Source organism: Pseudoalteromonas sp. M58, assembly GCF_042604605.1.
Taxonomy (GTDB): Bacteria; Pseudomonadota; Gammaproteobacteria; order Enterobacterales; family Alteromonadaceae; genus Pseudoalteromonas; species Pseudoalteromonas tetraodonis.
Genome location: NZ_CP152391.1, coordinates 519,045 through 576,715, shown reverse-complemented (window position 1 = coordinate 576,715; position 57,671 = coordinate 519,045). Strand labels below are relative to the sequence as shown.

At 39.8% G+C, this 57,671-nt stretch carries 47 protein-coding genes (2 of these 47 cut by a window edge); 23 read left to right on the top strand and 24 right to left on the bottom strand.

Annotation, left to right across the window (positions count from 1 at the left end; genetic code table 11):
- The 5 genes from AAGD16_RS17820 to AAGD16_RS17800 all read right to left on the bottom strand — a co-directional run.
- Window positions 1–1,819 carry the 5' portion of a methyl-accepting chemotaxis protein gene (locus AAGD16_RS17820; protein WP_377115556.1) on the bottom strand. It extends 71 nt beyond the left edge of the window, so 1,819 of the gene's 1,890 nt are visible here — the first part of the coding sequence; the start codon lies at window positions 1,817–1,819; its stop codon lies beyond the left edge, outside the window.
- A gap of 237 nt (window positions 1,820–2,056) precedes the next feature.
- Window positions 2,057–3,700, bottom strand: a complete 1,644-nt coding sequence (locus AAGD16_RS17815) for a M1 family metallopeptidase (protein WP_377115553.1) — start codon at window positions 3,698–3,700, stop codon at window positions 2,057–2,059.
- Window positions 3,701–3,895: 195 nt separating this feature from the next.
- Window positions 3,896–4,411 (bottom strand): RNA methyltransferase, encoded by a 516-nt coding sequence (locus tag AAGD16_RS17810; RefSeq protein WP_013463320.1) that lies wholly within the window; start codon window positions 4,409–4,411, stop codon window positions 3,896–3,898.
- Window positions 4,411–4,923, bottom strand: a complete 513-nt coding sequence (locus tag AAGD16_RS17805) for a YcgN family cysteine cluster protein (RefSeq protein WP_013463319.1) — start codon at window positions 4,921–4,923, stop codon at window positions 4,411–4,413. Before AAGD16_RS17805 ends, AAGD16_RS17810 begins: the two co-directional genes overlap by 1 nt.
- Window positions 4,924–5,019: 96 nt before the next feature.
- A complete protein-coding gene (locus tag AAGD16_RS17800; protein WP_377115550.1) occupies window positions 5,020–6,837 on the bottom strand; it encodes a DUF885 domain-containing protein in 1,818 nt (605 codons plus the stop codon).
- A gap of 159 nt (window positions 6,838–6,996) precedes the next feature.
- Here AAGD16_RS17800 and AAGD16_RS17795 point away from each other — a divergent pair, with 159 nt between their 5' ends.
- Window positions 6,997–8,268, top strand: a complete 1,272-nt coding sequence (locus AAGD16_RS17795) for an amidohydrolase family protein (protein WP_024601324.1) — start codon at window positions 6,997–6,999, stop codon at window positions 8,266–8,268.
- A gap of 294 nt (window positions 8,269–8,562) precedes the next feature.
- Entirely contained in the window at window positions 8,563–10,983 is a 2,421-nt protein-coding gene (locus AAGD16_RS17790) for a TonB-dependent siderophore receptor (RefSeq protein WP_036954764.1), read from the top strand.
- A gap of 50 nt (window positions 10,984–11,033) precedes the next feature.
- Here AAGD16_RS17790 and adhP read toward each other — a convergent pair whose 3' ends face one another.
- Complete coding sequence (adhP, locus tag AAGD16_RS17785) at window positions 11,034–12,044, bottom strand: alcohol dehydrogenase AdhP (protein WP_013463315.1); 1,011 nt, start codon at window positions 12,042–12,044, stop codon at window positions 11,034–11,036.
- 216 nt (window positions 12,045–12,260) lie between these two features.
- Between adhP and AAGD16_RS17780 the strand changes: the two genes are divergently transcribed.
- A complete protein-coding gene (locus tag AAGD16_RS17780; RefSeq protein WP_013463314.1) occupies window positions 12,261–12,809 on the top strand; it encodes a GbsR/MarR family transcriptional regulator in 549 nt (182 codons plus the stop codon).
- A 49-nt stretch (window positions 12,810–12,858) separates the two neighbouring features.
- Here the strand turns inward: AAGD16_RS17780 and AAGD16_RS17775 are convergent, their stop codons facing one another.
- Together AAGD16_RS17775 and AAGD16_RS17770 are read right to left on the bottom strand one after the other, a co-directional pair.
- Window positions 12,859–13,875: a lytic transglycosylase domain-containing protein gene (locus AAGD16_RS17775; protein WP_377115546.1), complete on the bottom strand. Its 1,017-nt coding sequence runs from the start codon at window positions 13,873–13,875 to the stop codon at window positions 12,859–12,861.
- Window positions 13,868–14,149 carry a YcgL domain-containing protein gene (locus AAGD16_RS17770; protein WP_013463311.1) on the bottom strand — a complete coding sequence of 94 codons (282 nt, stop codon included), beginning with the start codon at window positions 14,147–14,149 and terminating at the stop codon, window positions 13,868–13,870. The genes AAGD16_RS17775 and AAGD16_RS17770 overlap by 8 nt, the downstream gene beginning before the upstream one ends.
- 155 nt (window positions 14,150–14,304) lie before the next feature.
- On the opposite strand from AAGD16_RS17770, the gene minC reads away from it, so the two are divergent.
- From minC to minE, 3 genes are read left to right on the top strand one after another with little or no spacing between them, the layout of a single operon-like run.
- Window positions 14,305–15,009 carry a septum site-determining protein MinC gene (gene minC / locus AAGD16_RS17765; protein WP_013463310.1) on the top strand — a complete coding sequence of 235 codons (705 nt, stop codon included), beginning with the start codon at window positions 14,305–14,307 and terminating at the stop codon, window positions 15,007–15,009.
- 5 nt (window positions 15,010–15,014) lie between these two features.
- The gene (gene minD / locus AAGD16_RS17760; protein ID WP_013463309.1) at window positions 15,015–15,824 is read left to right on the top strand and encodes a septum site-determining protein MinD; all 810 of its coding nucleotides are present in this window, start codon (window positions 15,015–15,017) and stop codon (window positions 15,822–15,824) included.
- Window position 15,825: 1 nt separating this feature from the next.
- On the top strand, window positions 15,826–16,089 hold the full coding sequence (gene minE / locus AAGD16_RS17755) for a cell division topological specificity factor MinE (RefSeq protein ID WP_008111532.1): 264 nt from the start codon (window positions 15,826–15,828) through the stop codon (window positions 16,087–16,089).
- 54 nt (window positions 16,090–16,143) lie between these two features.
- Here minE and rnd read toward each other — a convergent pair whose 3' ends face one another.
- From rnd to AAGD16_RS17740, 3 genes are all read right to left on the bottom strand, one after another.
- Window positions 16,144–17,274 carry a ribonuclease D gene (gene rnd, locus AAGD16_RS17750; protein WP_377115541.1) on the bottom strand — a complete coding sequence of 377 codons (1,131 nt, stop codon included), beginning with the start codon at window positions 17,272–17,274 and terminating at the stop codon, window positions 16,144–16,146.
- Between the two features lie 50 nt (window positions 17,275–17,324).
- Complete coding sequence (fadD, locus tag AAGD16_RS17745; protein WP_377115538.1) at window positions 17,325–18,977, bottom strand: long-chain-fatty-acid--CoA ligase FadD; 1,653 nt, start codon at window positions 18,975–18,977, stop codon at window positions 17,325–17,327.
- Between the two features lie 115 nt (window positions 18,978–19,092).
- Complete coding sequence (locus tag AAGD16_RS17740) at window positions 19,093–19,944, bottom strand: alpha/beta fold hydrolase (protein WP_377115535.1); 852 nt, start codon at window positions 19,942–19,944, stop codon at window positions 19,093–19,095.
- A 186-nt stretch (window positions 19,945–20,130) separates the two neighbouring features.
- Between AAGD16_RS17740 and AAGD16_RS17735 the strand changes: the two genes are divergently transcribed.
- The gene (locus tag AAGD16_RS17735) at window positions 20,131–21,417 is read left to right on the top strand and encodes an alkaline phosphatase (protein WP_013463305.1); all 1,287 of its coding nucleotides are present in this window, start codon (window positions 20,131–20,133) and stop codon (window positions 21,415–21,417) included.
- A gap of 68 nt (window positions 21,418–21,485) precedes the next feature.
- Here AAGD16_RS17735 and AAGD16_RS17730 read toward each other — a convergent pair whose 3' ends face one another.
- The 6 genes from AAGD16_RS17730 to AAGD16_RS17705 form a co-directional block, all read right to left on the bottom strand.
- Window positions 21,486–21,815 (bottom strand): hypothetical protein, encoded by a 330-nt coding sequence (locus AAGD16_RS17730; RefSeq protein ID WP_013463304.1) that lies wholly within the window; start codon window positions 21,813–21,815, stop codon window positions 21,486–21,488.
- Window positions 21,816–21,889: 74 nt separating this feature from the next.
- Window positions 21,890–22,591: a tRNA (adenosine(37)-N6)-threonylcarbamoyltransferase complex dimerization subunit type 1 TsaB gene (tsaB, locus tag AAGD16_RS17725; protein WP_377115530.1), complete on the bottom strand. Its 702-nt coding sequence runs from the start codon at window positions 22,589–22,591 to the stop codon at window positions 21,890–21,892.
- Window positions 22,592–22,599: 8 nt separating this feature from the next.
- Window positions 22,600–24,516 carry an ATP-dependent DNA helicase gene (locus AAGD16_RS17720; RefSeq protein WP_013463302.1) on the bottom strand — a complete coding sequence of 639 codons (1,917 nt, stop codon included), beginning with the start codon at window positions 24,514–24,516 and terminating at the stop codon, window positions 22,600–22,602.
- Window positions 24,517–24,616: 100 nt separating this feature from the next.
- A complete protein-coding gene (locus AAGD16_RS17715; RefSeq protein ID WP_013463301.1) occupies window positions 24,617–26,473 on the bottom strand; it encodes a M28 family metallopeptidase in 1,857 nt (618 codons plus the stop codon).
- A gap of 71 nt (window positions 26,474–26,544) precedes the next feature.
- Window positions 26,545–28,728: a M4 family metallopeptidase gene (locus tag AAGD16_RS17710; protein ID WP_036954771.1), complete on the bottom strand. Its 2,184-nt coding sequence runs from the start codon at window positions 28,726–28,728 to the stop codon at window positions 26,545–26,547.
- Window positions 28,729–29,224: 496 nt separating this feature from the next.
- Window positions 29,225–29,458 (bottom strand): hypothetical protein, encoded by a 234-nt coding sequence (locus tag AAGD16_RS17705; protein ID WP_013463298.1) that lies wholly within the window; start codon window positions 29,456–29,458, stop codon window positions 29,225–29,227.
- A gap of 396 nt (window positions 29,459–29,854) precedes the next feature.
- Between AAGD16_RS17705 and hisG the strand changes: the two genes are divergently transcribed.
- Genes hisG through AAGD16_RS17675 form a run of 6 tightly spaced genes read left to right on the top strand, consistent with a single transcriptional unit; the run spans window position 29,855 to window position 35,555 of the window.
- Window positions 29,855–30,754, top strand: coding sequence for an ATP phosphoribosyltransferase (gene hisG, locus AAGD16_RS17700; protein WP_013463297.1), 900 nt, complete (start codon window positions 29,855–29,857; stop codon window positions 30,752–30,754).
- Between the two features lie 5 nt (window positions 30,755–30,759).
- Window positions 30,760–32,061, top strand: coding sequence for a histidinol dehydrogenase (gene hisD, locus AAGD16_RS17695; RefSeq protein ID WP_377115524.1), 1,302 nt, complete (start codon window positions 30,760–30,762; stop codon window positions 32,059–32,061).
- A complete protein-coding gene (hisC, locus tag AAGD16_RS17690; RefSeq protein WP_013463295.1) occupies window positions 32,051–33,151 on the top strand; it encodes a histidinol-phosphate transaminase in 1,101 nt (366 codons plus the stop codon). Before hisD ends, hisC begins: the two co-directional genes overlap by 11 nt.
- Window positions 33,148–34,209 carry a bifunctional histidinol-phosphatase/imidazoleglycerol-phosphate dehydratase HisB gene (gene hisB, locus AAGD16_RS17685; protein WP_013463294.1) on the top strand — a complete coding sequence of 354 codons (1,062 nt, stop codon included), beginning with the start codon at window positions 33,148–33,150 and terminating at the stop codon, window positions 34,207–34,209. The genes hisC and hisB overlap by 4 nt, the downstream gene beginning before the upstream one ends.
- A complete protein-coding gene (gene hisH / locus AAGD16_RS17680; protein WP_013463293.1) occupies window positions 34,206–34,796 on the top strand; it encodes an imidazole glycerol phosphate synthase subunit HisH in 591 nt (196 codons plus the stop codon). Before hisB ends, hisH begins: the two co-directional genes overlap by 4 nt.
- 33 nt (window positions 34,797–34,829) lie before the next feature.
- Window positions 34,830–35,555, top strand: a complete 726-nt coding sequence (locus tag AAGD16_RS17675; protein WP_024601329.1) for a 1-(5-phosphoribosyl)-5-[(5-phosphoribosylamino)methylideneamino] imidazole-4-carboxamide isomerase — start codon at window positions 34,830–34,832, stop codon at window positions 35,553–35,555.
- A gap of 66 nt (window positions 35,556–35,621) precedes the next feature.
- Here the strand turns inward: AAGD16_RS17675 and AAGD16_RS17670 are convergent, their stop codons facing one another.
- Window positions 35,622–36,161, bottom strand: coding sequence for a cytochrome b (locus AAGD16_RS17670; protein ID WP_024601330.1), 540 nt, complete (start codon window positions 36,159–36,161; stop codon window positions 35,622–35,624).
- A 16-nt stretch (window positions 36,162–36,177) separates the two neighbouring features.
- The gene (locus tag AAGD16_RS17665) at window positions 36,178–37,185 is read right to left on the bottom strand and encodes a catalase family peroxidase (RefSeq protein WP_013463290.1); all 1,008 of its coding nucleotides are present in this window, start codon (window positions 37,183–37,185) and stop codon (window positions 36,178–36,180) included.
- 555 nt (window positions 37,186–37,740) lie between these two features.
- Between AAGD16_RS17665 and AAGD16_RS17660 the strand changes: the two genes are divergently transcribed.
- From AAGD16_RS17660 to AAGD16_RS17630, 7 genes are all read left to right on the top strand, one after another.
- Window positions 37,741–38,808, top strand: a complete 1,068-nt coding sequence (locus AAGD16_RS17660) for an efflux RND transporter periplasmic adaptor subunit (protein WP_377115517.1) — start codon at window positions 37,741–37,743, stop codon at window positions 38,806–38,808.
- Between the two features lie 10 nt (window positions 38,809–38,818).
- Window positions 38,819–41,878, top strand: coding sequence for an efflux RND transporter permease subunit (locus tag AAGD16_RS17655; protein ID WP_013463288.1), 3,060 nt, complete (start codon window positions 38,819–38,821; stop codon window positions 41,876–41,878).
- Between the two features lie 238 nt (window positions 41,879–42,116).
- Entirely contained in the window at window positions 42,117–44,099 is a 1,983-nt protein-coding gene (locus AAGD16_RS17650; protein WP_377115513.1) for a diguanylate cyclase domain-containing protein, read from the top strand.
- Between the two features lie 295 nt (window positions 44,100–44,394).
- Window positions 44,395–45,171 carry an imidazole glycerol phosphate synthase subunit HisF gene (gene hisF, locus AAGD16_RS17645; RefSeq protein ID WP_033103129.1) on the top strand — a complete coding sequence of 259 codons (777 nt, stop codon included), beginning with the start codon at window positions 44,395–44,397 and terminating at the stop codon, window positions 45,169–45,171.
- Window positions 45,165–45,779, top strand: a complete 615-nt coding sequence (gene hisIE / locus AAGD16_RS17640; RefSeq protein ID WP_013463284.1) for a bifunctional phosphoribosyl-AMP cyclohydrolase/phosphoribosyl-ATP diphosphatase HisIE — start codon at window positions 45,165–45,167, stop codon at window positions 45,777–45,779. Before hisF ends, hisIE begins: the two co-directional genes overlap by 7 nt.
- A 423-nt stretch (window positions 45,780–46,202) precedes the next feature.
- The gene (locus AAGD16_RS17635; RefSeq protein ID WP_028834563.1) at window positions 46,203–46,718 is read left to right on the top strand and encodes a hypothetical protein; all 516 of its coding nucleotides are present in this window, start codon (window positions 46,203–46,205) and stop codon (window positions 46,716–46,718) included.
- Window positions 46,719–46,732: 14 nt separating this feature from the next.
- Window positions 46,733–46,921, top strand: coding sequence for a DUF1289 domain-containing protein (locus tag AAGD16_RS17630; RefSeq protein WP_016900157.1), 189 nt, complete (start codon window positions 46,733–46,735; stop codon window positions 46,919–46,921).
- Between the two features lie 16 nt (window positions 46,922–46,937).
- On the opposite strand, the gene AAGD16_RS17625 is transcribed toward AAGD16_RS17630, so the two are convergent.
- Both AAGD16_RS17625 and AAGD16_RS17620 read right to left on the bottom strand, forming a co-directional pair.
- Window positions 46,938–47,597: an NADPH-dependent FMN reductase gene (locus AAGD16_RS17625; protein WP_377115507.1), complete on the bottom strand. Its 660-nt coding sequence runs from the start codon at window positions 47,595–47,597 to the stop codon at window positions 46,938–46,940.
- Between the two features lie 68 nt (window positions 47,598–47,665).
- Entirely contained in the window at window positions 47,666–48,937 is a 1,272-nt protein-coding gene (locus AAGD16_RS17620) for an O-acetylhomoserine aminocarboxypropyltransferase/cysteine synthase family protein (RefSeq protein ID WP_368485747.1), read from the bottom strand.
- 342 nt (window positions 48,938–49,279) lie between these two features.
- Here AAGD16_RS17620 and AAGD16_RS17615 point away from each other — a divergent pair, with 342 nt between their 5' ends.
- Complete coding sequence (locus AAGD16_RS17615) at window positions 49,280–50,131, top strand: hypothetical protein (protein WP_013463279.1); 852 nt, start codon at window positions 49,280–49,282, stop codon at window positions 50,129–50,131.
- A 79-nt stretch (window positions 50,132–50,210) separates the two neighbouring features.
- A complete protein-coding gene (locus AAGD16_RS17610) occupies window positions 50,211–50,459 on the top strand; it encodes a hypothetical protein (protein WP_377115502.1) in 249 nt (82 codons plus the stop codon).
- Between the two features lie 1,156 nt (window positions 50,460–51,615).
- Here the strand turns inward: AAGD16_RS17610 and AAGD16_RS17605 are convergent.
- Window positions 51,616–52,416, bottom strand: coding sequence for a hypothetical protein (locus AAGD16_RS17605; protein ID WP_013463275.1), 801 nt, complete (start codon window positions 52,414–52,416; stop codon window positions 51,616–51,618).
- Window positions 52,417–52,514: 98 nt separating this feature from the next.
- Here AAGD16_RS17605 and AAGD16_RS17600 point away from each other — a divergent pair, with 98 nt between their 5' ends.
- Window positions 52,515–53,408, top strand: coding sequence for a response regulator (locus AAGD16_RS17600; protein ID WP_350314660.1), 894 nt, complete (start codon window positions 52,515–52,517; stop codon window positions 53,406–53,408).
- Window positions 53,409–54,452: 1,044 nt separating this feature from the next.
- Here AAGD16_RS17600 and AAGD16_RS17595 read toward each other — a convergent pair.
- Together AAGD16_RS17595 and AAGD16_RS17590 are read right to left on the bottom strand one after the other, a co-directional pair.
- Entirely contained in the window at window positions 54,453–56,624 is a 2,172-nt protein-coding gene (locus AAGD16_RS17595; protein ID WP_016899731.1) for a S46 family peptidase, read from the bottom strand.
- 159 nt (window positions 56,625–56,783) lie between these two features.
- On the bottom strand, window positions 56,784–57,671 hold the final stretch of the coding sequence (locus tag AAGD16_RS17590; RefSeq protein WP_377115497.1) for a M61 family metallopeptidase. It continues 903 nt past the right edge of the window; the window shows 888 of its 1,791 coding nt (coding positions 904–1,791); its start codon lies beyond the right edge, outside the window — the gene reads right to left on this strand; its stop codon occupies window positions 56,784–56,786.

Genomic DNA, 57,671 nt, shown 5'->3' with positions numbered 1-57,671 from the left:
AAGTAAGATTTAGGTTTGATTGGCCTTGAGTCGATAAGTCGCTGATAACGTGAATATCACTATGTAATGACTTAACCACTTGGTTTTGCTCATCCGTAGCGTTAGCGACACTATGATTGGCGTCGGTTATTTGCTTTATCGCGCTGATTATTTGTTTCATTACATCGCCAACCGCATCCGCTTGCTGAACACTTTTTTCACTTTCTTCTAAACTGGTTTTCATAAGTTCAACGGCAGAGCTTGAACCTTTTTGTAATTCAATGACGGTGTTTTCTATTTCTTGAGTTGATTGCTGAGTACGCTGTGCTAGTTGCCTTACTTCATCGGCAACAACCGCAAATCCTCTTCCCGCTTCACCAGCACGTGCCGCTTCTATCGCCGCATTTAAAGCCAGCAGATTGGTTTGCTCACTCACCCCTTTTATTACTGCCAATACATTTCCTATATTAGCGGTATGCGAGTCTAAACTATTTATGGTTTCTTGCGCTTGCTCTATATTTTGTGACAGTTGATGAATACTTGAAACGTTGTTTGTGAGGGTCTGTTGATTCTTAGCACAGTATTGATCTGCATCTTTGGCAAGCGTCGAGGCATTACTGGCGCTGGTTGAAATTTCTGTTGAGGTAGCTGAAAACTGATTAATTGCCGACGCCACACTGTTGGTGCGCTCACTTTGGTCATCATACATAGTTAATGTTGAGTCTGTCTGCGTAACCAATTTAGCAACTACCGTTTCCAGTAACTGCGTTGAAGATTTAACCTGAATTATTGAATTTTGGATTTTTTCTATAAAAATATTAAACGAATTGCTCAATTGACCAAATTCGTCATCGTTTTCAACGCTTAACCGACAGGTTAAATCGCCCTCACCTTGCGCAATATCTCTAATGGCATCATTGAGACGATACATAGGGCGCATCAAATAACGCAGTAAAAATTCCAGTGACGCAACAATCACTAAAATACCAATAATTAAAAATACAATTGCCTTTTGCCCAAACGAAGAAACACTTGAATACGCTTTATCTTTATTGACCACTACACCTAAATACCAATCAACGTTTTCAATACCACGAATTTTAGTAAAGGATACCAGCGAGGTTTCACCTGCTACTTGATACTCGGTGAATTCTCTTGCTAACGGTGCATTTTTACCAATTAAGTCAGCGACTGTTTTTGAATTTAATTTACTATCAGGGTGACTTAATATTTGCCCTTTATTATCAAGCAAAAAACCATAACCGAGTCCTAAAAAATCAATATCTCCAATAATTTCAGCGATGGTTTGCATATCAATATCTGCCCCCGCTACCCCTTTAAATTGACCATTACTATTAATAGGGGCAACCGCAGAAATTGTCAGTTCGTTGGTCGTTACATCGATATAAGGCGTTGTAAAAGCCGTTGTTGTTTTATTTTCTACTAATTTATACCAAGGGCGACTTGTCGCATCAAAATCGCTGGGGAGTACAACACTTTGATCATTTAAAATAAATGTACCCGATGATTTACCTATGTAGGTATTTTTAAAATCCCCCGCAAGCTCAGCGGTATTTAATTGCGAAAGCGTTAAAGACTTGGCATCGTCATCTTGGTATGTTTTTGCGATAGAGATCACAATCGCTAATTTATTATTTAGCCAGCTTGCAATATTTTTAGAGACAGACTCAGAGTTTTGCTCTAGTACTAGCGATAACTGCTCTTGAGTTTGATGCCGCATTGAAAAATAATTATTTATGGTGAAAACACCTAACACTAAAACTAACACTAATGATGCAGCAATGGTGATTTTGGAGGTGAATTTAAGCGAGCTAAACATAAGTACCTTAAGTATTAATCATTATTATCAGTGTCTTTTTAACAAATTTTTAACTGAATGTCTTAGCAAATATGATTTCAATGAAATTAAAGAACAAAAATAATAATAAATAACTAGTTCTTTCAAGGATGACTTTGCCACAGTGCGTTTAATTTTTAGACTAGCAGAGCTAGATAAATAAGTGTTTAAAAGCACTATGGGGATAAATTTTATCCCCATAGTAACGCTTTATCTAAATTATTCATCTTGTTGGCACTGGCTTGTGATCGGTAATTGCCGAAGTACCTTCATCTGTGGATCTACAATAATATGATCAACAGGTTTAGCTTTGATGGTAATGACTCCTTCAATTGGTGTATAGACTTGAAGCTGGCCATTGACTGAAATGGGTACTGGCATTTTAAAAGGCGTCGCATCTTTTTCACTTTTGCTCCAATATAAATTCGCCACGTTATTTTGACGTTCCATGGTTAGTGTTGGCAATGCAGCTTGTTTTAAATACACATCAAACAGCCAGTTATAGTCTTTTTTTGTAATGCGATTAACAATATCAATGAACTGCTGCGTGTTGCGATATCGCGATTGAATTGGGTAACTGAGGCTTTTCGTGTCGCTACTCCCGTAGATTAACTCGCGTGTTGCTTGCCAAAATAACTCATCACCAATTAACCAACGCAAAGTGTGTAATGTCCAGCCTCCTTTACCATAAATATCTGAGTTAAAAGCTTCTTTTGAGCTTAACTCCCCTTCTTTAACAATAGGTTGGCAGTTTTTTATCCCTAAATAGGCTTTATACATTGCATGGTTATAAGCGGCCTCACCAAAGGTATATAAACTGTAAGACGGTTGCATGTAAAAGCCAAAACCTTCATGTAACCACGCATCATTCAATTGCTCATGTGTCATTAAATTACCAAACCACTCATGCGCTAATTCATGCTGAATAAGCCAATCATAACCACTAGGGTCACGAGTATACCCTTTGCCATAAGCATTTATCGTTTGATGTTCCATGCCTAAATGAGGCGTTTCTACAAAGCCAAGTTTTTGTTGCCCCCAAGGGTATGGACCTAACACAGATTCAAAAAATGCCATTTGTTGATAAACATCGTTGGTGAGCAAATTACTGGCTTTTTGCCTATTTTCAGGTAACACCCAAAATTCCACAGGAATGTTAGTACCATTTATACTGGTATATTGCTGTTGAATGCGCTCAAATGGGCCAATATTCAGCGCAATGTTGTAATCACTCGCAGGCTCAGATAAAAACCAATCAAACTCGGTAGTCTTGTTTTGTAATACAGTTACATTTTTTAGTACCCCGTTACTGGCAACATACAATCCAGTAGGTACCGTTACCCGTATACGCATACTATCGGCTTTGTCACTAAAGTGATCTTTACAAGGCCAAAATAAATCACAGCCCTCACCTTGCACCGCTGTCGCTATCCAAGGTATACCATCGTTTGTTTCACTAAATACAAAACCACCACTCCATGGAGGATTAAGCGCAATATGTGGCTTGCCTGAATAGTTAATAGCAACTTCAACCACTTCTCCAGGGTACTTTTTCTCATATAAGTTAATCGTGATCACACCACGAGAATGGATAAATTCGGCTTTCTTATCAGCCACTGTTACTGTGTTTATACTAAAGCGACTATCGAGTTTTAGTTCAATTTGCTGAGTTTCTTTAACGACCCGAAATACTGTTTTCCCTGTGCCGGCTATCTGCTTTTCTTCTGGAAAAACGGCTAACTTAAGATCATAGAAAATAACATCGGTTGATTGAGCCACGCTAGATAATGGTTGACCAGTATTAGCAACGAGGGGATCTAATTTTGCAGGTTTGCTGGTGCAGGCACTGAGTATATATGTCAATGTAACAACCAAGTAACACCTAATCACATGGTGCAAGAACAACATAAATAATAAGCTCTTATAATTATAATTTTTAATATAATTACATAGTTTTACATTTATAGTGTTTAAAACAGACGAATTGCTTATTTTTTAAGTTAACTAGTTACTTTATTTTACATTTAGCAAGGGATAAACCTTAAACAGCAAATATGTTTAAGGTTGTTTTTGCCATTTCATTTTATTATTGGTATCGCGTGAAGTGATAATGGTTTCATCACTACTTTGAATACCGCCAAGCTTGGCGAGCCGGTCATAAAGAACAACATTACAGGTTGCTGCTAAATTCATACAGCCTATGGTTGGAATATAAACAACTTCATCACACCATTTTAAAACGTCTTTTGGCACTGAACCATCCTCTGGACCAAACACATAAAATGCGTTTTCAGGGTGGGTAAATTCAGGCAAGGGAGTCGCCCCTTCTATTAGCTCTATGACCACCACTTTAGCGCCTTGTGGTTTACTTGATGCTAAATTATCGGTAGCGGTTAATGGAATACGTTGCACTACATTTTTAGTATCGGTATGAAATTTCTGTGCGTTTAAATAACGGTTGCCAGTAAAAAAAACCTGCTGTGCGTCATAACAACCTGCGGCGCGTAATACGCCCCCCACGTTGGTCGGGCTTTTAGGATTAATTAAGCCAATACTTGCTTGTAATTTACTCATTAATTGCAATCCTTGGTTGGCCACTCGGCTATATACAAATCAAAATCTTCTAGCTTTACGTCACAGTCTTTTACGGTTTTATCTTTAACAGAAATGTTTAGCTCGTGCATTTTAGTTTTATCGCCGTTATTAAGTAACGGATGCCACGTTGCTAATCCACGTCCTTCGTGAAGTCGGCGATAGCTGCAGCTTTGCGGCATAAAGAAAATGTCTTTGAGGTTTTCTTTGGTAAGCTTAACGCAAGAAGGCACTAAGGTTTGGCGGGTTTCGTATTCACTACAACCACAGGTTGTGTTATCAAGGTATTGGCAAACAATATTGGTAAATATAAGTTGCTCACCTTCTCTTAGCTGATCGGTGGCGGTAAAGTCATCTTCGTCTTCGCTGTCAATAAAGGTGTTTAAACAACACTTTCCGCATCCGTCACAAATGGCTTCCCATTCTTGCTGGTTCATTTCATTGAGACTTTTGCTAAGCCAAAATTGGGTTTTTGCTAATTGTTGATCAAACATGGTGTTCTCGCGCCTTTTAAGAGCGCGCATTCTAACGTATTGCAGCAAAGCGCGCAAAGCCAATCCCTGTTCAAATAATGACTTTGCGCGATTATGTTACTGCTGAGATTTAACCCAACGTTTAATTTTTTGCTCTAAGATAGGCATAGGCAATGCGCCATCTATTAATATTTGCGTATGAAAGGCTTTAATATCAAATTGCTCACCTAACTGCTGGTGGGCGTAATCTCTGAGCTCTTTAATTTTAAACTCACCCAATTTGTACGATAATGCTTGCCCAGGCCATGCAATATAACGCTCAACCTCAGCAATAACATCGCTTTTTGCCATTGAAGAGTTTGCTAACATGTAGTCAATGCCTTGTTGACGTGTCCACCCTTTGGCATGAAAGCCTGTATCAAGCACTAAACGCATAGCTCTTAGCTGCTCATCGTTAAGACGCCCATACCACATATACGGGTCGGTAAATAAGCCAAGCTCTTTGCCAAGACTCTCTGCGTATAATGCCCAGCCCTCAGCAAACACCGTGTAGCCGCCAAATTTACGAAAATCGGGCAGGCTTTCCACTTCTTGTTGCAGTGCAATTTGAAAGTGATGACCAGGTGCTGCTTCATGAATAGACAGCGTTTCAAGTAAAAATTTAGGCTGCGCTTTTAAGTTGTAAGCATTAATGTAAAAGATACCCGGACGAGAACCATCTGGTGCAGGCCCAGCATAAGATGCCCCTGCTGCCGATTGCGCACGATACGCTTCTACTGCTTTAACAATGTAAGGGGCTTTAGGCTCAATATTAAACAAGCGCGGTAAACGCGCATCTATTTTTAGTTTAATATCTTCATAGGCAGCAATTAACTCATCAGCTGTTTTATAATAAAACTCATCTGAGTCACGTAAATGATCAAAAAACGATGCTAAATCACCTTTAAATCCCACGGTATTTTTAACCGTTTTCATTTCACTTAAAATTCGAGACACTTCACTTAAGCCAATGTCATGAATTTCATCTGCTGATAAACTCAACGTGGTGTTTTTCTTGATTTGATATTCGTACCACGCTTTACCATTAGGTAAATCAGCATAACCAACAGAATCGCGAGCATGAGGAATATAGTCGTTGAGTAAAAACTCACTCATACGCTGATAAGCGGGGACTAATTTATCTAAAATAAGCGTTTTATACTGCTCAGTGAGTTGCTGTTTTTGTGCATTAGAAAATGAGTCGGGCATGGCCTTTATTGGTGAATAAAATAATGAATCTTCTGCGTTAGTTACTACGTGCACTTTAAACTGAGGCAATAATTTTTTAGCCAATGGCATAGGCAATACCACGCCTTGTTTAACACCTTGCGTCATTGATTGTTCAACACTGGCTAACCATTTCACAAAACCATCAGCACGTTTAATAAATTGCTCATAGTCGGCAACAGTATTAAAGGGCTGTGCACTTTGCCCTGAACCAAATCCAGCAAAGGTATTATGTGCTCCCGACATTTGGTTAATCGGTAACAAATAATCTTTATATTGCATGCCCTCAAGCTTCAGGGCTAAATCTCGCGATAATACTTCAAAGTTAAGTAGCGCCTGCCCTGTTAATTGTGATTCATCGATTAGCGTTAAACGTTGTTGATATTTTTTATAAAAAGCAGTTTTTTTATCACGATTAGCCTGCGATATCACCGGCAAGAATTGATCATCGAATTCATGGCGACCGTTATAAGTGGCGCTTAAGGGATTAAAGGTTAATGACTCATCGTAGTACTGTGCAACGAGCACATCCAACTGTTGCTGTGCTGATAATTCGCTTATTACAGGCGCGACCGGCTGATTTGTGTTTAATTGTGAGCTGGTGCTCATACAACCACTTAAGGCAAACATAACGCTACTGGCAACCAGTGCTATTTTAATAACTTTCATAAAGATCCTTGTTAGTTTTTACCCGCCAATTATGCGGTTTTAAATGGCTTAAATAAAGCAATTACGGTGAGTGGGATTCGTCGCTAAATAATTTACTCAATAGCTAATGATTGCTACATTCAGGTAAATTTAAATAATTAAATAATAAAAATGATCAAAATAAAAAAACATTTACTAACTACATCAATCGCATTACTGAGCTTAACCAGCGCAAGTACACTGGCAACCACCTATATATCGGCCAAAGCTTTGCTTGATGTAAAAACTGGAGATCTAAAAGCTAATCCGTTAATCGCGATTGACGAGGGTGTAATAAGCCAAATCCAATTTAATAAACAGCCAACGCTTACCAGTAATGATGAACTGATTAACCTACCTGAACTCACCGTAATGCCGGGGTTGATGGATATGCATGTGCATTTAACCAGCGATCCAACCGTTTCGCGCAGTGAACGTATAGGCCAATCAGTACCGCGTATGGCTATTAAAGCCAGTTACTTTGCTAAAAAAACATTAGAAGCCGGCTTTACCACAGTGCGTAACCTAGGTGCAGAAGGCTTTAGTGTTATTGCGGTTCGCGACGGCATTAATGCAGGTGATATTATTGGCCCTCGCATCTGGGCTGCAGGCCCTTCTTTGGGGATTACTGGCGGACACTGTGACAATAATCGTTTGCCTCCAGAAATGAAATATACCGCCTCGGGGGTTGCTGATGGCCCATGGGCTGTTCGCATTAAAGTACGTGAAAATATTAAATATGGCGCTAATGCAATTAAATTATGTGCAACTGGTGGGGTATTTTCTAAAGGCACAAAGGTGGGCATACAACAATACGCATTTGAAGAAATGAAAGCCATTGTGGATGAAGCGCACATGCGAGAATTACCTGTTGCGGCTCACGCACACGGCACTAACGGCATTAAAACAGCCATTAAAGCCGGTGTAGACAGCGTAGAGCATGCTAGCTTCTTAGACGATGAAGCGATTGAGCTTGCTATAAAGCACGGTACTTGGCTCTCTATGGATATTTACAATACTGAATATACACTGAGCTTTGGTGAGCAAAATGGGGTAGATGAAGAGAACCTAAATAAAGAACGCCTTGTTTCTAAAAAGCAAAGAGACAGCTTTAAACGCGCCGTTGAAGCTGGGGTTAACATGGTATTTGGTACAGATGCGGCTATTTATCCACATGGTGATAATGCGAAACAGTTCTCGCGAATGGTTGAATTTGGTATGAGTGAATTACAAGCTATTCAAGCCGCGACCATTAATAGTGCTAAATTACTAAAGGCAGATTCACAACTGGGGCAAATTAAAACTGGTTTTGCTGCTGATATTATAGCGGTGAGTGCTAACCCACTTAAAAATATTTCTACACTAGAGCGTATTCCTTTTGTAATGAAAGCCGGTGTCGTTTACAAGCAGTAAACCCAATACATCTTTATAAGGTTGAGCTTAGCTCAACCTTAACAATTTTTTAGCTAATGTAGCTAAACTGCCCATTTAATCATCAATACTTTATTTAAATTCTCTCTTGGTAAAGCCAACTAGCGACTGCAATACCCCGTTAATATTTTTAAATGTGATTGTTTTTAAATCACATTGTATAACTATCAAGCAAACACACCCATTAAAGTAAAAAAGTTTGAACTTTTTATTTTATTTTAAAATGATAACCATTATCATTCACGAAAATTAACAAATGCGAATGGTTATCACTCTATGAAAAGGTTTCAATACTCACTACTCACACTCGCGTGCTTAAACGCGCACTTGGCATTGGCAAACGAGTCACAAGTTAATTCCGATATTGAACGTATTAGTGTTTACGAGCAACAAAACCGAGTGGTAATGAGCTCAGGTTTGGCCACTAAATCTGATATGTCACTAATGGAAACCCCTGCACCCGTGGTCATTGTTGATAAAGCGCTAATTGCATCGCAAGGTATTGATAGTTTACAAGATGTGATCCGAAATGTAAGTGGTTTAACGCAAGCCGGTAACAACTATGGCATTGGTGATAATTTAGTAATTCGTGGTTTAGGTGCTAATTATACCTATGATGGCATGTACGGTGGTGCAGGATTAGGCAATACCTTTAATCCAACGCGTTCTTTAACCAATGTTGAATCAATTGAAGTATTAAAAGGCCCAGCAACTGGTTTATATGGCATGGGCAGTGCTGGTGGTGTGATTAACCTGATTGAAAAAAAGCCACAGTTTAACGAACAACATACCTTAGAAATGGATATTGGTCAGTGGGATAGTTATTCACTGGCACTCGATAGCACCAATGCAATAACAGACGACTTAGCTTATCGAGTCATGGCAAAAACCGCCTCTAGCGATGGCTTTCGTGATTTAAAAGAACAACGTGATGAAATTTATTCGTCTTTAAAATATGTACTAAATGATCAACATGCGTTTGTGTTATCGGGAGCCTATATCAAGGACGCCATTGCTGTGGATTCTATCGGCCATCCTATTCGTATTTTTAACAGTGAATCGGTAAACGGTTTAACTGCAGGTGAAGTATCAGGCGCCGATTTAGTGAATGACCCTACAGCAAGTGGCTTACAATTGAGTGAAGCACAACGAAATGAACTAGCTAACTCTTTGGCAAGCAATGATGGTTTAACACCCTTTAACTTTGGCACCAATGGCATAATATCACCGATGGCAAAGGATAACGAAGGTGAAGAGCTGCGTTTTAAATTAGCCCATAATTATTACATTAGTGATGATTTATTTGTTAATCAACAACTACAGTACCGTAATTACACCTCAAGTTTTGCCCGCCAAACAGGTGCTTACAACTACGTTTACTGGAAACGTAACGGCGTGATCAACCAAGACCCACGCGCACCGCTAGTTGTTGATGACGTGTTATACCCTTTTGCAGCCAGACGCCAAGAGTACCGCCAAGTAGAAGCGGATGAAAAATCATGGCAATACTTTTTAGATTTACGTTATGACTTTATGCTCGGTAACATAGAAAACGAATTACTGGTTAATGCCAACTATGAAGACCGTGATATTCGTTTTAAACAATATTCTATTTACGATGCTGATAAAGTCATTAAAAACAAAGCCGGTGAAGTTATTTACCAAGGCGCACTGCCGTATATTTTTGATATGCGTCAGCCAAATTGGCCTACAGGTGAATTTAATAATTACGATCCGCTTAAAACCAGCGATTATAATAAAAAAGTACAAGCATGGGGTTTAGGCCTTCAGCATGTTGCCTACATTAACGATAAAATCACCACCCGTATTGGGATTGCTCATAATCGTATAAAACAAAGTTACGAGCATTTTGGTGTTGACCCACGTTATAGTCAAAGCCGCGCAAACCCAACGCCAGAGGCAAACACCTCAGATAGCGGTTTAACGTACAATTTAGGGGCTACTTATCAATTAAGCGCTGACATGGCTTTATTTTTAAATCACTCAAAAGGTCGTACTGCCTACAGTGTACTTGGCTCTGTTGCTGGTAATGAAGCCGATAGAGAAGACTCAGAATCTGTTAGTAACGATTTAGGATTTCGTTTTAAAGCGTTTGATGACCAATTACTGGCTTCAATTGTAGTATTTGAAAGTGCACGTACTAATTTAGAATATGCCAACCCACTTTATGAAGCAGGCGTGTCTGCACCAAACGTAGTGGAAAGTTTCTTTGATGGTGAAGAACAAACCAAAGGTGTAGAAATTGACTTAAATGCGTATTTGAACGATCAATGGAAAGTTAACATCAACGGTGTTTATCAAGATGCTAGAGATAAAACTAACCCTAACAGCACAAGCTTTGATACTCGCCAAAAAGGCGTGCCTTATGTAACTGCTAGCTCATGGGTAACTTACTCTGCGGCGTTATTTGAATTACCTCACGCAGTAGATTTAAGCGCAGGCTTAACGTTTGTTGATAAGCGCAGTACTAACTCAAGTTCGTTCGGTATTGATAACGGCTACGTCCCTGCTTATACCGTGTATGATGCTGCAGTTAGCTATAAAGCAGACAACTGGCAAATGCAATTAAACATTAATAACCTGTTTAATAAAAAATACTATTCTAAAGCCATGTTTTTAGGCGGTATGCCAGGTGAGGAAAGAAATGCAAAGTTAAGCTTTAGTTATACGCTTTAACACAATGCGCACAAGCCAGGTTGGTTTGTGCGCACTATATTTTGGTATAGTTAGATTGTAACAACTATACGACCGTTAATTTCGCCTTTGAGCATGTCATCGAAAATTTCATTAATATCTTCGAGTTTTTTCTCTTCAATGATAGCTTTTACTTTACCTTGTGCGGCAAATTCAAGGCATTCTTGCAGGTCTTTACGTGTACCTACAATAGAGCCAACCACAGAAACACCATTTAGCACAGTATCAAAAATTGGCAGTGGCATATCTTCTGGTGGTAAGCCAACTAATACGCATTTGCCCCCACGGCGAACACTTTTATACGCTTGTTCAAACCCAGGTTTTGATACTGCGGTACAAACAACAGCGTGCGCCCCACCTACTTGCTCAAAAATAGCCTCACTTGGCACCACTTCTTTAAAATCAAGCGTAATATCAGCGCCTAACTCTTTAGCTAGGGCCATTTTTTCTTTGCCTGTATCTACAGCAATAACATTAAAGCCCATTGCTTTTGCATATTGCACCGCTAAGTGACCTAAACCGCCCACACCAACAATAGCAACCCATTGACCCGGTTTTGCATCTGATACTTTTAATGCTTTATACGTTGTTACGCCGGCACAGAATAACGGGGCAGCTTCAGCAAAGCCTAATCCTTCCGGTATTTTGATGATGTAATCACCATGTGCTAAACAATATTCTGCATAACCACCGTCAATTGAGTAACCGGTATTATGTTGCGATAAACACAGGGTTTCACGTCCATCTAAACAAAATTCACAATGGCCACAGGCGCTATACAACCAAGGTACACCCACTCGGTCGCCCACTTCTAAATGTTTAATATTACTGCCTAGTTTTTCTATCACACCCACGCCTTCATGACCTGGTACCAATGGCATTTTTGGTTTTACCGGCCAATCACCATGACACGCATGTAAATCGGTGTGACATACACCACAAGCGGCTATTTTTACCAGCACATCGTTAGGACCTACCTCTGGGATTGGTAAATCGGTGATTTCTAACTTGCCTTTATATTCTGTATTTATTGCTGCTTTCATAGTCATTCCATCGTTTATAAAAAATTATGCTATTTAACAAAGGCGTTAAACAACAATGTCATGTTGCATACCCGCAACATAACCCACTATAAATGCTTAAATATTAATCTATATCAATCATTAGTCGTAAAACGTGGTTTTTTATCCAAGCTAAACGCTTGCCATACTTAACCAGCGTGCTAGCATAGATTTCATTTATTTTTGAAACTTGTAACAATGACATTATCAGAAAAAAACTTTGCCTTTGTAATGCATTGTGGCGAGATGGGCAGCCGCTGGGGATTTAATCGTACAATCGGCCAAATGTGCGGATTACTTATTATTACCAAAGATCCAATGACGGCAAACCAAATCGCAGATGCACTGAGTATTTCACGCGGTAACGTAAGTATGGGAATTAAAGAATTACAATCTTGGCAGCTGATCAAGGTAATGCATATCCCAGGAGATAGAAAAGAATACTATGCACCTGCAGGCGATATTTGGGATATGGCTAATCGCGTGTTTGAAGAACGTAAAAAGCGTGAAGTAGAACCTACACTTAGCTTACTCAGAGATAACTTATTAGATGAAGCAAGTAACGACGATGAAATTTATGCACAAAAACAAATGGGCGAAATTCATAACTTACTTGAAACAGTGACTAAATGGTCGTCAGAGTTACAACGCTTAACCCCAGAGCAGCTCAACAAACTAATGAAGCTAGGTTCAGGCATTGGCAAAGTCATTGACCTTAAAGATAAAATATTCAAAAAAGAGCAGTAAACCATTAAAAAAAGCCGCAATGAGCGGCTTTTTAGTTATTCGCCTTAGCTTAAATTTTTGGGTAAGCAATTCTATCTGACAAATAACCTACGCTGGTTGCAAAGTAGTATGAACGATTCCAGTGCATAAATACTTTGTAGTTATCGTATGCTAAATACATGCGTCCATTTATATCATCCGGCATGACTAATGCTGCATCTACAGCAACCGTAGGTAAATCACTGCCATCAACACGACGAACACCTAATGCTTGCCAATCTGCTAAAGAGCGCTCTGATTTATCCCAGTACTCTAGCCATTGCTTTCGGGTTTTAGTACCGCGCTTTAATATATGCTGCTTATCAAAATCAGCGGGCAATTGTACCTGGCGACCCCAGGTTAAATTATCATTCCAACCCTCTTGCTTTAAGTAATTTGCAATTGAAGCAAACGCGTCTTCTTTGGTTGTCCAAATATCTTTGCGGCCATCGTTATTGTAATCAACGGCGTAAGCATTAAATGAGGTTGGCATAAACTGGGTTTGCCCCATTGCACCCGCCCACGAGCCTTTAAATTTATCAAGCGTGATATGTCCCGACTTTAATATATCCAGTGCTGCCCACAATTGGCGTTTGTATAACGCTTCACGACGTCCATCAAATGCTAAAGTTACTAAGGATGAAATAACATTGTGACCGCCTTGAATAGCGCCAAAATTGCTTTCTAAACCCCAAATAGCCACAATAAAACGCGCTTGAACACCAAAGTCTTTTGCTACTTTTTCTAAGACTTCTTGGTTTTCTTTATACAATTTACGCGCACGATCTATTTTCCATTGCGGTACTCGTTTTGGTAAATATGTTTCTAGCGTTTCTTTTACTTCTGGCTGGTTTTTGTCTGCTGAAATGACTTTTTCTTTATAAGATGCAGTGGCAAATGCTTGCTCAATTAACTGAGTATCGTAACCTTTTGCTATTGCCTCTTGCTTTAAATTAGTAAGATATTGTTGAAACTCAGCTTGTGTTTTTGCCATCACCGATGAGCTTAAACACACACCACACAATACAACCGCTAATTTTTTAATCACTATCTGCTCCATTTTGTTTTCTTAATTGACTTAGCAAGTTTTCCTCTGGTGGCGGAATTTGTAAATAATAGCCTTGGTCGCTAAGCGACTGTTTTAAAGTGTCTAAATCCGCTACGCCTAATTGAGTCCGCTTCGCTAAGTTAATGATCATCACGTACTGAGGTTGACCAAACATGGCCATTAAAGGTTCCGGAACTTTACTAAAATCGTCTCTTTTTTCAATAAATAAGAAAGTATCTGCTTTTTTCTTACTTTTATATACCGCAGTTAGCATTATGGCCCTATAAAATCTTGCTTAACAGTGCTACACACTATAACATGGCAATAATAATAAGTTATAAAAATTAGTGTGGAAACTGTAATAAAAGCCTTGTTCAGCCTAGGTTTATATAAAGTTACATGCTAACTAGACAATCCAGTTGAGCATCTATGTCGGACCAAATTTTTGAGCTAAAAGGCAACCTTTTTACGTTATCAGTTTTACATCTTTATAGTACTGATATTAACCTTTTAGCAGAACAACTGTATGTAAAAATTGCCCAAGCCCCAAAGTTCTTTGAGGGTGCCCCCATTGTCGTCAATTTAATTGAAGTAAAAAACAGCGCAATCGACTTTGTTCACTTAAAATCGCTTATTGAACGCATGAGCTTTAATGCTGTAGGTGTATGTAATGGTTCGGATGAACAGCATAAACAGGCAAAAGCCGCAGGGTTATCTGTTTTAAACTATTCACAAGACGTTAAGAGTGAACCCGCAAGAGTAGAGTCAAATACTTCGGTTGTAGAAAAAACCGTGTATTTACCAGCGCAAATTATTAATGGTGCGGTGCGCTCAGGCCAACAAGTTTACGCCAAAGACCGCGACTTGGTGGTGTTAGGCGCGGTAAGCCATGGCGCAGAAGTGATTGCCGATGGCAATGTACATATTTACGGAACCCTACGAGGGCGTGCAATTGCCGGCGCAAAAGGGCTCGAAAACGCATACATATTTTGTAATAAATTAGAAGCAGAACTCGTTTCAATCAATGGTAATTACTGGATCAGTGACTCACTACAAGGTGAACACTGGGGTAACGCAGTTCAAATACAACAAAAAAATGAATCTTTAGAAATTTCAGCTTTGGTTAAAGGATAAATCTCATGGCAAAAATAATTGTCGTTACCTCGGGTAAAGGGGGTGTTGGTAAAACAACATCAAGCGCAGCAATTGGTACAGGCTTAGCATTAAAAGGCTACAAAACTGTTATCATCGATTTTGATATCGGCTTACGTAATTTAGACCTCATCATGGGTTGTGAACGTCGCGTAGTGTATGACTTTGTTAATGTGATCAATGGCGAAGCTAACCTTAATCAAGCACTCATAAAAGACAAACGTGTAGAAAAGTTATTTTTACTTCCTGCTTCACAAACTCGCGATAAAGACGCACTCACCCGTGATGGTGTTGAACGCGTATTGAACGAGTTAAAAGAAGACTTTGACTATATTGTTTGTGATTCTCCTGCAGGTATTGAAGCCGGAGCTATGATGGCGATGTACTTCGCTGATGAAGCGATAGTTACAACCAACCCTGAAGTCTCGTCAGTACGAGATTCGGATCGTATTCTAGGCATTTTACACAGTAAATCGAAACGTGCCGAAGAAGGATTAGAAAACATTAAAGAGCATTTGCTAATAACACGCTATAATCCAGATCGTGTATCAAAAGGTGAAATGTTATCTGTTGAAGATATCCAGGACATCCTAGCCATCGACTTACTAGGTGTCATTCCTGAATCTCAAGCAGTGCTTAGTGCATCAAACTCTGGACAACCGGTAATTCTTGATAGCGAATCAGACGCAGGTCAAGCTTATGCTGATGCGATCAGTCGTTTATTAGGCGAAACGGTTGAATTTAGATTTTTAGATGTAGAGAAAAAGGGTTTATTCAAACGGATATTTGGAGGTTAATGTGTCTTTACTTGACTACTTCCGCTCAGAAAAGAAAAACAGTGCGTCATTAGCAAAAGAGCGATTGCAGATCATTGTCGCGCACGAGCGTTCTCAGCGTGGAACACCAGATTACTTGCCACAATTAAAGCAAGATATTCTTGATGTCATTCGTAAGTACGTTAATGTAGGCGCCGATGCGGTTCAAGTTCAGTTTGATCAAAATGAAGACGATTTAGCGGTACTCGAGCTCAATGTCACATTACCTGACGAAGAAAAGAAATAATAAAAAAGGGCGCTAAGCGCCTTTTTTATTTTTTACATCAAGCTATTTAATGCTCTAATTATCCCACTCTTTTAGCGCATCTTTAACAAAATCATATCGCCATGAGCTGAGTAAATCTGGTTTTATGTGTTTTTCTTTTTGCTGAGCAGTTAACTTCCAGTTCCAACTAATTAGCTGATTTATTTGCTTTTTAGAGGCCATAACGTCTTCTGGAATGTTATGCTCTTTAGCAACTTTAGTAATTTTTTGTTTGATCTCCTTCGCTACTTTTTTATAGGTAGGAAAATCAATTAACCGCTTTAATACTTGCGGGTGTTGCTCAGCTGGAATGGCTTTGGCCTGCTCAATACACTTTAAAATTTCAACCCCAGAACGATTCACTTCAATGGGTTCTACCCCAGGAATTTGTCTCAGAGCATTTAAACTTGAAGGGCCTCGTTTGGCAATTTCGGTCATATTGTGCTCTTTAAGCACAAAATTAAGCGCTAGATTTTTACGAATAGCTTTATTTCGACGCCATACTGCTAACTCTTTAAGTACCGCTAGTTCATGCGGCTTAAGTTGCCATGCATTTTTAATTTCTTTGTAAAGTAGCTCATCCGGAATTTGAAAAGCACGTTTATTGGCAACTAATTCACTTTCATTGATCACAATATCAAATAAATCAGCGGCTTTAATGCTATCTATAATTAACTCAAAACAAGGCAGCAGGTGATACGTATCAGCAGCAGCATATTCAAGTTGCTTTTGAGTAAGGGGGCGTTGTAACCAATTAGTGCGCGATTCGCTTTTATCAATCTCAATATTCAATAATGTTTTCACCATTAAGGCAAAGCCCATACAGTTTCCCTCACCTAATAGCTGAAGTGCAAACTGGGTATCGAATAAAGGATAAGGAACAAACCCTGCGTACTTTTGAAAAACTTCAATATCTTCTGAGGGTGAATGGAGTACTTTTAGCACGTTAGGATCTCTAAGTATTTGCCAAAAATCAAACAAGGAAAGCTCGGCAAGCGGGTCAATAAGCGCTAAATGTTCGCCATCATAAACTTGAATAAGTGCAACTTCTGGATACAAAGTACGGCGGCGCATAAACTCGGTATCAATAGCAAGAATGGGTTTGTTTTTAATTTGTTCTACAAACGTATTAAGCTCATTTTGGGTTTGGATCAATTGGTAGTGCACTGAGTCTCCTACAATAAAAAAGCCGACTGATGTCGGCTTTTTTATAGTTGCTAATCTTTTAAGGCTCTTCTGAGAATTTTACCCACGTTAGTTTTGGGCAACTCATCCTTAAACTCAACGAGTTTAGGAACCTTGTAATTAGTTAAATTATCACGACAATGTTTTATTATATCTTTTTCAGTTAAAGAAGGGTCTTTTTTCACAACAAAAACTTTAACTTGTTCACCACTAATGTCATGAGGGATACCAACCGCGGCCACTTCAAGCACGCCTTCATGCATGGCAACCACTTCTTCTATTTCATTTGGGAAAACATTAAAGCCTGAAACAATAATCATGTCTTTTTTACGATCAACAATGTAGAAAAAACCTTCGTCATCGTAAGTGGCAATATCACCAGTTGCAAACCAGCCATCTTTCAAACATTCAGCTGTTGCATCAGGGCGATTATAGTAACCAAGCATTACTTGCGGACCTTTTACCCACAGTTCACCCGGCTCACCTTTAGCAGCTTCTTCACCGTTATCGAGCATTAATTTAATGTCAGTACTTGGCGCAGGTAGACCGATAGAGCCATTATAAGCTTCTAAATCATACGGGCTAATTGTGACTAAAGGAGAACATTCTGTCAGGCCATAGCCTTCCATTAGTTTGCTGTTAGTGACCTTTTGCCATTTTTCTGCAACAGGGCGTTGTACTGCCATGCCGCCGCCTAATGACATTTTAAGGTGACTAAAATCAAGCTCAGAGAAACCTGGGGTATTTAATAAGCCATTAAATAAAGTGTTCACCCCTGTAATAGCAGTAAATTTATGCTGACTAAGCTCTTTTACAAATCCAGGCATATCACGTGGATTAGTAATTAAAACGTTTAAGCCGCCGTATTTCATAAATGCTAAACAGTTCGCTGTTAATGCAAATATATGATAGAGCGGTAGCGCGGTAATAACCACTTCTCTACCACGCTCAAGCACGTTATCTAAACAACCAGATACTTGCTCAAGGTTACCCACCAAATTACCGTGGCTCAACATTGCCCCTTTAGACACACCGGTTGTACCACCGGTGTATTGTAAAAATGCTAAATCGCTTAAGTTAACCTCTGGGCGCTTATAGCCATTTAGATCAGCTTTTAATAAATCACAAAAGTTAATCGTGTTAGGCAACGTATAGCTTGGTACCATTTTTTTGAAATGCTTAACAACAAAATTGACTAAATGCTTTTTAAGACCACCCATCATGTCACCAACCTGCGTAACCACAATGTGTTTAACGTCAGTATTAGGCAGTGCTTTTTCAAGCGTGACAGCGAAGTTAGCAAGAATAAATATTGCTGATGTTTCAGAATCTTTTAATTGGTGCTCTAGCTCACGAACGGTATATAGCGGATTAACGTTAACCACCACACACCCTGCGCGTAAAATACCTAATATAGCAATTGGGGTTTGCAACAAGTTAGGCATCATAACAGCGACTTTATCGCCCTTTTTTAATCCTAAATCGTTTTGAATATAAGCCGCAACACGTTTTGTTGCCGCGTCAATTTCGTTATATGACAATGTTTTACCCATATTAGTAAATGCAGGTAAATCATTGTAATCATTAAAACTTTTTTCAAACACTTCGAGTAACGAGTTGTAGTGCTCAGGATCGATTGTTTCAGGCATACCTTCTGGGTAGCGCTTAAGCCAGATTTTTTCCACTCTTAGCCCCTGTTTATAATTATATTTTTATTAACCTTAATCTAAGTAAGGCACTTTCACAATTGAGCAAATACTCTAATCTAGAGATAATCCCACATTTATCGGTAATATACAATTAACATGCACTACTTTGCACCATAAATGCGTGAATGTGTTCAAAACATAGTCCACTACTTTGCATATGGCAATGATGCCCACCAGGCACATCTATTACACTCAAGTTATTGTAATATTTACTATACTTGTCTAGATTTTGTTTTACAAATGGATAACCTTTATCACCTAATATTAATTGGCATGGTGCAATTAATTCTTTTATTGCACCAATACATTGCGCTTCATCAAATCGAAAACCTGAGTGATTTTTAAGCTTAGGATCGCAAGTTAGCTCAAAACCACTGTGCATTTGTTTTATGTTTCTGTCCATCAACAATGCAATTTGTTCATTATTTAAATCAGTTGTTTTTGCACGTGCTTGATAAATTTGTTGTTTTGAAGTGTATACCCGTGATTTTTTTGTACTAAACCTTGCTCGGTTTAGTATGGCATTTCTTAGCTGAGAACACACTTCATCGCTATCGGTAGTGACACAACCTATACCTTCAATAAAAGAAACAGATTTTACATACTCACTAAAACAACTAGCAAATAGTCCTGCAACCATAGCCCCCATAGAATGACCAACTAAGTGTACCTTCTTTAACTTAAGCGCTGTGACTAATGCATACACATCATCCACATAATCAATAAAGTAGTAATGTGCCTGAGGGCTTCGCCAAGATGACAGTCCATGCCCTGGAAAATCAATGCAATACCATGTTTGCGAAGGTGCAGCTCGACTCAGCATAGGCACAAAGCTAGCACTATTATCTAGCCAGCCATGCAGAGCGATAACGACGTCTTCACCGTCTCCAAATTTAATACCGTGTATATCTAGGTCATTAGCTTTTACCGAAAATGGTTGCAACGCAAACCTCAACTTTTTATTTGGTTATGGCCATAACATACAAGAGTTAATACACAAATAATAGAACTGAACTAATAGAACACACACTTAAATTTCAAGATTTCATAACATATTCATTTATTTATCTTGCTATCGGTATACAATAATAGTCGCTATTAAAATAAGTACACTTAAAGGGTACACACAATGAAAAAACAGTTCGGCTTATTAGCGCTTTTATGTACAACAGGAGCATTCGCTCAAACAGCGCCTAAAAATGTTATTTATATGATTGGTGATGGCATGGGTCCCGCTTTCACTACCGCTTATCGATATTACAAAGATGACCCTACAACAAAAGAAATAGAAACAACCGTTTTCGACACTATGTTAAAAGGCATGGCGCACACTTATCCTGATGACCATACTTATGTAACAGACAGCGCAGCAGGTGCAACTGCACTTAGCAGCGGCCATAAAAGTTATAATGGCGCAATCGCTGTCGATACGGCCAAAAAACCGGTTAAAACCATGCTAGAAATTGCAAAAGAGCAAGGAATGACAACAGCGTTAGTGGCTACTTCACAAATTAACCATGCAACACCTGCAAGTTTTGCCGCGCATAATGAATCAAGAAGAAATTATGATGACATCGCAAACGACTACATTGACAATAAAATTGCTGGTAAATTACCGGTTGATTTAATGTTAGGCGGTGGAACTCAATATTTTATTCGTGATGACAGAAACTTAGTCGACGAATTTAAAAAAGCAGGTTATCAATACGGCGACGATATTAAAAACTTAGGTCAAATCACACAAATCCCTGCCATTGGTCTATACGCACCTAAGGGATTACCTTTTGCGCTAGATGAAAACCCTACGAGATTAAAACAGTTAACCTCTAAAGCGTTTGATTTGCTTGATGGGCAAAACGATAAAGGCTTTTTTGTAATGATTGAAGGCAGCCAAATTGACTGGTGTGGCCACGCAAATGACATTGCTTGTGCAATGGCTGAAATGGATGACTTTGCAAAATCAATCGAGACGGCAAAAGCGTATGTAGATAACAACCCAGACACTATTTTAGTGATCACGGCTGATCACTCTACAGGCGGTTTAACCATTGGCGCGCATGGCCAATATAAATGGGAAACCGACATTATCAAAGGTGTTAAAGCCACTGCGGGTACATTAACCAAATTATTAATGGGATCAGATAACCTTAAAACGGTATGGCAGGCTAATACCCGTATTGAGTTTACAACTGAAAACGAAATTAAACTTAAGCAAGCTAAAGCCATGGGTGAAAAAACCCTTAATTTAGCGGTTAAAAGCATTATCAATGATTTAAGTTTCACTGGTTGGACAACGGGCGGACATACCGCTTCTGATGTGCAAGTATTTGCCTATGGTAAAAATAGCGATGACTTTATTGGTTCGCAAAACAATACTGACATAGCTAAAAAACTGATTAGTTACATAGAACAGTAATCGCTGTTATGAAAATAAAAAGCCCGAATAATTTATTCGGGCTTTTTATTTGGCTATTAATTTTATAATTAAGCGTATATATCAACACCAATTAAGCTTTGAACTTCAGCTCTTCGCTCTAAATTAGCAAACTCAGTGTAAGTAGAAATTGCCTTACTGACTTGCGCACTCGGTTGATCGTAAATAGTTTGGCTATATTGGGCCTCTTTGGTGTTCGCTTTTACAAACTCTTTTGCGAGTTCAAGCCCTTCAGGACTGCTCTTAACATAATCTGTATTGGTTTTCTGTGGTATTGGCTGCTCTGATAGTCGTTCAGGCTTTGCCGTAACAACAGCAGTAGAACGCACCTTAGCAGGGATATCACCAGTAAAAAAACCAGAGCTTATAGGCAGCGACATTACGCTTCTCCAACCAACAACATGCTTAAATTATGATTTAAAATAGCTCAATATGCAAACAATACAACTTAGCGTTACTCGCGGCCTGGTAATTTTTTCCATGTCACTGTGTCACGCACATACTTAGGCTGAGCATCACTGGCTTTTACGCCATTACCTGCAAGGTACTGTGCATCCACTAACGCTAACATGTATTGTGCATCGGGTAGCGTAATTTCAGGGTGTACACTCACATTTGTAAATGTAGTTAATGCATCGGGGTAGCTTTTAAATCCAGTCCCCACGCCGGTTGCTGTTTTGTTTGTGTCTATCAATGAAGCATCAAGCAGTTCAGGCTTAAAAACACGTTCTTCACCTTGAAGTGTCATCAAATTATTATTAACTTGGTATTGAGCAAAGTATATTTCCCCCATACGCGCATCAATGCTTGAATAAACCACTTCACCGCCAAATTGTTCAAACGCTTGTTGCGCCATAACCGCTAAGGTAGAAACCCCCACTAGCGGTAAATTCGTTGAATACCCAAGCCCTTGTGCTATGGCCACACTAATACGCACACCCGTAAAGCTGCCTGGACCTTGGCCAAAGCCAATAACATCTAAATCTTTTAATTTACAATTGGCTTTATTAAGCAGCTCATCAATAAGTGGCAGAATTTTTTGGCTATGCTGCTGCGGACACTCTTCAAAATGATGAAATGTTTTACCCTGATAATGCAAAACAAGCGATAAAGCCTCAGTAGAAGCGTCTAGGGCGAGAATGTTACTTTTGATCATTTTTGTACTCAATTAATATGTTTTAAAAATGTATTTGCATCTTCTAAGCTACGTGTACGGCGCATTGGCGGTAAACTCTTTAAAAATACTTGTCCATATTGGCGTGTAACTAAACGATTATCGCAAATTACTAACACACCTTTATCTTTGTTATCACGAATTAAGCGACCTACGCCCTGCTTTAAGGCAATAACCGCTTGTGGTAACTGAATATGCGCAAACGGGTCTTTTCCTTGCATTTGGCAATCTTGCATTCTAGCCTGCAAAAGCGGATCATCGGGCGCTGCAAACGGCAGTTTGTCGATAATAACACAGCTTAAAGTACTGCCTCTTACATCAACCCCTTCCCAAAAGGACGCTGTACCGAGCAACACGGCATTACCATGACGGGTAAATTTTTCTAATATAATGCGTTTAGACATTTGCCCTTGCATGTAAACCGGATAGTCCATTTGTGTGGTTAAGCCCTCAGCCACCAAATGCATCATTCGGTAACTAGTAAATAGCACAAAACAACGCCCTTTTGCTGATTTTATGAGTTCGAGAGTTAACTTTACAATCGCATGCGGCATATTATCTGCGTGGGTTTCAGGTAAATAGCGCGGTAAGCACAATAGCGCCTGATTTTCATAATCAAACGGGCTATCTACCATCATACTTTGCTTTGGTTTTAACCCAAGGCTGGCATTAAAGTGAGTGAGTTCGTTGTCGACCGATAACGTGGCTGAGGTAAACACAAACCCTGCACCAGACTCTTTCATCATCAAAGCAAATTTAGCCGATACATTCAGTGGCGTTATATTTATGGTTAAATAGCGCCGCGTGGTTTCGTACCAATAACTAAAGCCTGTTTGGGCGGTATCAAATACGCGCTCTAACTGGCCTTTAAATGCCAGCACCCGCTCAAATGGGTGTTCAATTTTATCACTTCGCTCTAGGCAGTGTTTTAAAACCTGATACACAAATTCTAAATCACTAATAACGCGGTGTAATGCAGAGCAAATAAGCTTATTACTGAGCTTTTCACGCCAATCACCGCGGCTACCATCCACACCAAACTGCAATCTTAAATCGGCGACACTGGTTTCCAGTTTATTCAAACTTTTGCCTAATTGCAGCATGTCAGGAATTTCAGCGCGGTAAATAGCGCGTAAATCATTAATTAAATCCACCAGCTTTTTAGTACTCATGGTTTCGCCAAAATAGTCGCTGGCAATTTCACTTAACTGGTGGGCTTCATCAAATATATAAGCATCTGCGTTGGGCATTAGCTCTGCAAAGCCAGACTCTTTAACCGCCATATCGGCAAAAAATAGATGATGGTTAATCACGACAACGTCGGCATCCCCTGCCTTTAAACGCGCTTTACGAATGTAGCACTCTTGAAAGTCAGGGCACTCTTTACCTAAACAGTTATCTGCAGTCGAGCTGACATACGGCAACACTTTGGCATCTTCTTCAATACCAATACAGTCGGCTAAATCGCCCGTATGCGTTTCACTGGCAAATTTAGCAACCATAGCGAGCTGATGCATTACATCAGGGTCGTCTGTGGGTACGTGTGCAACATGTTGGGTAAGCCGATAAGTACATAAATAATTGGCACGCCCTTTTAACAATGCCGTTTTTTTAGCCGCGCCTAAGGCTTTTACTAACACAGGTAAATCACGATGATACAGCTGTTCTTGCAGTGCTTTAGAACCAGTTGAAATTATTGTTTTGCCTTTAGATTTAAGGGCTGGCGCTAAATAAGCAAAGGTTTTTCCTGTGCCAGTACCGGCCTCAACAACAAGCTGGGAACTTGTTTTTAATGCATCCTCAACAGCCACGGCCATATCAATTTGAGGTTGGCGTGGTGAGTATCCATCTATTGATAAAGCCAAAGGCCCGGTTGCACTAAACAGCTGTTTGATAATACCAATCACTTTATAAAAAATAATAGCGGGATTCTACGTAAGCTATTGATGAAGGGCAAGCCAAATAGCGTGAGAATTTGGCCTTTAAAGGGGCTTATGCCCCTGTTAATTATTGTGCATTTATAGTTAGCGTAATACCACTTGCATTACGATAGCCTTTAACATCTATGTGCCATACGCCTGCCTGGGGTGCAGAAATAGTGCAACTTTCTGTGTTGCCGTTTTTATATGGCCTACACACAAATTGTGTATTTGAAGATGGCGCACCGAAATTTAAATACAAATCAGCATCGCCGCTTCCGCCTGAAATAGCAACGTTTAGTGAGGCATAACCCGCGGCTAAACGTTGTTCAAAACGCTGCCAACCACCTGTATTTACGCTAACATTATCTTCTACGCGATTAATGGGCTCTAAAGCGCCTGCTGGCTCAAAACTGCCCGTCAAAGAAACATTACTAATTGCGCTGTATGCCTCAACCATGACATAGTAAGTGCCTTCATTGCTGGTTGGAATGTCGCAACGCTCATTACTTGTGGCAGAGGTACTTTTACAGTCGTAATCAGTTAACGTGGGCGCCTGATTATATTTAACGTATAAATCGGCATCGCCATTATCACCTGAGGTTTCAAAGCTTAAGTTTTGCGCTCCTTTTGGTACATTCAATGTATAGATAAGCTGCTCTTTAGCAGTGGCATTGATACCAGAAATTGGTTCACCATTGACTAACTCATTATTATTTGGCGGAGTGACATCACCGGCATTTTTTGCCAATTCAGCAACAAAGCTAACGGCTAAGTTAGCAAATTTAATTGCATGATCAGCGTCAAAATTACTGTCGTTTTGTGTATGTATCAGTGGGTTAATGTCATTCATTTTTGATTCGAAAGGCATAGAGGCCGCAAACCCTTGTTGATACCACGAAGCATGATCGGAGCAACCATACCCACATTGATCAAAGCCATAACTAATTTGTGGTAAGTAGGTGTCTATCAGCTGGGCTAAAAACTGGTTTTGAGCATTGGTGGTGTAATCCGTCATCATAATAATATCTTCGATACTGCCGTTATTACCAGTCATATCAAATTGCACCATGCCAACTACATTCTTACCCAGCGAACGATAGCTACTGGCTATAGCTTTAGACCCTTTTAACCCCACCTCCTCTGCTGCAAACGCCATTATTTGAATAGTTTTTTGCGGTTTATAATTTGTATCAACAATTGCTCTTAACGCTTCCGTTAACACTGCAATACCCGATGCATTATCATCCGCGCCAGGAGAGCGCCCTTGTGCTGGATTTGCTTGGTTAATCGAGTCTAAATGCCCCCCAATAATAACAATTTCATCTGCATTTTCAGCACCTGCAATGGTTACAATCACTGATGATTGCGCCCAGCTATGCTGATAACTCTCAATGGTTATATCACTTCGAACGCTGGCAATTTGTTGCCAATAACTTTGCAGCCACTGTGAGGCATCAACGCCGGTTTGCGAAGTATAATAACGATTATTAAAACTAGTGAGTGAATTTACAGTGCTTTGTAAATTAATTGGGCTTTGTGCACTAATTAAACTTTGAACTGTTTGCGCATTATCAATTGAATAATTAAAGGCTGATGTAGCTTGGCTATTTTGAACAACAGCTAATTGTTTTGCGTAATCATTCGCTTCTTCGAACGAACTATGCGCAACAAACCCACCACAACGGTTATAGTTCTGGTGCATAAACTCACTTAAATTGTTTACTGCGTCACGCGGTACACTGAGTAAATCAACGTCAGGTAAAATACTTGATTTTCTATGCGCAAATTGCATTTTTTGCAAAAATGTACCTTGTTCATGATGATAATGCTGGGCTGCAGTTGAGTCAATGGTGACCCAAATATTGTCTGGATTTTCATTTGCTAAGCAATTAAAACTTAAGGTTAAAGTAGTAATAACTGCTAACTGTTTAAAGTAGTTCATAAATATTCCTTATCTTGTCACTTTTATTTTAAGCATTAAAAAAGGGGCAAAGCCCCTTTTGATATGTATGCCTAATTAGCCGTTACGTTGAGTGTTACGCCGCTTGCTAAGCTGTAACCTCTTAAATCAATGTACCAAGTACCTGCTTGTGGGTTATCAAATGTACATTCTTCATTATTACCATTTTTGTAGGGTCTACATAAGTATGAAGACGTACTTGAAGGCGAGCCAAAGTTTACATAAAGATCAGCATCACCATTACCACCGGCAATACTAATATTTAAAGTGCTATACCCTTCTGATAAATCTTGAGTAAAGCGGCTCCAGTTATTAGTAGTCACATTAATATTAGACTCAGTTCTATTAATTGGCGTCACACCACCATTCCCATCAGAGTAGCTTCCCGTTAGCAATACACCAGATATCGCACTCCATGCTTCAACCATTACATAGTAAGTTCCTGCTTGTGCATTACTTATGTTGCAGCTTTCTGTACTGGTAGATGTTGTGCTATTGCAATCATAGTTATTTAAGCTTGGTCTACTAGCAAATTTAACATATAGGTCTGCATCACCTGAGCCACCCATTGTATTAAATTGAAGATTTGTTGCGCCGTCAGGGACTTCCAAAGTAAAGAATAGTTGCTCTTTTTCTGCGCCGCTAATACCCGTACGGGTTACCCCATTGGTTAACACTTCATCGTCAGTCGGTGGTGGTGGTGTAGCACAATCACTACCTGAACTAAGATTTGAATTAACACCTACCGCAGCCAAAGCGGCTTTTACATCATTAGGGTCATAATTTAAATCACACGCAGCATCCATCACACCGTTACCGGCTAAATCCCAGCCTACACCCGCACTCCAATATAGTTGGTTAGCACGTGCCATTACGATAAAGGCTTTTTGCGTATCCCAACCAGGCGTGGTTGCTAAATTATAAAATGCCTTGTTATAAACACCTGAACTATAATGCACGTCCATACCTGAATAATAGTTACTTTGGTTATCTATTGAACGGCCATCTTGGGTAGGGTTATTCATGTAACGCAGTGCACCATTACCTTTAAAAATATCCTTTCCGACTAGCCAATCGTTGCTACCTTTCATATAAAATTCAGCGGCTTCACCAGCCATATCCGAAAATGCTTCGTTTAACCCGCCTGGTTTACCATTATAAATTAAGCCTGAATTTTGCTCAGTAAAGCCATGGCTAACTTCATGTGCAGATACATCTAAACTTACCAATGGATAAAACGTATTTTGGCCATCACCAAAGGTCATTGCACTGCCATCCCAAAACGCATTTTCATAGTTACTTGAGTAATGAACCCGCATTTGTAACTGAAAACTCAAAGGCGCAGTCCCTAACCAATCGTTATACATATTAAAAATAACGTTACCAAAAAAATGAGCATCGTTTAGCGGTGAATAAGCACCGTTAATTTCTTTAAACGTATTTTCAGGACATGTAAATGAATACGCAGAAGAGCCACTTGTTCCGCCATTTAAATTAATAGTGCGAACATTTGCGTTATTCATGCTACAAGTATTACCTGATTGACTAACATCTAGGCTGTCAAAATCAGTTCCATATAAATACTTGCCTGTTTTTAGATTACCGCCAGGGCCTGTTGCATTGGCATGTTGCAGGTTATCGTAACTAAGCAAGACCTCACCGGTATTAGCATCAATGATCAGGTATGGCCTTGATGGTGACTTGCCATAAGTAACATAAGACACTTCATAAACTAAATGCGCCTTATTTTGATCGTCAACCCAGATAGCAAGTCTGGATTGCTCATTATGTTTTTTTAAGCCTACTGATTTTGCAGCTATACCCGTTTTAGACCCTTTTAAAATCGCATCTTTTTTTGTCAATTTAGCCGATACATCAGATAAATCTTCATCAATATTATAAACAGCTGCACCATGGGCTTTTTTAAGCATCCCATTATTAAATGTTAAGCTGACCGTATCACCAATGACAGGAATGCCCTGATACGTTTGTTGATAGCGGCGGGTTACTTCTCCGTTATTGCTAGTAAATTCTTTTAATACAACTAATTCGTTCCCTACACTCAACCCAATCAACTGATTTGGACTTACTGATAATAAGGAAGCAGAGTTTGATTGCACCATATTATTAATTGTCGGTTGTTGATTTAGGTATTTCTTATTCGCAGCTACTGCATTTGTTGCTTGAACCAAAGTTAAAGCAGCAAAAGTTGCTATTGTGATTTTAGATAAATTCACGTTTACGCTCCGTTAAAGTTTAAGTTTTTAATATATTTGTATTAATCGGCACACCTTGTACCCGATTAAGGATCAGAGTAGGTTACAAACTTAAATAACGAAAATTAAACATTTAATTTACAATTAAAGTATTAGCTCGGAAATTAATCTATTATTTTACAATGATTTAAAAACTACTGTTTTAACTAATGAAGTCCAGAAACAACATTTCGTATACATATATTTACATAAAACAGCCAGCAAAAAGCATTAGATTTTAAAATCACACGCTTTATTGTTAATCACTAATCGACTGCTCAATGAGCATGTAGTTGCAAGGAAAAGACTTTACCTGTTGAGCTTTAAAAGAGGGGTAATCTATTTTAAATGGGTAGGGAGTAGTTTTAAAAACACGCAGTTCATAGCCATGCACCACTATTTGCTATGTTTAAACAAATTTGCTTTTATTGAGGGCGATTTTAACTTGAGGCAATAACGGTATCGCCAATCACTTGTACTAAGCCCATGTATCTAAATGGGGTTTGTCGTCATCTTCTTCAGCGGTTTTATTGCGCGATTTATTTTCGTCAAACGCCAGCTTATGTTGCTTTTCTACTTCTCTTTTTTTACGCTCTTCTAACTCGACTTTTTTGGCACTGGCACTTTGTTGAACCCCAGCAATATGAAAAGCCCCTTTAGATTCAAGCGTTAAACGCGTAATAGGCCCTAAATAAGGGATCATTATATCCATGCGTGCCTCCATTGAATTGAATGTAATTTAATCACTATAAAACTGTTGATAAATAAAGCAAACCTTTAGTTATTATCGACAGTTATAAGGTATTCTTTAATTTAAGAAAATTTTTCTTGCCATGCTATTGGTTTATGTGTTTTTATAAATGCGAAATTTATTAAACAAGCAACAGCTAAGCGTTAACATAATAACGAATAGCTAAACAGGATAAAAAATGCGCAACACTCTGACAGCAGTACATCACCACCATCATTCATCGGAATAACCTGTCAGGTCTTTCGCTGAGAGGTTGTTCCTAAAAGGAAACCTCTGGCGAATCAACATACCAAGATTCATTTTCGCCCTGAGGTTTCCCTCGGGGTTTTTAGTTTTAAAATTAAAGGAAAATGAGTAATGAATAATAGTAATCGTCTTCGTATCGCCATCCAAAAAGGCGGCCGCCTATCTAAAGATTGTCAAGATCTGCTTAAGCAACTGGGTGTAAAACTCAACCTTCGCGAGCAGCGCCTTATAGCACACTCAACCAACATGCCAATTGACGTTTTACGTGTACGCGATGACGATATTCCAGGTTTAGTTATGGACGGTGTATGTGACTTAGGTATTGTTGGCGAAAACGTTTTAGTTGAAGTACAAGCAGAAAGAGAGCGCCAAGGCGTTCCAAGCGAAGTAACTAAATTATCAAAATTAGATTTTGGTTACTGTCGTCTTGCACTTGCATGGCCACAAGAACTAGGTAAGCAAGACAAAAGCTGGTTTGAAGGCAAACGTATTGCAACCACCTACCCTGAAATTTTAAGCCAATATTTAAAACGTGAAGGCATCAACGCCAGCACTGTTATGCTCACAGGCTCTGTTGAAGTGGCGCCGCGTGCTGGTCTTGCTGATGCCATTTGTGATTTGGTCTCAACAGGTGCAACCCTTGAAGCTAATGGCTTAATGCAGGGTGATACAATTTTAGAGTCAAACGCTTGTTTAATTCAAAACACCCAACTGCAAGATGCTGACAAACTCGCGCTTATCAATAAATTGATGCCGCGTTTGCGTGGTGTTAAGCAAGCCAAAGAAAGCAAATACATCATGCTACACGCACCAAAAGACAAGCTGGATGAAATTTGTGAAATCCTGCCTGGTTCTGGTCAACCTACATTACTTGCACTAGCAGGATCTGACGAATATGTAGCATTGCACATGGTAAGTAGCGAAACGTTATTTTGGGAAACCATGGAGCAACTTAAAGCACTCGGCGCGAATTCTATTTTAGTTATGCCAATTGAAAAAATGATGGAGTAACAGCCATGCTTCGTTGGAATGAAGAATCATCACATGTTCAAGCAGCGGCGCTGATGCGCCCTGCTGTATCAGCGAGTGAAAAAGTAGAAAGTATTTGCCAAACTATTTTGGCAAAAGTAAATGCGCAAGGCGATGCTGCATTACTGGCGTTAGCAAAAGAGTTTGATAACCGAGCTGAGCCGCGTTTACGTGTTCCACTTGATGAAATTAATGCCGCTGAGAAAATGCTAAGCCCTGAGCTTAAGTATGCAATTGATACCGCTTATGCAAATGTAAAATGTTTTCACCAAGCGCAACTGCCTAAAGATATTAAGTTATCGACTCAACCGGGCGTTGAATGTGAACTGAAATATCAAGCCATCGAAGCGGTCGGTATTTATGTCCCTGGGGGCAGTGCCCCATTGCCATCGTCAGTTATAATGCAAGGTGTATTGGCGCAGTTAAGCGGTGCAAAAACCGTGGTACTCACTACCCCAGTACAAGGCGATAAAGCAATAAATCCTGCTATTTTATATGCTGCTAAATTATGTGGTATCACCACTATTATTGAAAGCGGTGGTGCAGGCGCGATTGCTGCAATGGCCTACGGCACTGAATCAGTACCTAAAGTGAATAAAATTTTTGGCCCAGGTAATAGCTTTGTGACTATGGCAAAGCAGTTAGTTGCACAAACAATTCCAGGAATGGCGATTGATATGCCAGCAGGTCCATCTGAAGTATTAGTGATAGCAGATGAACGAGCAAATCCAGAGTTTATTGCGGCCGATTTACTCTCACAAGCAGAGCATGGCGCCGACTCGCAAGTTATTTTATTGTGTAACAGCGAAACTATTATTAAACAAACACAAGACGCGCTTACTCGTCAATTAGCTAACTTAAGCCGAAAAGACACCGCTGAACAAGCGTTGGCCAATTCGTCACTTATTTTAGTGGATTCAATAGCGCAAGCATTTGATGTATCAGCGCAATATGGGCCAGAGCACTTAATTTTACAGCTGGCAGATGCAAGCCCGTACCTTGATGCGGTTAAAAATGCAGGTTCAGTATTTGTTGGCGACTACACACCAGAATCGGCTGGCGATTATGCATCGGGTACTAACCACGTATTACCTACTTACGGTTATAGCGCGACATACTCAAGCTTAAACTTGCTTGATTTTTTCCGCACATACACAGTACAAACTATTAGTAAAAGTGGCTTAACAGAGCTTTCAAAAGCTATTTTACCACTGGCAGACGCAGAAGGCCTTGATGCCCACGCTAATGCGGTTTCAATTCGTTTAGAGGCAATAAACAATGAGCAATGAGAGCGCCCAAGCAACCAGCTTATTACCCGAGAATATTAAAGCGCTTGCTGCTTACAGCTCGGCTAAAAGTGAAAAGTTAACAGGCACAACGTGGCTCAATGCCAACGAAAGCCCATATGCTAAAAACCTTGAGTTGAGTATTGAAGATTTAAATCGCTACCCCGACCCTCAGCCACAATTGGTTATTGATCGCTATGCAGCTTATACCGAGCTTAAAAGCGACAATGTCCTTATGACGCGAGGTGCAGATGAAGGCATTGAGCTTTTAGTACGCACGTATTGCCAGCCAGCTAAGGACAGTATTGCGCTGTTTTTGCCTACCTACGGTATGTATAAAGTCACTGCTGATACGCACAATGTGGCTATTAACGCGCTTACTCAAGAGTTATTATTAACAGCCAATGTTGATGATATTGTCACTGCGGTCGGTAGCTCAAAACTGGTGTTTATTTGTAATCCAAATAACCCAACAGGTAGTTTAACGCCGCTAGATAAAGTAAAAGCCATTGCCACTGCGCTTGCAGGTAAAGCATTGGTGATTGTTGATGAAGCCTATATTGAGTTTTGCCCAGAGCAAAGTGCAACACAACTTATAAACGAGTTTAGTAATATTGTAGTGCTACGTACACTGTCAAAAGCGTTTGCGTTGGCAGGCCTGCGAACCGGGTTTACCCTCGCTCAAGCCAGTGTACTTGCGCCCATTCGTAAAGTCATTGCACCGTATCCGGTATCGAGCGTGGTAGCGAGTATTGCAGCGCAAGCCATTGCCCCTGATGCCATTACCTCTATGCGTCGCCAAGTGAGCATTTTAAACAGCTTAAAATTAAAGCTAATAGAGTGGTTAAACGCCTCCCCTGCTGTATTAAAAATTCTCACTGGTGAAGGCAACTTTGTTACCTTAAAATTGGCCGATAAAAACAGCTTTAAAGTTGCCCTTGAACAAGGCTTAGTCATGCGAGCATTTACCTTATACGGTGAAGACGACTGGCTACGCATTTCAATTGGTAGCGAACAAGAATTAGAACAAGTAAAAATTTGGCTCGATGGTTTAACCACCCCAACAGCCCTATCACAACAGGAAGTATCATGAGTAATCCCTATTTATTTATAGACCGTGACGGCACCATTATTGAAGAGCCAATCACCGACAAACAGGTAGATAGCCTTGAAAAGTTGGCTTTTTTACCTGGTGTTATTCCGGCATTATTGCAACTGCAAGCAGCAGGCTATCGCTTAGTGATGGTATCTAATCAAGATGGTTTAGGCACTGACAGTTTCCCTACTGCGGATTTTGACATAGCCCAAGACAAAATGATGGACATACTCAACAGCCAAGGGATTAACTTTGAAGATGTACTCATTTGCCCACACTTTGATGAACAAAACTGCGATTGCCGTAAGCCAAAAACAGGCTTACTGACCGAGCTTATGCGCTCTGGCAACGTAGATTTAGCGCGCTCTTTTGTAATTGGCGACCGCCAAACAGATATTGGTCTTGCGCAAAACTTATGTTGTGAAGGTATTTTATACGATGGTAGCTGGCCTGCTATTGTTACTAAGCTTACAACGGCAAACCGTGAAGGCCGTGTTACACGCAATACCAAAGAAACACAAATTGATGTAGCGGTTAATCTTGATCAAACTAAAAACGGTAGCATAGACACCGGCCTTGGCTTTTTTGATCACATGCTGGATCAAATACGCACCCACGCAAACATTGGCTTAAACATTAAAGCCAAAGGCGATTTACACATAGACGAGCATCACCTTGTTGAAGACATTGGTATTGCCTTAGGGGTTGCTCTTAAACAAGCACTTGGCACAAAATCTCAAATTGCGCGTTATGGTTTTGCATTGCCTATGGATGAATGTAAAGCCGAAGCGCAAATTGACTTATCTGGACGTGCTTCATTTGTGTTAAACGCAAACTTTAGCCGCGAAAAAGCCGGTGATTTAGACGTACAAATGGTAGAGCATTTTTTCAAAAGCTTAAGTGATAACGCTGCAATTAGCCTTATTTTGTCGGTAAGTGACGGTAACTGTCATCACCAAGTAGAGGGCTTGTTTAAAGCATTTTCTCGTGCTCTGCGTATGGCAATTGCACAAGATACTAGTCAACAAACAGCCAGCTCTAAGGGGTGTTTATGATAGCGATAATTAATACCGGTTGTGCCAATATCAACTCGGTACGCTTTGCATTTGAGCGTTTAGGTAAAACCCCTACCGTTATTACCTCGCCAGAACAATTAGCAGGCTATGAGCGCGCTATTTTGCCTGGTGTTGGCCATGCATCTGTGGCTATGAAGCGCCTAGTCGATAATGGTTGGCAGCAAGCCATTAACGAATATCAGCGCCCGCTAATGGGAATTTGCCTGGGGATGCAACTGCTGTGCGAAAGCACCGAAGAAGGTAACGTGCAATGCTTAGGTAAAATACCCGGCCAAGTAAAAGCACTGGATGTAGGTAGTTTAACGTCACCGCATATGGGGTGGAATAACTTATCTATACAACAAGCGCACCCACTAACCAAAGGGCTGCATAAAGACGATCAGGTTTATTATGTGCACAGCTTTGCGCATACCGTTAACGATGCCACTTTAGTCAGTAGTGAATACGGGCAAACTTTTTCAGCCATTGTTGCCAAAGATAATTATGCCGGTATGCAATTTCACCCAGAGCGAAGTGCTAAAGTAGGCACTCGTTTATTACAAAACTTTCTAGATTGGCAGTTATAAGCGACTGTTAATAAATAATAAAAGAGATACACAGTGATTATTCCAGCATTAGACGTATTACAAAATCAAATTGTACGTTTGTATCAAGGTAAATATGATACCGCACAGTTTTACCCCTTTGAACTTGGCGCTCGCCTGAAAGAATACGCTGACAGCGGCGCGGGTAAACTGCACCTTGTTGATTTAGAAGGGGCACGCGATCCCAGTAAAAAACAATGGCAACATATTCAAGCAGCCACAAAAGCACTGAATGTGCCCTATCAAGTGGGTGGGGGTATTCGTTCAGAGCAAGATGTGAGCGATTGGTTAAAAGCCGGTGCAAACCAAGTGGTTATTGGTTCAATGGCAGTTGAAAAGCGTGAACAGGTTAAAGCTTGGATTGAGCAATTTGGCGCTGAGCACTTTGTAATTGCCCTTGATGTTAATAAAACAGAGTCCGGCTGGGCGCCAGCAACCCATGGTTGGTTAAATGAATCTGAGTTTGGGCTATTTGAACTTATTGATTTTTATGTAGAGCTGGGCATTATTGATTTTTTATGCACGGACATCAGTAAGGACGGCACCATGACCGGCCCCTCTTTTGCGCTTTATGAAGATTTAATTAATCATAATGCAGATATTAAAGTACAAGCGTCGGGTGGGGTAAGTTCATTAGATGATATTAAAAAGCTAAATGAACTTGGTGTTGGCGGCGTAATTTTAGGCAAGTCTTTATTAGATGGTGCTTTTAGCGTAGAAGACGCGCTTAAATTAAGCTAAAAATATAGCTCTAAAAAAGGCACAGGTGCGAGCGCATCTGTGCCTTTTTTGTATAAAACTATTAGTTTATTTATGCTTACCAGGTAACATAGAGCCTAATACGCCATCTTGCTTTATTAAACCATGATAAAGCGCGGCACTAACATGCATAAAGATAAACAATAAAAATGCGTAAGCAATTAAACCATGTGCTTCACGGAAAAAAGCATACGTTTCAATATCTTTACTAACTAAGCTGGGCAAAGTAAATAAACCAAAAAAGCTCACATGACGGCCATCAGCGCTTTGCATTAACCAACCAGAAATCGGCATTAAAATCATAGATGCATATAAACCCACTTGGGTTAAATGCGCGGCTAGTGCTTGAGCCTTAGGCACACTCGGTGGTAATGCAGGACTGGTGGTGACGACTTTATTGATTAATCTAATAGCAACTAACACTAACGCTAAAATACCAAATGACTTATGCAGCGCAATGGCCTCTACTTGCCAAACCGCTAAACTTTGTACCATCGACAAACCAAGAAATAACATAGAAAGTATGATTAACGCCATCGCCCAGTGAATAAGCATACTCGACGCTGAGTATTTATTAATTGTTTTCATTCGATATTTCCTGTTATTAATTATTTAAAAGTACTTCTTTAGCACGACGACGAAATGACTCAGCATAAGCCGCGCCACGGGCACGTAATATAGGATCGGCGCTTGGCTCTATCCCTGTAGGAAGTACCAAGGGATCAAAGTTCATATCAGCACACACGCCTCCTTCTTGCGCCTGAAGCCTTGAGATAACTAACGTACCGGCATTTATGGTTTTACGTGATTGAGGCCATAAAACAGTTGGGTTATTTTCATCATCCTCTTCGGTTGCAAAGCTAAACAGCATGTCGAATTTAACGGGGGCTTGAGCAACTTGATCTTTAAGTTGTAGCTGCAATGCATCGGCTGAATCATTATTAAGTGGTTGAATGTTTTCATCACTTAATTGTGGTTTAGCTATCCAACGTACGGCGTGCTTTTTATTATTTTCATCAACCAAATAAAAGGCATTAATACTGTGGTATTGCTCAGTGGCAAAACTGCTGGTTGGTTTATAACTTGCTTTCCAGTTATTAAATGCGGCACTTTCAGGGTGTGCGGCAAAAAAGGCTTTAATTTTTTCAGGACTGCGTTTTTTAGTTACCGGATCAGGGGATAGCGCTTGTAACTGTTTAAAGAACGCATCTGGCGTCGCTACAGCCATAACTGGAGGCGTGTTCATTGCTACGCGCCATTCTTGGTTATCATCGGTAGTTATAGAAAACGCTAAACTGCGCACCGGTGCTTTTAAATCAGGCGCGGTTGGGTTATTGCCCGCAATAGAAAAACGGCCAACAAAAGGAGTGGCCCCTAAATCAAATACCTTTGCTTGCGAATATTTAGCAAGCTCACCGGTAGACTCAAACGACCCCGCTAAACAAATACCTTTTGCATGGGCTCGACGAAAACCCGCATGGGCTTGATCACCTTGTTGTAAATTAACAAAACGCTGCGCAGTAACCGCATCGCTGTTAAAAGCGCCGGTAAAATATAAAATCGTCAGTGCAAATAAAGTGATTATTGCAATTAAGGTGATTTTTTTACTCATGGTAGGATTAGACCTCGTATGATTATTTTCATGATGATTATGTTTGGAATTTTTCATAGTTTTAATTACGTCTTTAAATTAATGGCTAACCATTACTGAGATATGCTTTAGATCGGATAGCTTTTATTTAGTTATACCGACACGACACTCACAAGACCGACCCCAAGCAATTAATATTTCAATTTAATTAATAAAAACCGCACTTTAAGTATTTTAAATTCCAAAAATATAATCTTTATGAGCTGCGCTTTAAAAAAGCCGATTGTTAATTATACTAATGTTGATACAAAGCAAGCATTAGGGTACTGATTTATTACGTTCTACAAAATCACACAAATTAAAACAAAACCGTACAGCAATAATAAACTGTTGAAATTAAAATATTATTTATTACTAACTCGTTATCTACTGCTTTTTTCAAGTAGTAAGTAGTTATAGCTTAATAAACAGCAGTACAGGTAAATTCGAAAATAAACACATTTACGCATTTTATAATTTTGAACCACACAAAAATGCCAACGATTAACACCGCACTTTTTATTTAAGGTAAGCAAGATGATCAATAAACCATGTTTTACTAAATTTAATTTTATTAGTATTGCGCTACTGTTGTTAGCCGGTTGTTCAGATAGCGAAGTCAGCACTCAAAAGCAAAACAAGCCACGCCCTGTTAAGTTAATAACCATTGATGATGGCTCTCAATCAAAAACACTCACCTATCCTGCCACTATAGATACAATAAACAGCTCAAAACTGGCCTTTCAGGTCAGTGGTAAACTTGAAAAGCTCAACGTTATTGCTGCGCAAAACGTAAAAAAAGGAGACGTAATAGCCGCATTAGAGCAACGAAACTTTGTTAATGAGGTTAAGTCGAGCAAAATACAGTTTGAAACGGCCAACAATGATTATCAACGTGGTTTAAAGCTTGCAAAAGACGGTGTTATTTCACAGCGAGATATAGAGCAACTAAAATCTAAAAAAGAAGTGGCCGAATCACAATATGACTCAGCGCAAAAGGCATTATCTGACAGTAAAATCATAGCGCCTTACGATGCCATTGTTGCAGAAGTTCCAGTAAAGCAGCTTGAAAACATCAGTGCTGGGCAACATGTAGTTACCCTATTTGGTAAAGGTGAAATGGAAGCGGTTGTAAATATTCCCGCGTCTATTGTGGCCACGGTAGATTCTAAACAAAACAATGTAGCGACTGTTATTTTACAAGATGTATCGGCTGCGCCTATCCCTGCCACATTTAGACGTGCGAATTTAGAAGCCGACTCAGCCAGTCAAACCTATGAAGTACGCTTTTCGTTTGCTTTACCCAATAACCTTAATATATTACCTGGCATGAATGCCAGCCTAAAAATAGAACGTCAAACAAGTTCAAACGCAACACGACTGGCTGTCCCTACCTTTGCTATTTTTGAAGAAAACGGCCAGCATTTCGTATGGACTGTTGACCAACAAACAATGCAAGTATCAAAAACACTCGTTGCTATTGAGCAAGGTATTGGCGAACAACTGATTATTACTGAGGGCTTAAAAGCAGGTGATGTGATTGTAGGTGCAGGTGCAAACTATGTGACTGAGGGTATGAAAGTACGTCCTTGGACTAAAGCATAGGAGCGCAGTCATGGATTTAGCAAAGTGGACAATAAATAATAAATTAATTAGCACTATACTCATCATTTTAACGCTTGGCTTTGGTTTTTCGTCATACAAAAACATGGCTCGGTTTGAAGATCCCGAATTTATAATTCGCACCGCGCAAGTATTTGTTTCTTATTCAGGCGCGAGCCCGCTTGAGGTTGCTAAAGAAGTGACCGAGCCGCTTGAGCGTGCCATTCAAGAGTTACAAGAAGTCGATACTATATCGTCGACCTCATCAACGGGCTTATCTGAAATTAAAGTAGAAATTAAATCAGAATTTTCGCCAACCAAATCTGAGCTACAAGTTATTTGGACTAAACTCAGAAACAAAATTAACGATACTCGCCCAACACTTCCTCCTGGTACAGGGACCCCCAAAGTGTTTGATGATTATGGCGATGTATATGGCTTAAGTTATTTAATTACTGCCGAAGGTTACTCCCCCGATGAACTGCATGCCTATGCTAAAACGCTACAAAGTGACATTTTACAAGTAGACGGTGTAGCGAAAGTTGCCATGACGGGCGTACAACAAGAGGGAATATTTGTAGAAATTGCTCGAGAAGAGTTAGCCTCTTTAGGTGTATCTATCAATAACATTTACGGTATTTTGGATGAACAAAACGCCGTATTGAGTGCAGGTAATACCCAAATTGGCGATCAACGTATTTTTATTGATCCCACCGGCGAATTAAACTCCGTTGATACCATTAAAAACCTACTGGTAAGTGCCAGCGCTAAAGGTAAAACAATTTACCTAAAAGATATTGCCAATGTATACCGCGGTTTTCAAAGCCCAGCAACCAAGTTAGTGCGCTACAACTCTAAGCCTGCCATATCCCTGGGGGTTGCCAGTGTATTAGGCGCTAATGTGGTAAAAGTGTTTGACCGCGTTGATGATAAAGTAAAGCAAACTGAAAACCTCAGACCGCTTGGCATCAGCGTGCATGAGTTTTACCACCAAGGAAAAGTGGTACAAGACTCAGTCGATAACTTTGTGGTTAATGTATTAGTCGCGCTGGTGATTGTCATGGTCACGCTACTGCTATTTATGGGGTTGCGCTCTGGGATTATTATTGGCGCCGTATTACTGCTAACTATTTTTGCGACACTTGCTACCATGGACTTTAGCGGTATACCCATGCACCGTATTTCCTTAGGTGCGCTTATTATTGCCCTCGGTATGATGGTTGATAATGCGATTGTGGTGACAGAAGGAATTTTGGTAGGCACACAACAAGGGCGTAAAAAGTTAGACATTGCCAGTGAAGTTGTAAAACAAACTAAATGGCCACTACTTGGCGGTACATTAGTCGGCATTGTTGCCTTTGCACCTATTGGCCTCGCACCGGGCGATACCGCTGAATTTACCGGCCATTTATTTTGGGTTATTTTAATCTCTTTGTTATACAGCTGGTTATTTGCCATTACCCTAACTCCCCTGTTTTGTTATTGCTTGTTTAAAGAACAAGATGGCGATACCTCCGGTTCAGCAAAACCTAATAAGCTCATGGCACTGTATCAATCGGTTGTAGTGTCGGCACTTCATCATCGCTGGTTAACGGTTACTGTTGTGGTTGCCATGTTTAGTGTGTCTATGTGGGGTTTTCAATTTGTAAAATCAGGGTTTTTCCCAGCTTCCACCACGCCGCAAATGGTGGTTGATTTTTGGTTACCACAAGGCACCGATATTGAAAAAACCAAAAAAGACATGCTCAAACTGGAAGCGTTTGTAAAACAACAAAACGGCGTTGAAGGCATACAAACGCTTATTGGCGGTGGCGGATTACGTTACATGCTTATTTATGGCAGCGAATCACCCAACAGTTCTTACGGGCAAATTTTAGCTAAAGTCGATGACTATAAAAAACTAGATCAACTCTTACCTAGGGTACAAAACTACATCGATAATAACTTTGTGGATGCGCAAGGCAAAGTATGGCGCTTTGTAATGGGCCCAGGTGGTGGCTCTAAAATAGAAGCCACATTTAAAGGCCCCGATCCGAGTGTATTAAGAGAGCTGGCAGCAAAAGCAAAAGCCATATTAATTGATGATGGCGGTGCGTTATCAATTAAAGACACCTGGCGACAACGCATTAGTGTTATTGAGCCACAGTACTCAGCCATTAATGCACAGCGCGCAGGTGTAACGCGCAAAGCTGTTGCTGAAGCACTGCAACAAAACTTTTCAGGGCAAGTGGTTGGGCAGTATCGTGAAGGCGAAGAGCTCATTCCTATTATCGTCAGAGCGCCACAAAAAGAACGCGTAGACATAAACGACATTGGTAACATTCAAGTGCAAAGCAATATCACCGGTGAAACACTGCCTCTTGCTCAAGTCACCAATGGCTTTAAAACCGTATGGCGCGACGGCATATTAAAACGTGAAGACCGTGAATGGACCATAAAAGCCCAAGCCGATCCACTGCCAGGGGAGCTTGCTTCTGAGTTATTTAATAGAGTAAAACCAAAAATAGAAGCCATTGAACTACCACAAGGCTACCGCCTAGAATGGGATGGCGAATATGGTCAATCGAAAGAGTCTAACGAAATGCTGGCCTCAACTATTCCACTGGGTTTTTTAGCCATGGTACTCATTGTTATTGTGTTATTTAACGCATTAAAACAACCTATTATTATTTGGCTTGTGGTGCCATTAGCCTTAATTGGTGTTGTTTTTGGGCTGGTTACTACACAAATCCCATTAGAGTTTATGGGTATATTAGGATTACTGTCGCTCTCTGGTTTATTGATTAAAAATGCCATTGTATTAGTGGATCAGATGGATATGGAAATACGCCAAGGAAAACCACGCTATGAGGCCATTATCGATTCGGCAAATAGTCGGGTAAGACCAGTAATGATGGGCACACTCACCACCGTACTAGGGGTAATACCACTATACTTTGATGCGTTTTTCCAATCGATGTCAGTGGTACTGGTGTTTGGGTTACTGTTTGCCACCCTACTGACTTTAATTGTGATCCCCGTACTCTACGCGATATTTATGAACGTAAAAACAGATGAACATATACATAGTTAATTGTTGATCACACTGAATCTTGGTCAAATGTTATGAACACTTTGATCAAGATTCACCCTACTTTAGTCAAAAATTACAGAATAAACGCACAACCATAATGGCAATAAACGCACTTTCTAATTATTATATTAATATCAAACAGCAGTATTTTTAAATTAACGATAACAATTCTACTGTCCGCCCTATATTAAATTTAGTCGCTTTTGTTATTCAATAATAATTGGCTCGGAAACTTTATATGCCATTACAACGCTTACTTATTCTATTTATATCACTGGCGTTAAGTGAAGCCATTATTATGATGTTATTGGCATCATTTGTTACGAAATATACAGGCATCTGGTTTTCTGTAATATTAGATGCCAGCCTTATCTCATTCATTGCTATTATTACTATTCACTACTTATTTAATGATAGTGACTTTGTAAAAAACCAACAATCGAGAACCGAATTCCTAACATTTAAAATAGCTATGATCGTTTTTACGATTGAGGCTTTAGTTATGTTTGCCTTTAATTTTGACGAATTTGTTCTACAGCAATGGCAAGTCATAGCAATTGATAGCTTAATACTCAGTAGTCTGAGTGTGCCTATAATTTACTTTTCCATTATTAAACCTGCCTTCTTGCCCTTACAAGAGCAAAATTCGCAAAAGCTAAACACAACCATATTTACTAGCCTACTGACCTATTTTTGCTCTGCAATTATTTTATATATTGCCTTGTATATGTTTTACGAAAACCAAATACAAACGCGTATAGGTTCTGTTATTCAAAAAGAGAAAAATGAGTTAAAACAAGCTAAATATTCGTTTTTACAACAACTTAATCATGCATCTCGTGATCTGTTAATTCTTAAAAATAATCACCACTTTAAGGAACAGCGTTTTTTTAGTAATGAAAACAAAACACTATTAGAACAGGACTATTTTAATTTTATCACCATAAAAAATTATTACACCCAAATAAGAATTCTTAGCTTAAAAGGCCAAGAGTTAATAAGGGTGCAAAGAGAAAATAACAGTACCGTTATCGTACCTCCAGACAAGCTTCAAGATAAAAGCGATCGATACTACTATAAACGCGGGATAAAGCTCAGCCCTGATGATATTTTTATATCTCCATTAGATTTAAATATTGAAAATGGTCAAATTGAAAGGCCATTAAAACCAATGATCCGTTTAGGCTCAGTGCTAGTTGACAAAAACAATGAAAAGATTGGCTTACTTATAATAAATCTCGGAGGTGTGCATTTACTTAGTCAATTAGAAAATATTTCTAAAAGCTCACTAGGTGACATTATGCTCTTTAATGAAGAAAGTTACTGGTTATTTGGTGATGTACAAAAACAATGGGCTTTTATGTTTGCCAATAAACCCCAGCAACGTTTTCAAGATATCCATCCAGATATATGGCAAGCGATGGAAACTAAAACAAATGGGATCATTGAAAAGGATAACAACATTTATATTTTTGAACACATGACCTTACTAGATCAAGTACCAACACTTGATAATCCGAGAAATAGCAACGGGAAATGGCCCAAATGGAAGTTAGTAAATAAGGTCCCTCTATCACTGATTGAAAACGAATTTAGTAGTTTAAAAAAATTGATTGTTTTGCTCTATCTAGGTGTAATGTTATTAATGATATTTGTTATTTACACCTTTGCTAATCACACTATCGCCAGACGAGAATACGAGGCCAAAGTAGAAAGTTATGCGTTTGTAGATAGCTTAACAGGACTTTATAACCGTAGGATATTTTTAGATAAGCTTGATAAAGAACTAAATAAAGCCCAGTTCAATGAGTCACCATTAGTCCTCATGTATTTAGATTTAGATTACTTCAAGCCAATAAATGATGAGTTAGGCCATGGTGCAGGCGATGAAGCACTTAAAGAAGTTGCAACGCGCATAAAAAGCTGTTTACGTAAGCACGATATTATTGCTCGAATAGGTGGAGATGAATTTGCAGCAATTTTGCCACAGTTAAATGATAAAGACGTGATCTCTGAGATAGCACAAAGAATCATTACAAATATTAGCAAACCATTTGTTTTATTTGACCAAAAACGCACGCTCGGAATAAGTATAGGAATTACCATCACAAACGGACAAGCTCATACTAGCTTAGAAGTAAAAACACACGCAGACCAAGCACTTTACGAGGCTAAAAATTCCGGTCGAAACTGCTATCGGTTTTCTAAAGAAACACGCTAATTTTTAGTATTTTATGAATTTAGTATACGGTTTCAAGATTGCGCGTTTTTCCGGAATGAATTATCACTTTTAGTTCTAGCTTTTACCATTAACATAGCGCAAGTTTTATTATATAGTGGAGCCAAGAATTCATTGCATAGTAATGCATTTAGATTCATTCATTAAATTAACTATTCATTTTTATTAAAAATATAACATATCAAGTGCAGTCTATGTGTTTTCTAATGAGTTATACCAATAACAAACGTAATAATAACCATATTACAATCCAGAATTTTAAAAACGAGGTAAGCGCATGTTATCAAAACGCATAATTCCTTGTTTAGACGTAAAAGACGGCCAAGTCGTTAAAGGCGTTAAATTTAAGGGCCATGAGGTAGTCGGCGATGTTTTAACACTTGCTAAAGCCTACAGTGAAGCCGGTGCCGACGAACTGGTATTTTACGAGATCAGTGCAAGCGTTGAAAAACGATTACTCGATGTAAATTGGGTAGAAAATATTGCCCGCCATATCGATATTCCATTTTGTGTAGCGGGTGGCATTAAATCGGTAGCCGATGCAGCGCGTGTACTTGAACGCGGCGCTGACAAAATCAGTATTAATAGCCCTGCCATTGCCCGTCCTGAGCTTATAAAAGAGTTACACGATGAGTTTGGCAAGCAGTGTGTGGTTGTCGGTATTGATAGCTTTTACGATGAAACAACCGGTGAATACTTAGTGTATCAGCTTACAGGCGATCCTAATGCCTCAAGCCGTACTCGTTATAAAACCCAAGAGTGGGTTCAGCGGGTACAAGACTTAGGCGCTGGCGAAATTGTTTTAAACTGTATGAACCAAGATGGCGTTCGTAATGGTTACGACAACGAGCAACTAAGCAAAATACGCGAGCTATGCGACATTCCTTTAATCGCCTCAGGGGGCGCAGGCACAATGCAAGATTTTGTTGATGTATTTAAACAAAGCAAAGTAGATGGTGCACTCGCAGCCAGCGTTTTTCATAAAAACGTGATTAACATTGGCGAACTAAAACAATTTTTAATAGATAACCAAGTGGCAGCCAGATTATGCTAGTAACGCAAGAAAACCTAACTCAAGTTGATTTCGCAAAAAGCGAGATGATCCCTGCCATTGTTCAAGATGCACGCTCTGGCGTTATTTTAATGCAAGGGTTTATGAATAGCGAAGCACTTGCTGTCACGCTTGAAAGTAATAAGGTGACTTTTTATTCGCGTTCTAAATCGCGTTTATGGACCAAAGGCGAGTCATCAGAAAACTACTTAAACGTGGTCTCTGTGCATACAGATTGCGACTACGATTCAATTTTAGTATTGGCAAATCCAGAAGGGCCAACGTGCCATTTAGGCACGCAAAGCTGTTTTGGCGATGCTGCAAAACCAAGCTTAAGCTTTTTAGCGCAACTTGAAGATGTGATTGTTGCACGTAAAAACGACGATCCAGCTAAAAGCTACACCGCATCTTTATTTGCTGAAGACTTAAGCCGCAGCTGCCAAAAAGTAGGTGAAGAAGGCGTTGAAGTGGCGCTTGCGGCAATGAAACACGACAACAATGAGCTTACTAACGAATCGGCTGACTTGTTGTATCACTTAATTGTGTTACTACAGCGTCAAGGCTTAGAGCTCACCGATGCAGTTGCTTGCCTACAAGGGCGTCATAAGTAAAACCGCCTGTTACTGTGTGCGCCATTTTGTGGCGCACTCAGTATGTTAAAACCATAAATTCACTTTAAATTACACCTTGCGAATAGCATTTACTCCCTCCCTTAGGTATTCTTTAACTAGGGTCTGTTGACCTTTGCGGATTAAAATTTGTTCAAACTAGGGGCGGTTTAATCGCGGCGCGAGGTTTGCAACCTAGTGGGCTAAGTCAAAACCGAGCAACAAAGAGTAAATCGCCCCTAGGCAGAACCCGAAGGGCAGCGCCTGTTTGGCATTGATGCTGCGTTATCACCTATTTATGGGGAATAACCACACTACATAGGCTCTGCCTTGCCTAAATACCAAACAGACTGCTGCAAATTCAACCTTGAAAGGTCAATAGACCCTAATGTTCAAGGAATAGCTATTACAAAAGGATAGCGCATTATGAAAACCTATATATCGCTGGTATTAACTGGCCTAATTTTATCTGGCTGTAGCAGTTTAACCACTGAACAAAAAGCTAAACTAGATAACCTAACTCCCTGCGAAAAAATGGATGGGCTGATTGCCGCCTATGACAATCGCTTTGCAGCGTTAAAAGACACCAAAGTAAAAACACCTTATTTAGATGTGTGGAGCGCAAAGTACAACGTATTTGGCAATAACTGCCAAGTAACCAGCTTTAACAATCAAACCGTGACCTATCGCTGTCAAGAAAACTACAAAGACCAACAACAAGCCGTTGCCATGCATCAACAAGCCGTTGAGCTCACTCGCCAATGTCTAACAAAAAATAGCAACTGGTTAGAAACACAAAAAGAGTCGGAAACCTCTCTGCGCACCACCTTTGTACTTGATGATAAATCGCCGGTTATTTCTGTTTATACCAGCAAAACCTTATCAAAAATTAAAACCTGGTCTACCTCGTTAGAAGTAGGAAAGCCCGTCGCCACTAAATAATTACGAGAGAATGTATGCGCCTAACACCCAGTAAACAATCCACTCATTTAAAAACAGACTGTATCGGTGAATGTTATAGAATGAATGGCTACTGTACTGGGTGCGGGCGCACAAGTGACGAAATATTCGACTGGATTATTTTAACCGATGAGCAAAAGCAAGCTATATTGGCCTCCCCTCGTGAAGATGCCAAAAAAGACTAGCTTAAATTTATAACCATTAAGGCGCATTACGTTGTGATGGGTCACGTTTAAAGTCTTTACTTAATCGCTTAGGGTCTAACGCTTCACGTTGTTTGCTAGCACCTTCTGCCCACCAAATTAATTGATTAAAGGTGCGCGAAAAATAGCTATCCCATGATGTTTGCTCTGCCGCATTATTTGCGTCACCACTTTCAATAAACACATCCTGCGCTTTTGGTACATGGATCATTGCTGATACCGGCAAACAGCCCAGTTCACTTAAAAAGCTGCGCATGCCAACAGCAGCGCGCACGCCGCCCCACTGCCCTGCAGAATAGGTTACAATTGCGCTGGGTTTATAGCCAAATAAAGAACTACCAAAATGGTTTAGCAAATTAGCAAGTGCCGGACTCATCGAATGATTATATTCAGGGCTCACCATAACAAAGCCATCGCTGGCTTTAATTTTTGCTGCTAAATCATCAAGTTGTTTAGGTACCTCAGCCTGCGTATAGGCAAAGTGCGGTTTAAACACAGGGTCTAAATCGTAATCGAGCGGATCAATAAGCTCTATTTCATGCTCAGAGTAATGCTCAAGCAAACAACGCTCACATGCTTTTGCTACCCTTTGCCCTAAACGAGCAGGCTTAGGTGGGCTACTTTTTCTAACCGAACCGAGAAAAATTAAAAATTTCATGTATCGGCACTCCTTTTTGATTACAAAAATAAATACCTCAAAAAAGTTTGAGGTATTTACTGTACAATTTAGGCCTTATCAAGCGCTTGGCTTATATCGGCAATAATGTCGTCAATGTTTTCAATACCCACCGATAAACGAATTAAATCGCGGCTAACGCCCGCATTGGCCAGTTCTTCATCATTTAATTGGCGGTGAGTGGTAGATGCTGGATGACACGCCAGCGATTTAGCATCGCCAATATTAACCAAACGTAAAATCATGTTTAGAGCATCAATAAACCGCGTACCGGCTTCAAGGCCACCGGCAATACCAAAACTTAAAATACCTGACGCTTTACCATTGGTAATTTTTTGGCTTATTTCGTTATACGGGCTTGATTTTAATCCCGCATAATTAACCCACAGCACCTTAGGGTGGCTCTCTAGGTATTCAGCAATTTTTTGCGCGTTTTCGCAGTGGCGATCCATTCTTAGCCCTAACGTTTCAAGGCCAATTAAAATATCAGAGGCGTTTTTAGGCGCAAGCGCCGCACCGGTATTTCTAAGGGGTACAACGCGACAACGTCCAATAAACGCCGCCTCAGCAAACGCATCGGTATACACTACATTATGGTATGACGGATCAGGCTCATTCATCATCGCAAAACGGGTGGCATTGGCTTTCCAGTCAAACTTGCCCGAATCAACAATCATGCCGCCAATAGCGGTTCCATGGCCGTTAATGTATTTAGTTAGTGAGTGCACCACAATGTCGGCACCCCACTCAAATGGGCGACATAAATACGGCGTAGCCACAGTGTTATCTACAATTAAAGGCACCCCTTTGCTGTGGGCAATTTTCGCAAGGCGAGCAATATCGACAATATTCCCAGCTGGGTTACCAATTGATTCGCAAAAAACCGCACGGGTGTTTTCATCAATGGCGTTTTCAAAGCCGTCAAAATCATCGGCTTTTATCATTCGTGCTTCAATACCTTGGCGCGGTAAGCTGTGAGCAAATAAATTATAAGTGCCGCCGTATACTTGGCTAGTGCTCACAATATTAGTGCCCACCTCACATAAACATTGAATTGCATAAGTAATGGCCGCCATACCCGAGGCCACCGCCAGCGCACCAATGCCGCCTTCCATCGCCGCAATACGCTGCTCAAGCACCGCATTGGTCGGGTTCATAATGCGAGTATAAATATTACCCGGCACTTTTAAATCAAATAAATCAGCACCATGCTGCGTATTATCAAAGGTGTACGAAGAGGTGTTATAAATCGGCACCGCTGCCGATTTAGTCGTGGCTTCAGATTCATAACCATGGTGCAACGCTAAAGACTCAAGTTTCATAATTTATTCCTTCAATATAGTTACATCTAACGTAGCATTTAATGGTTACAAAATGCACATGAAATATACTAAAGAATGTTGAAGTAATTTGATTGGATGCTGTATCTAATTCTACCGATCGCCCATATATTCAAGAAAATGAGCCAATCGCGCATATTACTCCTCTAAGTATTTATTAAACACAATAAAAACTTAGTAATAGTAATATGTTAGGTAATTTGTTAAAACTATATGTAAAAGAAAATGAGCGCAGCGCTGGTATGAATATGCGCGATGAGCGCACTATTAAATTGTTAGGCATCAGTGTTAACCACAATAGTGGCACCAATATTAGGAGTAAATGTGGAATATATACTCAGTATATTATCAGGTGGTTTGAGTGGTGCCGTATTAGTTTGGTTAGCTAAAGGGTGGATATCTGAAAGGTTGAAACAATCCATTCAGCATGAGTACGCAGAAAAACTCGAAAGCTATAAAACAGAGTTGAACTCGAAAGTTGAGGGTATTAAACATGAAAATCAAGTTTCTCAACTTCGTACATCATTGTTCTTTGATCACCAAAGAGATGCGTTCGCCGCTTTGATAACGAAAATAGCTCAAGTGAATACTGATTGGTTGAAGCACTATGATCCAGACGAAGGGTTATATGAACCTGTACCATTTGAAGGGTATCGAGAATTTAAAAGTCTGTTATACAAGCATCAATTGTTTTTGGACGAAGAATGTTTGATGGCAATGTCTTTAATCACTTCTGCATATACAAGATCTTTTCCCTATGATGATCGTAGTGGTGCTCCTCCACACCAAAATGATTCTAGTTCCCATGTTTCATATATTGAATACCTACAACCAAGAATCGCTTCAATTTTCCGAAGTAAAATTGGTGTGGCATCTGATCCCCAACATTTAGTTGATATTGCTGTTCTATCCGCTATCGAGCTTGTTAATGGCTACCACTTTCTAGAGGTTGATATCCCACCTAAAGGGAACTTATCAACAAAGGGCATTAACAACGCCTCTGATAAAGTTGCTTTAGGTTTGAAAAACAAAGATGAATTAATATCTCTACTTGAAAATTTTGATGTGTACTTAAACCGAGATGGTGGTTGGCTTCATGAAGCACAACTTAAAGTAAAACGAACCCTAAATGTACTTAGAAAAATGCCTAACAAGGGCATTCAAGTGGAAAAATAACAGTTGGCCATCGCTTCGCGATTATACGCCAACCATTATTTTCCACTTAATAGCAACGTTATGTCTACAAGGAGGTATTATGCAAGCACCATGGAACGGTGAAAAAGTTAATTTATTTATTCGCTCTTTAGCAATAATATTTATCATTTGCGCACTTATTGCGTTTAGTAGTTTACTAATTGCATTCTTTGAACGGGGTAATGTCAGTTTTGATAATCTAGATTTTAGGGCTGTATTCGGTATGCTATCAGCTCCTTATTGTTTCCTATTATTTTTAAAAGTTGCGGTAACAGGTCATGCGCCAAAATCATGGATTCCATGGAAGTAGTGTAAACATAACAAGCGCTTTAACAAAATATGTTAAAAGTAAAAGGAAATTTATGAGTCTATGTCCTCGCTGTGAACATAAAATAGATGTTTTCAGCCTTTATTTATCTGCATTCCCGTTTTACTTTAAATGTGCCAATTGTCAGTTGAGATTGAAACTTATCAGCTCAAAATTATTTTGGGCTATATTTTTATTGTATTCGGCAGTCGTGTTTACATTGATAATGTATATTCCAATTTTTAGCAAATATGGTTTAGGCGTAATATTAGCCATATTAGGCTGGTTCTTTGTTTACTATAAATCGTCACCTTACATACTCAGCAAAGATAACGTTGCACTATATGGTAGTGACTAGCTAAAAACAGCTTTGTTTTATCTCTTCCTCTAAAAGCGCAGCGTCTCCTGCCCTCTTTGTGCATAAATCACTTAAAGACCTTATTACACAAAGAGAAGTGGATGGGAGGCTTCGGGCTACGAGGCGCGAGTAAAATGCTAATGCCCATAAATACGCGATATGAAATCGCTGCTACTAAAGACATTTACTGATAAAAACAATTTTTTGCACCACAGAGAATCCCGAGGCGCTTTGCGCTACACAGAGGTGGATTGATATCTTTTAAGCATTTCTCTGTTAACTCTGTGTCCTCGGTGGTAAATACTTATTTAGGCTTAACTCTGGCTCGATATGAAATCGCTGCTACGAAAGACATTTACTGATAAAAATAATTTTTGCACCACAGGGAATCTCGAGGCGCTTTGCGCTACACAGAGGTGGATTGATATCTTTTAAGCATTTCTCTGTGAACTCTGTGTCCTCGGTGGTAAATACTTATTTAGGCTTAACTCTGGCTCGATATGATATCGCTGCTACAAAAGACATTTACTGTAAAAAACAGTTTTTTCACCACAGAGAATCCCAAGGCGCTTTGCGTTACACAGAGGTGGATTGATATCTTTTAAACATTTCTCTGTGAACTCTGTGTCCTCGGTGGTAAATACTTATTTAGGCTTAACTCTGGCGCAATGTGAGATCGCTGCTACAGGGCAATATATGGCTTTTTTACGTTCACTAAAAGGTCTTATTCTACAAATAGAAGTGAATGAGCAGAAAACACAGGCATAACGTGTACTGGCTCAGACTGAAAAAAATCGTTGGCTAACTTGGTTTTTGGCTATTTTTCATCATTTCTAAATAGCGCCCTTCAATGAATTTTTTTTCTTTTGTAAGGTGTTTAAGTGCGTACTGTGTTTTTTCTAGCTCTTGCTTTAGTGTGTCTAACTCCTCACTACTTTCTGGCCCGTCTGTTTGTAACTGCAATTGCTGTAGTAGTTGGTCTTGCTCTGCAATTTGCCTTTTATATTCGTTTAAAGTGTTAAGTAGTCTTGTTTGATCGGGCGTTGAGGATGTATCTGCGCTTGATGTTTTATCACTATTTTCGCTTGCGGTTTTAAGCGCTTCATAATCTGCTTGTAGCTGGTCTTTTTCTTCTTGAAGCACAGTCACTGCATCATATTGTGCATAGAGCTTTTGACGGGTCACTTTTAATTTTTCAACACTTTTATCGAGATCCCCTTTTAGTTTGCGAATTAACTGATGCGAGCGTTTTAATTTTTTATTGAGATCATCAATTAGCTGTTGTTCTTTTTCGGTAACATGATCTTTGGTTGATGAAGTAACCTCTGTTAATTGCTGTTGTAACAGCATTTGTACACTGATTAACTCAGCGATAGTTTTTCGATTATCGTTAACATAGCTCATGGCATTGTCAACAGACTCTCTGCACATAGCTAACGTCGCATCATCCATTGTGCCGTTACTTTTAACCATACTCAACGCAAAAGCCCTAAACTCTCTGAGTATCAATAAAAGAATATAAAACCACGCGGCTAAAATAAGTAGCCCAAAATTTATAGCAATATAATGATAAACCTCTGGCGGAAAAACGGCATATGGCATTATTAAATTATCTTAAATTAAGTGTTTATTTACTAGAGTTTAGCGCTGTCAAAAAAATCTGCCATAATAACAACAACATTTAAAAAAAAGTAACATGCGTGAAAATACTTATCGTGGATGACAGCCATGCAACACTCGAAATAGTACGCCGAGGGTTGGAAAAATTTGGCTATCGAAAGTTATTAATAGAAAAAGCTAGCAATGCTAAATCTGCGTTAACGCTGATTGGTAGTTGGCACCCCGATATTGTCCTTACAGACTGGCATATGCCTGATATGTGTGGAGTTACGTTATTACGTGCAATAAAGCAAAGGCAACTTAATATAATAGTAGCAATGCTGACCACTGTTGATGAAAAGTCTCAAATTGAAGAAGCTATTAGCTTTGGTGCATCTTTTGTTTTATCAAAACCTTTCACCGACGCGCAACTACACGATAAATTATTGCCTTTAGTACAGCTTGTTGAAAATAACGAAATCATCCCTGATGAAATTGAATTAAACAGTGATTTAGCGTTACCAAAACTGTCGCAATTAGAACGTTTGTTTCATAAACATATAAGTCAGTCCTTAATCGTAAACACAATTCAACCGCAGGTATTTGATGAGTCTAAAGTCCCCTGCGTCATGGCTGTTTATGAGGATCCAAAAAGTCAAAAAGTGCGTGCCATTGCCATACTTGATATTTATGCTGCCTGCGTAATGGCAAGTGGCTATAGCAGCTTGTCGGCTGAAGATATTAGTAACTCAATATTATCGGGCGTTGTAACGAATACAGCATTAAGCGCATGTAAAAAAGCGTTAACGGAAACGGCTTTTGCCTTTTTAGACAAACGAACACGCGTTAGTTTACAAATCAAAACGGTCAAAGTGATTACCACGCCTTTTCGTAAACTCACTTTGCTGTATAAAACACCTGCTGAAAAGCGCATTGATTTTAGTTGTCAGCTTGAGGGCATGGCACAAGGTAAAATCATGTTGGTTGGCATTTAGTAAATTAAACGCACGTATTTACCATTATTAAAAAGTTTATATTTAAAAACACCCTGCTCCTACAAAAGCGCAGCGTCTCTGCACCCTCATGGTAAATCAATCACTTAAAAACCTTATTCTACAAAGAGAAGTGAATGAGCAGTAAATTAGTAACCTAAACCACCAAACAACCTTGTTTTATACCTTCCTCTGTAAGCGCAGCGTCTCTTCGCCCTCTTTGTGCATAAATCACTTAAAGACCGTATTCTACAAAGAGAAGTGAGGGCTACGAGGCGCGAGTAAAATGCTAATGTCCATAAATACGCGATATGAAATCGCTGCTACAAAAGACATTTACTGATAAAAACAATTTTTGCACCACAGAGAATTCCGAGGCGCTTTGCGCTACACAGAGGTGGATTGATATCTTTTAAGCATTTCTCTGTGAACTCTGTGTCCTCGGTGGTAAATGCTTATTTAGGCTTAACTCTGACGCGATATAAAGTCGCTGCTACGAAAGACATTTACTGCTAAAAACAGTTTTTTCACCACAGAGAATCCCGAGGCGCTTTGCGCTGCACTGAGATGGATTGATATCTTTTAAGCATTTCTCTGTGAACTCTGTGTCCTCGGTGGTAAATGCTTATTTAGGCTTAACTCTGACGCGATATAAAGTCGCTGCTACGAAAGACATTTACTGCTAAAAAGAGTTTTTTCACCACAGAGAATCCCGAGGCGCTTTGCGCTGCACAGAGATGGATTCATATCTTTTAAGTATTTCTCTGTTAACTCTGTGTTCTCGGTGGTAAATACTTATTTAGGCTTAACTCTGACGCGATATAAAATCGCTGCTACTAAAGATACTTACTGCTAAAACAAATTAGCTCCCCCCGCAACCCGAACCTCGTAGCTCTTAGCCCGTAGCTCTTAGCCCGAAGCCCGTAGCTCTTAGCCCGTAGCCCGTAGCCCGTAGCCCGTACCCTAAGTTAAATTAATCAAAAATGTTTAAACAAAAAAAGGCGTTTCCGGTTAAGGTAAGCGCCTTTTTGTTATTTTAACTGCTTCTTATTTTACGATTTTCATTTCGTCTAATAAGTTTTGTGCGTTATCTACTTTATCCATAACCCACAGCATGTAACGTGAATCCACATGGATTGAGCGATTTAGCTCTGGGTTGTAATCCCAATCACCAATAATGCTTTCGTACACACCGTCAAACAGTAAACCCACCAGCTCAGCTTTACCATTTAGTGTTGGTGAACCTGAGTTACCGCCAGTTGTGTCTACGTTTGATAAAAAGTTAACCGGTACGGTATTCATGCCACCTGTGTAATCACCATAAAGCTTCGCTTTAATTTGCTCTTGCAGCTTTTTAGGCGCATTAAATGGGTCAACATCGGTGTTTTTAGCAAGCAACCCTTCAAGTGAGGTAAACGGCGTGGCCACTAAACCATCTTGCGGAGAATACCCGCCTACCGTGCCGTAAGTTACACGTAATGTGCTGTTTGCATCGGCGTAAACCGGTTTGTTTTGCGCTTTATTAAAGGCAATAATCGCACTCATTAACTCTGGGCGAGCGGCTTGTAACTTACCTGCAAGGGCTTTTGACTTATCTTCCTCAGCTTTCATTACCGTGAATATGGCTTTTGCATACTGCATGAATGGGTCTTGGCTTTGGTTTAATTGGCTAAGCGTTTGCTCAAATAATGAATTACGTACAATTTCGTTATCAAGCGTTGATTTAGCGTACATTTCATCAAGTAATGCACTTTGTTTTGCTTTATCAAACCCATTTTCTAAAGCAAAGGCTTTATCAATTTCACTAAAACGCTCTGCTTTAGGTAATGCTGCATATTGCTCTAAAAAGTGCAGTAATATAGCTTTATCTACGTTTGCGTCAAAGCGACGAGACATACGCTCTAAACCCGATTTAATACGCGGTAAATCACGTTCTTGATAACCCGATTCACGCTCGCTATTTGGCTTTTGTTTTTCATAAGCTAAACGGTATAAACGACGTGCCGTGCTGATCATTTGTGAACGGTGAACATAGCCTACCATACGGTCGCGCTCACTGTGCTCTTGCGATTGTGCAACAAGTGCTGATAACTCATTAAGTACGTTACCGTAGCGCTGTTTACGTTCGCTATCGCTGTTTATCCAGCTTGTAAGTTCTTGTTCAAACTGCTTTTTACGCTCGAACATGGTGCCTTTTTTAAAGCTTTCGATCATCGAGCCATAGTTTTTAATGTAGTTGTTATAACCAGCTATGGTACTTTCGTAAGCAATACGCGCTTTACTGCCATCTTCTGAGTTTTCTTCAATTAATGACACGTATTTAGTATTGTGCATGCGCGCTTTAGGGTAGCTGTCGTTAAATACATAATCGACTTCTGCCGCAATACGGTAACGATTGGTTCGTCCTGGATAGCCAGTAACCATGACAAAATCACCCTCTTGTACGCCTTTAGCACTTACACTTAAGTAAGACTCAGGCACGTACGGTACGTTGTCTTCGCTGTATTCTGCTGGTTTGCCGTCTTTACCTACATAGGCGCGGTAAAAACCAAAATCGCCTGTGTGACGCGGCCACATCCAGTTATCGATATCGCCACCGTATTTACCTACGCCCATAGCAGGTGCATACGCTAAACGTACATCTTTAATTTCCAGCGATTTAATAAGGTAAAACTCTAAACCACCATGAAACGAATATACATTACAACGGTAGCTAGCATCAGCTTCACACTCTGCAACGAGGGCTTTTTGATTTTTTTCTAACGCATCGTAGCGTGCTTTTGCACTTAGCTCGTTAGTGCCGCTAATTACTTTATCAGTCACGTTGGTCACTGTTTCTGTAACGTACACACGTGAACCTGGCGCAGCAGGTAAATCTTCAGCCGGTGTTTTTGCTAAAAAGCCGTTTTCAAGTATGTTGTTTTCAGGCGTTGAATTATATTGCACTGAGCCATAAATACAGTGATGGTTAGTAACAACTAAGCCCTTTGGCGAAACAAACGAGGCTGTACATCCGCCTAAGCTAATAACCGCATTCATTGGAAATTCGGTTAATTTTGAAATTGAATCAACACTGATTTCAAGGCCTTTGGCTTTTAAAATTGATTCCAGCTCTGGTAGCTGATGAGGTTGCCACATACCTTCATCGGCATTGGCCGCAGAAGAAAGTGCCAGTGAACAGGTTGCTACCAAAGTGGCAACAAGAGGTTTTAAACGCATTATAGAATCCCTTTTATTATTGAACCTGCAGATTACTCATTAAGTATGAGTAAGGTCAACTGCGCTGAGATAAATTGTTACAATATAGCGCCCAATAAACAAAAAAGGAGCTCAGGGTTTGTACCCTAAGCTCCTTTTTAAACAATATGATATACGATGTTAGTCGTCTTTTTTCACATCATTTGGATGCGCTACACCCATCCATGCTTTAAATAATGCTTTTTGCTCATCAGTTGCATTTTTATTCGCAACCACTTTTTTAGGTTTTTCGAAGTCTTCAGACAACACAAGCTCAGTCGACATTAATGCATCACGACGAATAAAATCAACAGTAACTTTGTCGCCTGCTTTAAAGGTTTCTAGGCTGGCTGTTAAGTCTTTACCTACATGCTTTTTATTAATAGCGACGAGTTTATCGTCGGTGGTTAAGCCGCCTTGCCATGCTGCACCATCGCGGCGTACATGGGTAAGCGTAAGTAACTCGCCAGTATTTTTAGTAAATGCATCTAAGCTTGGTGTGGCCTTGGCTTTTTCTGGTAACTCTAAGCTTAAACCTACTTTTGCTAGCAGTGCATCAAAATCAAGGTTGGCTGGTGAGCTAACATTTGCCTGCCACCACGCGCTGTAATCACGCCCTGATAGTTGTTTTAAAATAGCCAGTACGTCTTGCTCAGTAAACCCTGCCGGTAATTTATGCTGTTTATAAAGCGCTTTATGTACATCTCTGTAGCTAATTTTACCTTGGCTATTTTCAAGTAGGTCGATATCTAACGCCATCGACAATAATGAACCTTCAAGGTAAATATTAGTGCTGTAGTTACGTGCGTGATCGCCGCCTTGGTTTATCCATTTATCAAAACTGGTTTCGCTGGCACTTTGTACTTCACGCCCAGGGGTAGTGAGGTGGCGGTTAATGGTTTTGCTTAATACTTTAAAAAACTCATCGTTAGTTTGAATACCCGAACGCACTAATAAATGATCTTCAAAATAGCTGGTAGAGCCCTCTGCTATCCATAGCAATTTTGAATAATTAATATTAGTGTAGTC

Bases quoted from the DNA above. Each gene is read 5' to 3' on its own strand.
- minC (WP_013463310.1), top strand. From the start codon at position 14,305: ATGTCGGACCAAATTTTTGAGCTAAAAGGCAACCTTTTTACGTTATCA.
- AAGD16_RS17705 (WP_013463298.1), bottom strand. From the start codon at position 29,458: ATGGATATAATGATCCCTTATTTAGGGCCTATTACGCGTTTAACGCTT.
- AAGD16_RS17610 (WP_377115502.1), top strand. From the start codon at position 50,211: ATGCAAGCACCATGGAACGGTGAAAAAGTTAATTTATTTATTCGCTCT.
- AAGD16_RS17715 (WP_013463301.1), bottom strand. From the start codon at position 26,473: ATGAACTACTTTAAACAGTTAGCAGTTATTACTACTTTAACCTTAAGT.
- hisIE (WP_013463284.1), top strand. From the start codon at position 45,165: ATGCTAGTAACGCAAGAAAACCTAACTCAAGTTGATTTCGCAAAAAGC.
- hisG (WP_013463297.1), top strand. From the start codon at position 29,855: ATGAATAATAGTAATCGTCTTCGTATCGCCATCCAAAAAGGCGGCCGC.
- AAGD16_RS17810 (WP_013463320.1), bottom strand. From the start codon at position 4,411: ATGAGTAAATTACAAGCAAGTATTGGCTTAATTAATCCTAAAAGCCCG.
- AAGD16_RS17630 (WP_016900157.1), top strand. From the start codon at position 46,733: ATGCGCCTAACACCCAGTAAACAATCCACTCATTTAAAAACAGACTGT.
- AAGD16_RS17670 (WP_024601330.1), bottom strand. From the start codon at position 36,161: ATGAAAACAATTAATAAATACTCAGCGTCGAGTATGCTTATTCACTGG.
- AAGD16_RS17780 (WP_013463314.1), top strand. From the start codon at position 12,261: ATGACATTATCAGAAAAAAACTTTGCCTTTGTAATGCATTGTGGCGAG.
- hisF (WP_033103129.1), top strand. From the start codon at position 44,395: ATGTTATCAAAACGCATAATTCCTTGTTTAGACGTAAAAGACGGCCAA.
- AAGD16_RS17805 (WP_013463319.1), bottom strand. From the start codon at position 4,923: ATGTTTGATCAACAATTAGCAAAAACCCAATTTTGGCTTAGCAAAAGT.
- AAGD16_RS17635 (WP_028834563.1), top strand. From the start codon at position 46,203: ATGAAAACCTATATATCGCTGGTATTAACTGGCCTAATTTTATCTGGC.
- AAGD16_RS17660 (WP_377115517.1), top strand. From the start codon at position 37,741: ATGATCAATAAACCATGTTTTACTAAATTTAATTTTATTAGTATTGCG.
- AAGD16_RS17735 (WP_013463305.1), top strand. From the start codon at position 20,131: ATGAAAAAACAGTTCGGCTTATTAGCGCTTTTATGTACAACAGGAGCA.
- AAGD16_RS17625 (WP_377115507.1), bottom strand. From the start codon at position 47,597: ATGAAATTTTTAATTTTTCTCGGTTCGGTTAGAAAAAGTAGCCCACCT.
- AAGD16_RS17620 (WP_368485747.1), bottom strand. From the start codon at position 48,937: ATGAAACTTGAGTCTTTAGCGTTGCACCATGGTTATGAATCTGAAGCC.
- AAGD16_RS17790 (WP_036954764.1), top strand. From the start codon at position 8,563: ATGAAAAGGTTTCAATACTCACTACTCACACTCGCGTGCTTAAACGCG.
- hisD (WP_377115524.1), top strand. From the start codon at position 30,760: ATGCTTCGTTGGAATGAAGAATCATCACATGTTCAAGCAGCGGCGCTG.
- AAGD16_RS17650 (WP_377115513.1), top strand. From the start codon at position 42,117: ATGCCATTACAACGCTTACTTATTCTATTTATATCACTGGCGTTAAGT.
- hisB (WP_013463294.1), top strand. From the start codon at position 33,148: ATGAGTAATCCCTATTTATTTATAGACCGTGACGGCACCATTATTGAA.
- AAGD16_RS17595 (WP_016899731.1), bottom strand. From the start codon at position 56,624: ATGCGTTTAAAACCTCTTGTTGCCACTTTGGTAGCAACCTGTTCACTG.
- minD (WP_013463309.1), top strand. From the start codon at position 15,015: ATGGCAAAAATAATTGTCGTTACCTCGGGTAAAGGGGGTGTTGGTAAA.
- AAGD16_RS17655 (WP_013463288.1), top strand. From the start codon at position 38,819: ATGGATTTAGCAAAGTGGACAATAAATAATAAATTAATTAGCACTATA.
- AAGD16_RS17605 (WP_013463275.1), bottom strand. From the start codon at position 52,416: ATGCCATATGCCGTTTTTCCGCCAGAGGTTTATCATTATATTGCTATA.
- AAGD16_RS17800 (WP_377115550.1), bottom strand. From the start codon at position 6,837: ATGAAAGTTATTAAAATAGCACTGGTTGCCAGTAGCGTTATGTTTGCC.
- hisC (WP_013463295.1), top strand. From the start codon at position 32,051: ATGAGCAATGAGAGCGCCCAAGCAACCAGCTTATTACCCGAGAATATT.
- AAGD16_RS17730 (WP_013463304.1), bottom strand. From the start codon at position 21,815: ATGTCGCTGCCTATAAGCTCTGGTTTTTTTACTGGTGATATCCCTGCT.
- adhP (WP_013463315.1), bottom strand. From the start codon at position 12,044: ATGAAAGCAGCAATAAATACAGAATATAAAGGCAAGTTAGAAATCACC.
- AAGD16_RS17665 (WP_013463290.1), bottom strand. From the start codon at position 37,185: ATGAGTAAAAAAATCACCTTAATTGCAATAATCACTTTATTTGCACTG.
- hisH (WP_013463293.1), top strand. From the start codon at position 34,206: ATGATAGCGATAATTAATACCGGTTGTGCCAATATCAACTCGGTACGC.
- AAGD16_RS17770 (WP_013463311.1), bottom strand. From the start codon at position 14,149: ATGCTAACTGCGGTATATAAAAGTAAGAAAAAAGCAGATACTTTCTTA.
- tsaB (WP_377115530.1), bottom strand. From the start codon at position 22,591: ATGATCAAAAGTAACATTCTCGCCCTAGACGCTTCTACTGAGGCTTTA.